54 protein-coding genes and 1 pseudogene (1 of these 55 running past the window's edge) are annotated in these 56690 nt (G+C 61.9%); 34 read left to right on the top strand and 21 right to left on the bottom strand.

All coding sequences use genetic code 11. The annotated features are described in order from the left end of the window. From GGQ66_RS11165 to GGQ66_RS11075, 19 genes are all read left to right on the top strand, one after another. On the top strand, window positions 1–1881 hold the 3' portion of the coding sequence (locus tag GGQ66_RS11165; RefSeq protein ID WP_183792475.1) for an FtsX-like permease family protein. Its footprint begins 528 nt before the window's first position; only the last 1881 of its 2409 coding nucleotides appear in the window; the start codon falls outside the window, past its left edge; it ends in the stop codon at window positions 1879–1881. Then, complete coding sequence (locus tag GGQ66_RS11160; protein ID WP_183792474.1) at window positions 1871–2926, top strand: lipocalin-like domain-containing protein; 1056 nt, start codon at window positions 1871–1873, stop codon at window positions 2924–2926. The genes GGQ66_RS11165 and GGQ66_RS11160 overlap by 11 nt, the downstream gene beginning before the upstream one ends. 92 nt (window positions 2927–3018) lie before the next feature. Continuing rightward, window positions 3019–3525 (top strand): DUF3833 family protein, encoded by a 507-nt coding sequence (locus GGQ66_RS11155; protein ID WP_183792472.1) that lies wholly within the window; start codon window positions 3019–3021, stop codon window positions 3523–3525. A gap of 17 nt (window positions 3526–3542) precedes the next feature. After that, on the top strand, window positions 3543–4085 hold the full coding sequence (locus GGQ66_RS11150; protein WP_183792470.1) for a sigma-70 family RNA polymerase sigma factor: 543 nt from the start codon (window positions 3543–3545) through the stop codon (window positions 4083–4085). Next, complete coding sequence (locus tag GGQ66_RS11145) at window positions 4082–4792, top strand: anti-sigma factor (RefSeq protein ID WP_183792468.1); 711 nt, start codon at window positions 4082–4084, stop codon at window positions 4790–4792. Before GGQ66_RS11150 ends, GGQ66_RS11145 begins: the two co-directional genes overlap by 4 nt. 155 nt (window positions 4793–4947) lie before the next feature. Further along, entirely contained in the window at window positions 4948–5505 is a 558-nt protein-coding gene (locus GGQ66_RS11140; RefSeq protein WP_183792466.1) for a fasciclin domain-containing protein, read from the top strand. A gap of 118 nt (window positions 5506–5623) precedes the next feature. Then, the gene (locus GGQ66_RS11135) at window positions 5624–6019 is read left to right on the top strand and encodes a hypothetical protein (protein WP_183792464.1); all 396 of its coding nucleotides are present in this window, start codon (window positions 5624–5626) and stop codon (window positions 6017–6019) included. Between the two features lie 2 nt (window positions 6020–6021). Next, a complete protein-coding gene (locus GGQ66_RS11130) occupies window positions 6022–7368 on the top strand; it encodes an MFS transporter (RefSeq protein WP_183792462.1) in 1347 nt (448 codons plus the stop codon). A gap of 35 nt (window positions 7369–7403) precedes the next feature. Beyond that, on the top strand, window positions 7404–8948 hold the full coding sequence (locus GGQ66_RS11125; RefSeq protein ID WP_183792460.1) for a cryptochrome/photolyase family protein: 1545 nt from the start codon (window positions 7404–7406) through the stop codon (window positions 8946–8948). A gap of 19 nt (window positions 8949–8967) precedes the next feature. Continuing rightward, window positions 8968–9657: an SDR family NAD(P)-dependent oxidoreductase gene (locus GGQ66_RS11120; RefSeq protein ID WP_183792752.1), complete on the top strand. Its 690-nt coding sequence runs from the start codon at window positions 8968–8970 to the stop codon at window positions 9655–9657. A 264-nt stretch (window positions 9658–9921) separates the two neighbouring features. Continuing rightward, on the top strand, window positions 9922–10437 hold the full coding sequence (locus GGQ66_RS11115) for a putative pterin-binding protein (protein WP_183792458.1): 516 nt from the start codon (window positions 9922–9924) through the stop codon (window positions 10435–10437). Further along, window positions 10434–12623: a hybrid sensor histidine kinase/response regulator gene (locus GGQ66_RS11110; protein WP_183792457.1), complete on the top strand. Its 2190-nt coding sequence runs from the start codon at window positions 10434–10436 to the stop codon at window positions 12621–12623. The genes GGQ66_RS11115 and GGQ66_RS11110 overlap by 4 nt, the downstream gene beginning before the upstream one ends. Before the next feature lie 10 nt (window positions 12624–12633). Further along, window positions 12634–13722 (top strand): HD domain-containing phosphohydrolase, encoded by a 1089-nt coding sequence (locus GGQ66_RS11105; protein ID WP_183792455.1) that lies wholly within the window; start codon window positions 12634–12636, stop codon window positions 13720–13722. Between the two features lie 384 nt (window positions 13723–14106). Beyond that, window positions 14107–14391 carry a hypothetical protein gene (locus tag GGQ66_RS11100; protein ID WP_183792772.1) on the top strand — a complete coding sequence of 95 codons (285 nt, stop codon included), beginning with the start codon at window positions 14107–14109 and terminating at the stop codon, window positions 14389–14391. 86 nt (window positions 14392–14477) lie between these two features. Further along, window positions 14478–14618, top strand: coding sequence for a hypothetical protein (locus tag GGQ66_RS11095; protein WP_183792453.1), 141 nt, complete (start codon window positions 14478–14480; stop codon window positions 14616–14618). A 67-nt stretch (window positions 14619–14685) separates the two neighbouring features. Further along, entirely contained in the window at window positions 14686–14913 is a 228-nt protein-coding gene (locus tag GGQ66_RS11090) for a hypothetical protein (RefSeq protein ID WP_183792451.1), read from the top strand. Between the two features lie 29 nt (window positions 14914–14942). Beyond that, window positions 14943–15188 (top strand): hypothetical protein, encoded by a 246-nt coding sequence (locus tag GGQ66_RS11085; protein WP_183792449.1) that lies wholly within the window; start codon window positions 14943–14945, stop codon window positions 15186–15188. Between the two features lie 12 nt (window positions 15189–15200). Further along, window positions 15201–16103: a transglutaminase family protein gene (locus GGQ66_RS11080; RefSeq protein WP_183792447.1), complete on the top strand. Its 903-nt coding sequence runs from the start codon at window positions 15201–15203 to the stop codon at window positions 16101–16103. Window positions 16104–16187: 84 nt separating this feature from the next. Beyond that, window positions 16188–17003, top strand: a complete 816-nt coding sequence (locus GGQ66_RS11075) for a transglutaminase-like domain-containing protein (RefSeq protein WP_183792445.1) — start codon at window positions 16188–16190, stop codon at window positions 17001–17003. A gap of 52 nt (window positions 17004–17055) precedes the next feature. Here the strand turns inward: GGQ66_RS11075 and GGQ66_RS11070 are convergent, their stop codons facing one another. The 3 genes from GGQ66_RS11070 to GGQ66_RS11060 are packed head-to-tail and all read right to left on the bottom strand — an operon-like array spanning window position 17056 to window position 20706. Further along, window positions 17056–18579 (bottom strand): UxaA family hydrolase, encoded by a 1524-nt coding sequence (locus GGQ66_RS11070; protein ID WP_183792443.1) that lies wholly within the window; start codon window positions 18577–18579, stop codon window positions 17056–17058. Between the two features lies 1 nt (window position 18580). After that, complete coding sequence (locus GGQ66_RS11065; protein WP_183792441.1) at window positions 18581–19591, bottom strand: zinc-binding alcohol dehydrogenase family protein; 1011 nt, start codon at window positions 19589–19591, stop codon at window positions 18581–18583. Continuing rightward, window positions 19588–20706, bottom strand: a complete 1119-nt coding sequence (locus tag GGQ66_RS11060; protein WP_183792439.1) for a mannitol dehydrogenase family protein — start codon at window positions 20704–20706, stop codon at window positions 19588–19590. Before GGQ66_RS11060 ends, GGQ66_RS11065 begins: the two co-directional genes overlap by 4 nt. Before the next feature lie 134 nt (window positions 20707–20840). Between GGQ66_RS11060 and GGQ66_RS11055 the strand changes: the two genes are divergently transcribed. The 3 genes from GGQ66_RS11055 (at window position 20841) to lldD (ending at window position 23751) form a co-directional block, all read left to right on the top strand. Continuing rightward, window positions 20841–21737 carry a GntR family transcriptional regulator gene (locus GGQ66_RS11055; protein WP_183792438.1) on the top strand — a complete coding sequence of 299 codons (897 nt, stop codon included), beginning with the start codon at window positions 20841–20843 and terminating at the stop codon, window positions 21735–21737. Window positions 21738–21844: 107 nt separating this feature from the next. Then, window positions 21845–22600: an FCD domain-containing protein gene (locus tag GGQ66_RS11050; RefSeq protein WP_183792436.1), complete on the top strand. Its 756-nt coding sequence runs from the start codon at window positions 21845–21847 to the stop codon at window positions 22598–22600. Next, entirely contained in the window at window positions 22597–23751 is a 1155-nt protein-coding gene (gene lldD, locus GGQ66_RS11045; protein WP_183792434.1) for an FMN-dependent L-lactate dehydrogenase LldD, read from the top strand. Before GGQ66_RS11050 ends, lldD begins: the two co-directional genes overlap by 4 nt. Before the next feature lie 11 nt (window positions 23752–23762). Here the strand turns inward: lldD and GGQ66_RS11040 are convergent, their stop codons facing one another. The 8 genes from GGQ66_RS11040 to GGQ66_RS11005 form a co-directional block, all read right to left on the bottom strand. Beyond that, window positions 23763–25157: a mannitol dehydrogenase family protein gene (locus GGQ66_RS11040; protein ID WP_183792431.1), complete on the bottom strand. Its 1395-nt coding sequence runs from the start codon at window positions 25155–25157 to the stop codon at window positions 23763–23765. Between the two features lie 5 nt (window positions 25158–25162). Beyond that, window positions 25163–26359, bottom strand: coding sequence for a mannonate dehydratase (gene uxuA / locus GGQ66_RS11035; RefSeq protein WP_183792429.1), 1197 nt, complete (start codon window positions 26357–26359; stop codon window positions 25163–25165). Between the two features lie 18 nt (window positions 26360–26377). Continuing rightward, complete coding sequence (locus GGQ66_RS11030) at window positions 26378–27427, bottom strand: L-idonate 5-dehydrogenase (RefSeq protein ID WP_183792427.1); 1050 nt, start codon at window positions 27425–27427, stop codon at window positions 26378–26380. An 89-nt stretch (window positions 27428–27516) separates the two neighbouring features. Continuing rightward, a complete protein-coding gene (locus GGQ66_RS11025) occupies window positions 27517–28923 on the bottom strand; it encodes a TRAP transporter large permease (protein WP_183792425.1) in 1407 nt (468 codons plus the stop codon). 4 nt (window positions 28924–28927) lie between these two features. After that, window positions 28928–29506 carry a TRAP transporter small permease gene (locus tag GGQ66_RS11020; RefSeq protein WP_370686335.1) on the bottom strand — a complete coding sequence of 193 codons (579 nt, stop codon included), beginning with the start codon at window positions 29504–29506 and terminating at the stop codon, window positions 28928–28930. 151 nt (window positions 29507–29657) lie between these two features. Further along, window positions 29658–30632, bottom strand: coding sequence for a sialic acid TRAP transporter substrate-binding protein SiaP (locus GGQ66_RS11015; protein ID WP_183792421.1), 975 nt, complete (start codon window positions 30630–30632; stop codon window positions 29658–29660). Window positions 30633–30697: 65 nt separating this feature from the next. Beyond that, window positions 30698–31411: a FadR/GntR family transcriptional regulator gene (locus GGQ66_RS11010; RefSeq protein ID WP_183792419.1), complete on the bottom strand. Its 714-nt coding sequence runs from the start codon at window positions 31409–31411 to the stop codon at window positions 30698–30700. A 222-nt stretch (window positions 31412–31633) separates the two neighbouring features. Beyond that, window positions 31634–32701 (bottom strand): Ldh family oxidoreductase, encoded by a 1068-nt coding sequence (locus tag GGQ66_RS11005; RefSeq protein ID WP_183792417.1) that lies wholly within the window; start codon window positions 32699–32701, stop codon window positions 31634–31636. A 173-nt stretch (window positions 32702–32874) separates the two neighbouring features. Here GGQ66_RS11005 and GGQ66_RS11000 point away from each other — a divergent pair, with 173 nt between their 5' ends. Beyond that, window positions 32875–33861: a GntR family transcriptional regulator gene (locus GGQ66_RS11000; RefSeq protein ID WP_183792415.1), complete on the top strand. Its 987-nt coding sequence runs from the start codon at window positions 32875–32877 to the stop codon at window positions 33859–33861. On the opposite strand, the gene GGQ66_RS10995 is transcribed toward GGQ66_RS11000, so the two are convergent. Continuing rightward, on the bottom strand, window positions 33862–34527 hold the full coding sequence (locus GGQ66_RS10995; protein WP_183792413.1) for a GntR family transcriptional regulator: 666 nt from the start codon (window positions 34525–34527) through the stop codon (window positions 33862–33864). 167 nt (window positions 34528–34694) lie between these two features. Here GGQ66_RS10995 and GGQ66_RS10990 point away from each other — a divergent pair, with 167 nt between their 5' ends. After that, window positions 34695–35813 carry a mandelate racemase/muconate lactonizing enzyme family protein gene (locus GGQ66_RS10990; protein WP_183792411.1) on the top strand — a complete coding sequence of 373 codons (1119 nt, stop codon included), beginning with the start codon at window positions 34695–34697 and terminating at the stop codon, window positions 35811–35813. A 101-nt stretch (window positions 35814–35914) separates the two neighbouring features. Continuing rightward, window positions 35915–36721: a 4-hydroxy-2-oxoheptanedioate aldolase gene (gene hpaI / locus GGQ66_RS10985; protein ID WP_183792409.1), complete on the top strand. Its 807-nt coding sequence runs from the start codon at window positions 35915–35917 to the stop codon at window positions 36719–36721. A gap of 59 nt (window positions 36722–36780) precedes the next feature. Here the strand turns inward: hpaI and GGQ66_RS10980 are convergent, their stop codons facing one another. From GGQ66_RS10980 to denD, 4 genes are read right to left on the bottom strand one after another with little or no spacing between them, the layout of a single operon-like run. After that, complete coding sequence (locus tag GGQ66_RS10980; RefSeq protein WP_183792407.1) at window positions 36781–38292, bottom strand: aldehyde dehydrogenase (NADP(+)); 1512 nt, start codon at window positions 38290–38292, stop codon at window positions 36781–36783. Between the two features lie 26 nt (window positions 38293–38318). Next, entirely contained in the window at window positions 38319–40103 is a 1785-nt protein-coding gene (locus GGQ66_RS10975) for an IlvD/Edd family dehydratase (RefSeq protein WP_183792406.1), read from the bottom strand. Next, window positions 40100–40990 (bottom strand): NAD(P)-dependent oxidoreductase, encoded by an 891-nt coding sequence (locus GGQ66_RS10970; protein WP_183792404.1) that lies wholly within the window; start codon window positions 40988–40990, stop codon window positions 40100–40102. Before GGQ66_RS10970 ends, GGQ66_RS10975 begins: the two co-directional genes overlap by 4 nt. Next, window positions 40987–41970, bottom strand: coding sequence for a D-erythronate dehydrogenase (gene denD, locus GGQ66_RS10965; RefSeq protein ID WP_183792402.1), 984 nt, complete (start codon window positions 41968–41970; stop codon window positions 40987–40989). Before denD ends, GGQ66_RS10970 begins: the two co-directional genes overlap by 4 nt. A 176-nt stretch (window positions 41971–42146) precedes the next feature. Between denD and GGQ66_RS10960 the strand changes: the two genes are divergently transcribed. The 6 genes from GGQ66_RS10960 to GGQ66_RS10935 all read left to right on the top strand — a co-directional run bounded on the left by GGQ66_RS10960 (window position 42147) and on the right by GGQ66_RS10935 (window position 48779). After that, window positions 42147–43598 carry an FAD-binding oxidoreductase gene (locus GGQ66_RS10960; RefSeq protein WP_183792400.1) on the top strand — a complete coding sequence of 484 codons (1452 nt, stop codon included), beginning with the start codon at window positions 42147–42149 and terminating at the stop codon, window positions 43596–43598. Window positions 43599–43660: 62 nt separating this feature from the next. Further along, window positions 43661–44374 (top strand): FadR/GntR family transcriptional regulator, encoded by a 714-nt coding sequence (locus GGQ66_RS10955; protein ID WP_183792398.1) that lies wholly within the window; start codon window positions 43661–43663, stop codon window positions 44372–44374. A gap of 356 nt (window positions 44375–44730) precedes the next feature. After that, window positions 44731–45900 (top strand): fumarylacetoacetate hydrolase family protein, encoded by a 1170-nt coding sequence (locus GGQ66_RS10950; RefSeq protein ID WP_237358883.1) that lies wholly within the window; start codon window positions 44731–44733, stop codon window positions 45898–45900. A 7-nt stretch (window positions 45901–45907) separates the two neighbouring features. Then, window positions 45908–46441: a TRAP transporter small permease gene (locus GGQ66_RS10945; RefSeq protein WP_370686337.1), complete on the top strand. Its 534-nt coding sequence runs from the start codon at window positions 45908–45910 to the stop codon at window positions 46439–46441. Continuing rightward, a complete protein-coding gene (locus tag GGQ66_RS10940) occupies window positions 46441–47718 on the top strand; it encodes a TRAP transporter large permease (RefSeq protein ID WP_183792395.1) in 1278 nt (425 codons plus the stop codon). The genes GGQ66_RS10945 and GGQ66_RS10940 overlap by 1 nt, the downstream gene beginning before the upstream one ends. A gap of 50 nt (window positions 47719–47768) precedes the next feature. Beyond that, on the top strand, window positions 47769–48779 hold the full coding sequence (locus GGQ66_RS10935) for a TRAP transporter substrate-binding protein (protein ID WP_183792393.1): 1011 nt from the start codon (window positions 47769–47771) through the stop codon (window positions 48777–48779). Between the two features lie 66 nt (window positions 48780–48845). Here GGQ66_RS10935 and GGQ66_RS10930 read toward each other — a convergent pair whose 3' ends face one another. After that, complete coding sequence (locus tag GGQ66_RS10930) at window positions 48846–50204, bottom strand: aminotransferase-like domain-containing protein (protein WP_237358882.1); 1359 nt, start codon at window positions 50202–50204, stop codon at window positions 48846–48848. 158 nt (window positions 50205–50362) lie between these two features. On the opposite strand from GGQ66_RS10930, the gene GGQ66_RS10925 reads away from it, so the two are divergent. After that, entirely contained in the window at window positions 50363–51226 is an 864-nt protein-coding gene (locus tag GGQ66_RS10925; protein WP_183792389.1) for a DMT family transporter, read from the top strand. A gap of 6 nt (window positions 51227–51232) precedes the next feature. On the opposite strand, the gene GGQ66_RS10920 is transcribed toward GGQ66_RS10925, so the two are convergent. After that, entirely contained in the window at window positions 51233–52135 is a 903-nt protein-coding gene (locus GGQ66_RS10920) for a LysR family transcriptional regulator (protein WP_183792387.1), read from the bottom strand. 170 nt (window positions 52136–52305) lie between these two features. Between GGQ66_RS10920 and GGQ66_RS10915 the strand changes: the two genes are divergently transcribed. Beyond that, window positions 52306–53496 carry an MFS transporter gene (locus GGQ66_RS10915; protein WP_183792385.1) on the top strand — a complete coding sequence of 397 codons (1191 nt, stop codon included), beginning with the start codon at window positions 52306–52308 and terminating at the stop codon, window positions 53494–53496. A gap of 29 nt (window positions 53497–53525) precedes the next feature. Further along, window positions 53526–54359, top strand: a complete 834-nt coding sequence (locus GGQ66_RS10910) for an aldo/keto reductase (RefSeq protein ID WP_183792749.1) — start codon at window positions 53526–53528, stop codon at window positions 54357–54359. A gap of 25 nt (window positions 54360–54384) precedes the next feature. Here GGQ66_RS10910 and GGQ66_RS10905 read toward each other — a convergent pair whose 3' ends face one another. The 3 genes and pseudogenes from GGQ66_RS10905 to GGQ66_RS10895 form a co-directional block, all read right to left on the bottom strand. Then, on the bottom strand, window positions 54385–55284 hold the full coding sequence (locus GGQ66_RS10905; protein ID WP_210287239.1) for a DMT family transporter: 900 nt from the start codon (window positions 55282–55284) through the stop codon (window positions 54385–54387). Window positions 55285–55303: 19 nt separating this feature from the next. Further along, a complete protein-coding gene (locus tag GGQ66_RS10900) occupies window positions 55304–56506 on the bottom strand; it encodes a mandelate racemase/muconate lactonizing enzyme family protein (RefSeq protein ID WP_183792383.1) in 1203 nt (400 codons plus the stop codon). A 92-nt stretch (window positions 56507–56598) separates the two neighbouring features. After that, window positions 56599–56690: pseudogene (locus GGQ66_RS10895) on the bottom strand (2-hydroxyhepta-2,4-diene-1,7-dioate isomerase); the annotation flags it as partial.

Below are 56690 nucleotides of genomic sequence, written 5' to 3'. Positions count from 1 at the left end.
GGAAAGCAGGGGCGCGTCAGCCGGTTGATCCTCCTGCCAGAGCAACCGATGGGCGTTCCGGCGCTGTCAGAGGTTGCTCCGAGCCTTGTCCTTCACAAGCCTCAGGCGGGTGGTGACATCAGTCGGTTGACCGACAGCTTTCACCTGAACCTCACCGCCTTCGGCTTTCTCGCTTTCATGGTCGGGCTTTTTATCGTTTATTCCACCGTTGGCTTGGCCTTCGAGCAGCGCCGGCCGACCTTTCGCACGCTGCGTTCGCTGGGGCTTTCGACCCGGCTCCTGATGGCGCTGACGCTCGCCGAAATCACGGGCTTTGCTCTGGTTGCCGGTGTCATCGGTCTGGGGCTTGGCTATTTCGTTGCCGCAGCGCTGATGCCGGGCGTGGCCGGAACGCTGAACGCGCTCTACGGCGCCGCCGTCGAAGGGTCGCTCGCCTTTCGCCCGCAATGGGTTCTGAGCGGCCTGGCCATCGCGCTTGGTGGCGCGCTGCTTTCTGCCGCGGAAAGCCTGTGGCAGTTGTCGCGCCTGCCGCTGCTGGCGCCGGCGCAGCCACGCGCCTGGGCTCAGGCGTCCCGCCGGGTTCTCCTCCTGCAATCCGTTGCGGCGGTTGCGCTTCTGGTCGGGGCGGCGGCACTGGCGCTGTCCGGCGCTGGATTGCTCGCCGGCTTTGCCGTGTTGGCGGGCCTGCTGCTGGGCGCGGCCCTGCTGTGGCCCGGCCTGCTTTTCGCCTTCGTGTCGCTGGCCGGGCGCTGGGCGATGCGGCCCATGGCGCAATGGTTCTGGGCGGATACGCGTCAGCAGGTGCCCGGCCTGTCGCTGGCTGTCATGGCGCTTCTCATTGCCTTTGCCGCCAATGTCGGCGTCAGCACCATGGTCGCCAGCTTTCGCGCCACCTTTACCGGCTGGCTGGACCAGCGGCTGGCCGCCGAACTTTATGTGACGGCCCGCAGCGAGGCGGAGGCCCGCGACGTGGCGCTTTGGCTGAAGCCCAAGGTCGATGCGCTCCTGCCCATCGTGAATGCCGATGCCGAGCTTGCCGGCCAACCGGGGCAGGTCTATGGCGTGGCCGACCACCCGACCTATCGCGACCACTGGCCGTTGTTGCAGGCCCGCCCGGACGTGTGGGACCGGGTGAAGGCGGGCGAGGGCATTCTGGTCAACGAGCAGCTTTTCCGGCGAAACCATATGGCGCTGGGCGACAGGCTTTCGCTGCCGGGCAGCACCGCGTTACCCATCGCGGGGGTCTATTCGGATTATGGTAACCCGACCGGGCAGGTCATGATCGGCCTCGACCTGTTCGACCGGCTGTTTCCCGCAGCACAGCACTTGCGCTTTGGTGTCAGAGCCTTGCCCGATGCCGTTCCAGCCCTGATTGAAGGCCTGGAATCGCAATTCGGACTGGGGTCGATGCAGGTGACGGATCAGGCCGCGATCAAGCGCCGTTCGCTCGCCATTTTCGAACAGACCTTTGCCGTGACCGCAGCGCTCAACATCTTGACGCTTGGCACGGCCGGTATCGCGCTTTTTGCCAGCATGACGACGCTTTCGGGCATGCGGTTGCCGCAGCTTGCGCCGGTCTGGGCCATGGGCGCGCGGCGCGGCACGCTCGCCCGGCTCGAACTCATTCGTACGCTGCTGCTGGTGGTCGCGACGCTTGTTCTCGCCATTCCCGTCGGCATTGCGCTTGCCTGGGTGCTGCTCGCCATCGTCAACGTCGAGGCCTTCGGCTGGCGGTTGCCGTTGCGGCTTTTCCCGCTCGACTGGTTGCGCCTTGCCGGCTTCGCAGTGGTGGCCTCACTGGTTTCCGTTGCATTTCCGCTGCTGCGGCTCGCACGGATTACGCCCTCCGATCTGCTGAAGGTGTTTGCCAATGAACGCTAGAGCGTTGCTGGTCCTCCTGTTTTGCGCCGTCGCAAGCGTCTCGCTGGCGCAGGGCTTTGCCGGACTTGGCGGTGATGCCAAGGGCTATTCGGTGCCGGAGCGGGGCACGGTGCTCACATTTCCCGCCGATCACGGCTCCCATCCGCAGTTCCGCATCGAATGGTGGTACGTCACCGCCAATCTCAAGGGCGAGGACGGGCGCGATTACGGCGTGCAGTGGACGCTGTTCCGGTCGGCCATGGCACCCCGCGAAGGAGAGGGATGGACCAGCCCGCAGATCTGGATGGGCAATGCCGCACTGACGACGCCCGATGCCCATTATTCAGCCGAGCGGCTGGCGCGCGGTGGCATCGGCGAGGCTGGTGTGGCGGCCGAACCCTTTACGGCTTTCATCGATGAGTGGCGCCTTGCCGCGCCGGATGCGGCCGGGCTGGACAGGCTCGACATGGCTGCCGGGGGCAAGGATTTCCGTTACGATTTGCAGCTTGAAGCGACCGGCCCGCTCGTCCTGCACGGGGATCGCGGCTATTCCGTCAAATCCGAAAGCGGGCAGGCGAGCTATTATTACTCGCAGCCCTCCTACCGGGTGTCCGGCACGCTGAAATTTCCCGGAAGAGACATGGCAGTAACCGGGCAGGCGTGGCTCGACCGGGAGTGGTCCAGCCAGCCGCTGGCTGCCGACCAGAAGGGGTGGGACTGGTTCTCGCTGCATTTCGAAACCGGCGAAAAGCTGATGGGCTTTCGCCTCAGGCATACCGGCGGGCGAAATTTCGTGTCCGGCACCTGGATTGCGGCGGATGGCACGGCGACGCCGCTGACGCCCAACGCATTGAAACTGACGCCACAGGCGACGGCACAGGTGGCGGGGCGGAAGGTTCCCGTTCTCTGGCGTGTGGAACTGCCGGCGCAGCAACTCGACGTGACGGTAAAGGCGGTCAATGATGCCGCATGGGTGGCGGGGCGCTTTCCCTATTGGGAGGGCCCGGTGCGGGTCACGGGTTCGAAGCCCGGCCAGGGCTATCTGGAAATGACGGGCTATGAATAGGAGACGGCAGAAAAGGTCACGGCCTTTGATCCGGAAGGCATCGGCGCGCGTTTAGAAGGGCAGTCGATCCATCATGAACCCGGAGGGATGATATGTTTCGCCTTGCCGCCAGTTTTCTGACCGCCGCCATCATCGGTCTCGTGCCTGCCCGCGCAGCGGATGCCGCGCCCTTCAGCCTTGAAAGCTATTTCAAGGGTTCCACCATCGCAACGGGCAGCTTTACCGCCATCAACGGCGTGAAGCGGGACTTCACCGTCGATCTCAACGGCAAGTGGGATGGCAGGACGCTCGTTCTTGTCGAGAACTTCCGCTATGCCGACGGTGAGCGGGACCGCAAGACGTGGCGTTTTCGCAAGATCGCCGAAAATCGCTATCGCGGCACCCGTGAGGATGTGGTCGGCGAAACCACGGTGACGGTGCGCGGCGATACAGCGACCTTCACCTACCTCGTGGATATTCCTGCCTCCGGCAAGGTGATGCGCGTGCGCTTTCATGACCGCATGGTGCTGAAACCGGACGGCACGCTCGTCAACAACGCGCTGGTGACGAAGTGGGCGCTGCCGGTGGCGTGGACCAAGGTTGTTTTTCGCCGCAAATGAGAATGTGAGCCACGATCATGTCGAACCCTGATTTCGATGCCCTGATCGGTCGGGTCGCGCTAGGCGACCGGGCTGCATTCGCCCATCTTTATCACGCATCGAGCCCGAAACTTTTTGCCGTCTGTCTTCGTATCTTGCGAGACAGGACGGATGCCGAGGAAGCGTTGCAGGAGATCTACATCAAGATCTGGCAGCGCGCGCGCAGCTTCGCCACCCGGTCCGGAACGGCGACAAGCTGGCTTGTGGCGATTGCCCGAAACCATGCCATCGACGTGATCCGGGCCAGACGACCGGCAGCGCAGGACATTGACGATCTTTCCGAGGCTCTCGATGATGGCGCCCCCAACCCGGAAGAAGTCGCTGCCGTCCGCGACGAGGGCCGCCGGATTGACGATTGCATGAAGCGGCTGCAGGCCCCGCAGGCGGATGCGGTGCGTCGTGCCTATGTCGAGGGCTTGAGTTATCTTGAGCTGGCAGATGAATTGAAAGTGCCGCTGAACACGGTGCGGACCTGGCTTAGGCGTAGCCTGCTCAAACTGAGAGAGTGCATGGAGCAATGACGACAGGCGACGAAGACCGGAGGACGACCAGCGCCGACGATGCTCTGGCGGGCGAATATGTGCTGGGCGTTCTGTCAACGAAAGAGCGTCGTGAAGTCGAGGCGCGCATGGTCGCGGAGCCGGCCTTCGCGCGCCTTGTCGAGCGCTGGCAGGCCGATACCGCCAGTTGGAACGGGATCTATGGCGAAGCCGCGCCGGACCCTGTCATCCTTTCGCGCATCGAAAGCCGTCTGTTTGGCGCCGAGGCCAGACCTCCTGCCGGCTTGTGGCACTCGCTCGCCTTCTGGCGAGGCCTCGCCTTCGGCTCCTGCTTTGCGGCATTTGCTGCCGTTATCGTTGCCTCTGGCTGGCCGCCATTCCGGGCTGCGCCCGTGCCGCTTGTTGCCGAACTCTCCGCACCCGGTGGTACCATTGCTCTTCTTGCTTCCTATAATGCCGCCGATGGCCGGATGAAGATCGTACCGGCGGCAGCGCCTGAGGCCGGTCAGAAATCGCTTGAACTCTGGGTCGTGCCCGGCAGCGGCAGCCCGAAATCGCTTGGCGTACTGGAGGCCGGTGCCGGAGGGGAGATCGTCATCCCGGCGGAGATGCGGGCCGGTCTGCACGACGGCGTTGTTCTGGCGGTCACGGTCGAGCCTTTCGGCGGTTCGCCCACCGGCTTGCCCACGGGGCCCGTCATCGTCAGCGGCGCTGTACGCAGTCTCTGAAAAATGAATTTAAGTTCAATATCTTGTGAGAAAAATCGGGTCTGAGTGAAACTTTCTGAAGCATGGCTTCGTCCTTTGTAGCGCCACCGGTTCAAAGGTGGCGGCCCGGCGGGAATGGCCCCCGGCGCCTTGTATGTCTCAATGGAGGATACCCGATGCGAAACGTCTCGATCCGCGCGCTCTCGTTTGCTGCCGTTCTTTCCCTCGGTGCCGTAGCCGCCCACGCCGCAAACCCCGAGGTCGGTGGCGCGCCGATGCTGGAAACGAAAAACATCGTCGAGAACGCCGTCAACTCGAAGGATCACACCACGCTGGTTGCCGCCGTGAAGGCCGCCGGTCTGGTTGAAACGCTGCAGGGCAAGGGTCCGTTTACGGTCTTCGCGCCGACCAACGCAGCCTTTGCCGAACTGCCGAAGGGCGCCGTCGACAACCTGCTGAAGCCGGAAAACAAGGACAAGCTCGCCAAGGTTCTGACCTGCCATGTGGTGGCTGCAAATGCGCTTTCGCCGGCTATCGAGAAGATGATCGCCGATGACAAGGGCGAGCATGACGTGAAGACCGTTGGCGGTTGTGTTCTCAAGGCCAAGCAGAGCATGGGCAAGATCACGCTGACCGATGAAAACGGCACCGTGGCCCATGTCACGATCGCCGATGTGAAGCAGTCGAACGGCGTCATCCACGTCATCGACAAGGTACTTCTGCCGAAGCAGTAATCCGCCGTCGCCGCCCCGAGAACGAAAGGCCGGTTCACAAGAGCCGGCCTTTTTCGTGATCCGCTCCCGCCTGCTCTGCGTAACAAGGCCATGTGTTCCCGACAAAGGAGACGGATCGATGCGCTTGAAATCTGTTCTGTTGCTTGCTGTCACAGCGGCCCTGACCGCGACGTTTGCCCACGCCGAACAACTTGGCGGCCCCGAAATCCGCAACCTGATTACCGGCAAGACGGTGCGGCTCAGCACGCCGCTCGGCATATCGCTGCCCCTGCGCTATGGCTCCAACGGCGTGGTCGCCGGTGATATTTCAGGCTTCTCAATGGCCAGCATGTTTGCACCGAAGGAGGAAGGCCGCTGGTGGATCGACAAGGACCGGCTCTGCCAGAAATGGCCGAGCTGGTACAAGGGCCGCACCTTCTGCTTCACCATCAGCCAACTGGATGCGAACCGCATTTCCTGGCTTCGCGATGACGGAGCGACTGGCACAGCCGTCATCGCCGGCCGGACGCCTTGAGGATGAAAGCTTCCGATGAACGCCCGCCGCGTCTTCTGGCCTATGCCCTGCCGGCCATCCCGCTGGCGGTCATGGCGCTGCCATTCTATGTGGTCGTGCCGACATTCTACGCGCAGAGCCTCGGTCTTTCCGCCGCGGGTCTCGGCCTCGTGTTGCTCCTCATCCGGATTCTCGATGCGCTGAGCGATCCGCTGGTTGGTTGGCTGTCGGATAGAAGCTTCCTGCGCACAGGGCGAAGGCGGAGTTTCTTCATTCTCTTCGTTCCACTGACAGCCTTTTGCGCCTTCAAGGTGTTCTGGCCGCCCGCGGATGCGGATCTTCTCTACCTCGGCATCTGGGGTGCGGCGCTTTCCTTCTGCTATACCGGCGTAACTCTCCCCTACACCGCTTGGGGCGCCGAGCTTTCCCCGGACTACGACGGGCGCTCGGTGGTTTCGGCCTTTCGCGAGGGAGCGACACTCGTCGGAACGCTGCTCGCCGTCGTTCTGCCCTTTGCTGTCGGCCTTGATCGGATAGGCGTCCATGGTCTGGCGGCCGTGGCGCTGCTTGTGGTCATCCTCTTGCCGCTTACCGCAATACTCGCGGTGTGGAAGGTGCCGGAACCCGCCAACCTCACCAGCCAGCGGTTGCGGCTCGTGGCAGGGCTGCGGTTGCTCGCCGGCAACCGGCCCTTTGTCCGGCTGATTGCCGCCTTCTTCCTGAACGGCTTCGCCAACGCCATTCCCGCCACGCTGTTCCTATATTTCGTGTCCGAACGGCTCGGTCTGCCAGAACTGCGCGGGCCGTTTCTTTTTCTCTATTTTGCCTGCGGCATGATCGGCGTGCCGGTGGCTGTCGTCGTGGCGCGGCGTGTGGGAAAACATCGCGCCTGGTGCGGTGCGATGATCGCCGCCTGCCTGATCTTCGGCCTCGCCGGCTTTCTGGGGCAGGGCGATGGTTTCGCCTTCGGAATCATCTGCGCGTTGACGGGTGTTTTGCTCGGCTTTGATCTTGCCCTGCCGCCGGCCATTCAGGCGGATGTCATCGACAACGACACCATGATCTCCGGTGAACAGCGCTCCGGGCTTTACTTCGCTGCCTGGGGGCTTGCCACGAAACTGTCGCTGGCCGCGAGCGCCGGCCTGGTGTTTCCCCTTCTGGAATGGTCCGGCTTTCTCATGACCGGCAGCGTCGAGCAGACACCCGGTGCCCTCTCGACACTGTCCGGCCTTTATGCGTGGCTGCCCGTTCTGCCCAAGCTTGCCGCCATCGTGCTCATGTGGAGTTTCCCGCTCGGGCGCGATCAACAACGTCATACGCGCGATGTACTCGAGCGTGGCGGCAGATCCGGCCGCGGCACGGGCGCGTAATTCATTTCCATGCTTCTTAAACTCCGGCGGTCCTGATGCCCTGTCGCAACCTCGTCTTCATTCTTGGCGACCAGCTCTCGCCTTCGATTTCCAGCCTTGACGGGTTTGATCCCGAGCAGGACATGGTGTTGATGTGCGAGGTGGCCGAGGAAACCACCTATGTGCGCCATCACAAGAAGAAGCTCGTTTTCATTTTGTCGGCCATGCGCCATTTTGCTGATGAACTGGTCGGTCGCGGTCTGGATGTGCGTTATGTCAGGCTCGATGATCGCGGTAATTCCGGTTCGTTCACCGGCGAATTGCTGCGCGCGATTGCAGACCTGAAGCCGCGAAAGATCATCATCACTGAAGCCGGAGAATGGCGCGTCATGGAGGCCGTTGCCCGGTGGCCGGATCAGATCGGCCTGCCGGTGGAGGTTCGAACCGACGGCCGCTTTCTATGCTCCCGCGAAGCCTTTCGCCAATGGGCGGCGGGACGGCGCGAACTGACAATGGAGTTCTTCTATCGCGACATACGCCGCCGCACGGGGCTCCTGATGCAGGGTGGCGCGCCGGTTGGTGGGCGCTGGAACTTTGATGCCGAAAACCGCAAACCCGCCGAACCCGACCTATTTCGCCCGAAGCATTTGGAATTCTCACCCGATGCCGTGACCCTTGCTGTCATGGCGCTGGTGGCCCGCCGCTTCAAGAACCATATGGGTTCGGTGGACGGGTTTGCGTTCGCGGTGACGCGCACGGATGCGGAACATGTGGCCGATGCGTTCATGACCGATTTCCTGCCAGGCTTCGGGAATACGCAGGATGCAATGCTGAAAGGTGATCCGTTTCTCAACCATTCTCTGCTCTCGTTTTACATCAATGTCGGCCTGCTCGATCCGATGGCACTGTGTTCGGCAGCGGAACGGGCCTATCTGGAAGGCCGCGCGCCGCTCAATGCCGTCGAAGGGTTCATTCGCCAGATCATCGGCTGGCGTGAATATGTCCGCGGTGTCTACTGGCTGTTCATGCCCGATTATGCGGGGCGGAATTTCTTCGCAGCCGAGCGCCGGCTGCCCGCCTTCTTCTGGACGGGGGAAACCGACATGGCCTGTCTCTCGACCGTGATCGGGGAGACCATCGCCAACGCCTATGCTCACCATATCCAGCGGTTGATGGTGGTCGGCAATTTCGCCATGTTGACGGGGCTTGATCCGAAGGCCGTGCATCAATGGTATCTGGAGGTTTATGCCGATGCCTTCGAATGGGTGGAGTTACCCAACGTGATCGGCATGAGCCAGTTCGCCGATGGCGGGCTGCTGGGCTCCAAGCCATATGCCGCCAGTGGCGCCTATGTCGGGCGCATGTCGGATTATTGCGAAGGCTGTCGTTACGATGTGCGGCGAAAGACGGGGGAAGGGGCCTGCCCGTTCAACGCGCTCTATTGGGATTTTCTGGACCGCAATGCCGACAAGCTTTCGGGCAATCGGCGGCTCGCCCAGACCTACGCCACCTGGCGTCGCATGACGGAAGATCAGCGGCAAGACTACCGTCAAAGCGCGCGGGCCTTTCTGGTGAAACTGGATGCGGGGAAACGGATATGAAGGGAGACACGGGATGGAGATGAATTCTCTGCCTTCAGGTTACAGGGCGCTCGTCATTGGTGCCAGCGGCGGCATAGGTTCTGCGGTTGCAAATGCGCTTCAGGCGGACCCGGGTTGTGGCGGTGTCGTGAGGTTCTCGCGTCGCGACGACGGGCTGGACCTGACAGACGAGGACAGCGTCGCGGCGGCATCAGCCCGCCTGAGCGGCGGATTCCACCTGATCTTCTGTGCGACGGGCGGGTTGACCATCGATGGCGCCGGCCCGGAAAAATCCCTGAAGCAGATCGCGCCCGAAGCGATGATGAAGCAGTTTGCGCTGAACGCGCTCGGCACGGCGCTGGTCCTCAAGCATTTCGTGCCACATCTCGTCCGTCGCGAAAGAGCGCTGATGGGGTTCCTCTCGGCGCGTGTCGGTTCGATTGGCGATAACCGGCTGGGCGGATGGATTTCTTACCGCGCCTCGAAGGCGGCGCTGAACCAGATCGTCCGCACCGCGTCCGTGGAAGTTGCCCGGACACATCCCCAAGCCGTCGTTGTGCCCCTGCATCCCGGCACGGTAGCCACGTCGCTGACGCAGAACTATGCAGCCGGGCACGCCCGCATGCCGCCGGACGATAGCGCCCGCGCGCTTCTCGGCGTTCTGAACAAGTTGAGGCCTGAGCAAACCGGGCGGTTCTTTGCCTATGACGGGCAACCCATCGAATGGTAGTCGTCAGACAGCGACGCCTGCCAGCACGCAAGATCAAGAAAATATGGATCGCTAAAATTCAAGTGAGCGCTTTTACCGGGCCAGAAGCTTTCTCTCCTAGAATTCGTAGTGTCAGACTGTTCAGCAGTTGACCGGCATGAGGCCGGGCGGATCAGCGCATTCCTTCAGGAATGAGGGGCGGCGTTGCGGGCGCAATCGACATCGGCTCCCCTTCATCATCCAGCCACTCAAGCGCCCCACAGAGGTGCGCGCACGGAAACACCTATGAAGACCGGTTACCATTCTCTCGTTGCCGCCGCGATGGCGGTTCTCGCCACCTTCGCGGGAAAGGCTGAAGCGCTTGAAGTTCCCAAGGGGCAGGTTGTGCTGACGGTGCGTGCGCCGCACCTGACCCATGCAAACGTCAACGGCACCGCCCAGTTTGATCTTGAAATGCTCGAAGCGCTTGCCGGCCGCACCGCGACGATGGAAACGCCCTGGACGGACGGCAAGGTTTCGTTCTCAGGTCCGTTCCTGCGGGGGGTTCTGGAAGCGGCCGGCGCCACGGGCACGGCGCTCAAGGTGCGGGCGCTGAACGACTACGCCGCCGAAGTGCCGATGGAAGATGCCGAGACGCTTGATACCATTCTTGCGACTCGCATGAACGGACAGGCCATGTCCGTGCGTAACAAGGGGCCGTTGTTCCTGATCTACCCATTCGACAAGGATCAGAACCTCTTCAACGAGAAATATTTCTCGCGCTCCGTCTGGCAGATCAAGGAAATCGAGGTCTCCGAGTGACATTGAGGGCCGCGCCGGGCAGCGACGTTATCCGCAGGGTCAGCAAGGCAACTGCCGTGCTGCAGGTCTTTGCCGTTGTGCTGCTGCTCGGGCTTGCGGCCATCTTCGTTGTCATCATTCAGCGCTATTCCACTCTCCAGGACGGCATTCGTGAAAACGCGCTCTGGTCGCTCTACCAGCTAGACCGGGAAACACGCAAACTGCATGAGGGTGTCCACGTCGCCATCGTCGAAGGCGACGAAACGAATGAGACGTGGCGGCTCGCTTCGCAGCGCTACGACATTCTCTATTCGCGCATGAATATCGTCCAGCAGGGGCATTTCGATCGCAAGCTGGGTGGTGAGCAGGATACGGGCCCGATGCTGGATGAAATCGACGCATCGATCCTCAAGCTGGAGCCGATCTTTGACGAGATCAACCGGACCGGCGCGATCAGCATCGATGCCCTGCGGCAGGTCGATGCCGAGCTTGATGTTCTCATGGGCAAGACCGAGGGCGTCCTCGTCTATGCCAATACGGCCGTCAGCGCCGACCGGGCGGAAGCGCGCGCCGCTCTTCTGTCCCTTCAGCTCAAATCCGCGGGGCTGGTCGGCCTGCTCGTCGTGTCCGTGGGATGCCTCATTTTTCTGCTCACGCGGCAATTGCGTTCCGTACGGGCGGCTGGCCTCAGTTTCGAGCGCATGGCGCGGGATCTGCGCGGCTCCTATCTGGCGGCGGAAGCCGGCAATCGCGCCAAGTCGCAGTTCATGGCCACGATGGGGCATGAGATCCGCACGCCGCTCAATGCCATTCTCGGTACGGCGGAACTGATGCAACTCCAGCCGCTTCCCGAAAAGATCGATGCCGGCATCGGTACCATCCGGCGGTCTGGCGAAGCGCTTCTTTCCATTCTCAACCAGGTTCTCGACTTTGCCCGTTCGGAAGATGGCAAGCTGACCGTCGAGGTGCAGCCGACATCTGTTGTCGATGTGGTTACTGCCGCCGTCGACATGCTACGTGATCGCGCCATTGAGAACGGCAATCGCATTGAGCTGGAAATACCGTCGCCACACCGCTTTCCGGTGGTGGAAACCGATCCGACACGTCTCAAGCAGGTGCTGCTCAACCTCATCAGCAATGCGATCAAGTTTACCGAAGGTGGCACTGTCACCGTCCGGCTTGAGGAACGGCTGAATCTCGGCGGCGCCCGGCTGCACTTCGAGGTCATCGATACCGGCATTGGCATCGATGAAGAAGGTATTCGCAAGCTTTACCAGCCCTTTTCGCAGGTGGATGCCTCAATCAACCGCCGCTTCGGCGGCACCGGCCTTGGCCTTGCCATCAGCAAGGAAATTGTCGAGCGGCTGGGCGGTACGGTCGGTGTTTCCAGCAAGAAGGGCGTTGGCAGCCGGTTCTGGTTCGAACTCCCGGTTATCGAAACCACATCTCTTCCGGCGCCTGCCGCGGTGGCGACGATTGGGCCGCTCCCGACGCTGCGCGTGCTTCTGGTCGAAGACAATCGCGTCAACCAGCAGGTTGCCGCTGGCTTTCTCAAGCATCTGGGGCAGAATGTCGATCTCGCAAACGATGGTTTCGAGGCCGTGGAGATGGCGGCGAAGAACGACTATGACGTGATTTTGATGGACATGCAGATGCCGAATATGGACGGTGTCGAAGCAAGCACCCGTATTCGGGCAATGAGTGGTCCGCGCAGCCAGACGCCGATCATTGCGATAACCGCCAATGCCTCGGAAGACGACCGTAAACGCTGCGCCACGGCCGGTATGAACGGCTTCCAGTCCAAACCGATCTCCGTCGAGAAGCTGCGTGGCGTCATTCAGTCCATCGCGCCGACCGGTCTTCCGGCACCGGTGGATGACGGCCTGCCTGCGATGAACGAGCCTTCTTTCGAGGCGCGACGCCAGGAGATTGCCGAAGTGCTGGGCGAAGACGGCTTTGCGGAACTGCTCGCGCATTTCTTCGATGATGCGGCCATGCTGGTTGCGGCACTGGAAAAGGCTGCCCAAAGTGGCGACGGGGCAACGCGCGACCGGCTTTTGCACACGCTGAAAGGGGCGGCTTCCAATGTCGGCTTCCAGATGTTGGCGGATGAGTGCCAGGACATGCGGCAAAGGCCGCTGACCGTGGAAACAGTAACGGAAATCCAATCGATGATCGATGACTGCCGGCGGCGGCTGGCGGCTTAGGAGCCTATGCATGCGTATTCTGCTGATCGAGGATAACCAGACGAACCTCATCTTTCTCCGCCGACTCGTGGAGCGGATTGGTGGCATGGCGGTGGCCTATGGCTCGCCCGTCGAGGCGTTGTCGGATATGCCAGGTCTCGATTACGATATTGCGGTGATCGATTATCGGATGCCGGTTCTGAACGGAATCGAACTGTTGAAGGAAATGGCGCGGTTCGAAAAGTATCGCAACAAGCCTGCCGTTTTCGTTTCAGCCGACGCGGATACGGTGACACGAATGGCTGCGCTGGAAGCAGGCGCCATCGATTTTCTGACAAAGCCAGTCAGCCCGCTGGAGTTTCAGGCGCGGTTGCGCAATCTCATGGCGTTGGTCGATGCGCAGAACAAGCTGGCGGACCAGGCCGGCTGGCTGCGCAGCGAGGTTGACAAGGCCGTAACCCAGCTTCGTGAGCGCGAGGTGGAAATCATCGAACGGCTGACAACGGCGGCAAGCTATAAATGCGCGGAAACGGCACGTCACACCATCCGTGTCGGCGCCTATTCCGAGGCGATCGCGCGCGCCTTCGGCCTGTCGCCCGAACAGTGCTATGATATCCGTCTGGCTTCGCCCATGCATGACATCGGCAAGGTCGCGATTGCCGATGCCATTCTCAACAAGAACGGCAAGCTTTCGGACGAGGAATTTACCGAGGTGAAGCGGCATACGCTCATTGGTTACGACATTCTGGCGGATTCCAAGTCCGAGTTGCTGCAACTGGCGGCCGAGATTGCGTTGACCCACCACGAACGCTGGGACGGACGGGGGTATCCGCATGGCACGGCGGGCGCGGCCATTCCGCTTTCGGGTCGGATCGTCGCCCTTGCCGACAATTTTGACGCACTGACCACAGTACGACCCTACAAGGAGGCCTGGAGCGTTGAGCGGGCTGTTGCGCATATCATCGCGCAATCCGGTACGCAGTTCGATCCCGATTGCGTGAAGGCCTTCGAGAGCGTGGTGCCCGAGTGCCTGGCCATCATGTGGGAAAACAAAGACGACCAGCAAGCCGGGCATCCTTGCGGCTTGCCCTCCCAGCCGGTGTGCGCGGTGGCCGGCTGATAGCGGCGAGTGGGGGAAATGTCGTCTGCCGGATGCGAAGGTCAATCCGGTGGCGCGTGGCTATATCGTGAGTGGTCAAGGCCATGGGTGCACCGGCATTGCCCAAACACCAACGGTACGTCAGATTCGCTCTTCGGGATCTGTCCAAGCGGCGGTTCCAGCCATTGCCGAGGCCTTCGCGCACGGCTTTGGGGCCTGATGTTGTAGCGGCAAGCCGACCGGAACGATCGGGATATGCGCCTGATCCGACGGTCCAGCCCCACACATGCGCAATAAAGATTGCCATATAACCCGTAAGGGCGCATGGTATCAAAGCTGGCAGCCGGTTAAAGGGCGCTGCCGGTTCAGGGTTTGCTACCTTGGCCCCAAAGAAAGGAGGACGTGATGTCTTCCGACATTTATCCTTCCAGCCTTTCGCGTAACCTCGTTCGTGCCGGTGCTTACGGTTATCGCGAGAATGCGGTCCTTGGCCTTTTTCTCACCGAAGTTGAAGGTGCAGGCGAAGAAGCAGGGCTGGGTTTTGCTTCTGCCACGACTTTCGTGACCTACCCCGATTTCGGCACCATGCCGACGGTGAGACCAACGGCCGTGAATTTCGGGCGGAACCATCTTTCGATGCAGGCTGTTTCGCTCGGGCAACGCACGGCCGTCGGGCCGCATCCGCTTTAAGTCCGGAAAGTCGCCGTACGGCGAGCCGATGAAGTGGCAAATGCCGCGTACCCTTTCCGCCCACATTCCATCTCAGGGAGAATATCATGGCCAAAGGCCAAGTCCGCAGTAATCGTGAAGTTCGAAAGCCCAAGAAAGACAAGTCGGTAACTCCGGCCGCCGCGCCCGTTATGGGTTCGCAGGTCAAGCTTTCGAGCAGTACCGTGCCGGTCGGCAAGAAGAAGTAGCCGCAGGCTCACGACCCGGCTTGCGTCATTGATTGGCGCAAGCCTCCTGTTTTTATGGAAAGATACAATGACCTTGACCCAAACGACGCGCCGCATGGCGCAGGACCTCTTTCGCGCCCCGGCGGCCGAAAAGGGTACGGATGCCACAAAGCTCCGGGAATTCCGCATGCGTTTGCAACTGAAAACACGCGAACTGAAACTGACCGAGCGACAGGATCGCCAGGAAAAGCGCGTATTGCGCCCCGGACTGTCACGCGCCGTCTTCGCGCCGGCCCACAATGGGCCTGCCGCCTGATGGCCTTGCTGCACAGAAAGGACCATAACGTGGCCGATTTCGACTACAAGACAGAAGCAGGGCTTTATGCCGGCAAACGCTATCAGGGCAGCAGCGGTCCGCGCTACAGGCGTTTCGAAACCGCCGCCGAGGCCGTGCGCTTTGCCATCGAGGACATGCCCGGTTCGCAGTTGCGCGGTTCGGTTCTCGAAGTGGACGAAGCCCGTTTCGACGATACGCAGATCCGGCGGCTTTACGATGCCCCGGAATTTCCGCTGGCGCGTCGTACCCCTTGAGCAGGGCATGACATGACGATTTTCTCGGTTCGGCACATCACGTCCTATCGCTACAGGAGGCCGGTGCTTTTCGGTCAGCACCGGTTGATGTTTCGCCCGCGCGACAGTTTCGACCAGACGCAGCTCGATTGTCGTCTGGACGTGCATCCCACGCCCAAGGCGGTGCGCTGGGTTCACGATGTCTTCGGCAATTGCATCGCGCTGATCGATTTTGCCGATCCTGAGGCGGAACTGAGTTTCGAAACGTCTATCCGTCTGGATCATACGGCGCATGTGCCGCTCGATCTCGAAACGGACATGGCGGCGCTGACCTTCCCCTTCGCCTATGAACCTGACGAGGCCATCGACCTCGAACGGACCATCGAGCGGCACTATCCGGACCCCGGCGATGAGGTGGGGAAATGGGCGCGGCAATTCGTGCCGGTCGGCCCGCAGGCGCGTACGGGCCATGTCCTCATGACACTGTGCTTCGCCATCCATGACGGTTTCAGCTATGTGCGGCGCAGCGAACACGGTACCCAGCCGCCTGTGGAAACCTTGCGATTGCGCAAAGGTTCGTGCCGCGATTTCGCACTTCTGATGATGGAGGCGACCCGTTCGCTGGGGCTCGCGGCTCGCTTTGTCACCGGTTACATCTACGTGCAGGATCGCGACGGTTCCGTCACGATCGGCGGCGGTTCGACCCATGCCTGGTGTCAGGTCTATATCCCCGGGGCGGGCTGGGTGGAATTCGATCCCACCAACGGCATCGTCGGCAACCGCGACCTCATTCGCGTCGGTGTGGCGCGCGACCCAAGGCAGGCCATTCCGCTGTCCGGCTCTTATGACGGTGGCGCGGATGATTTCGACAGCATGCTGGTACAGGTGAATGTGACCACGGGCACCAGCGAAACGGCAGTGGCAACGCCGGCCTGATCTTCGATGGAACGGCAGGCGGGTCCGCACGTTTGCCTTATCAAGGAATAAAACGACGAAACAATTTCAAAGGACCAGAACCACATGAAGATACGTGCCGGCTTTCATCTGGGATATGAGTGCGAACATGACACGCCGATGCTGCTTGTTCTCAATATCCATCCCACCCGCCGTGTGGATCTTCTGACGGAACAGGTTCTGAGCTTCGACCGCCCGATCAATGCCTGGAGTTACACTGACGTTTTTGGCAATGCCTGCACCCGCATCGTTGCGCCACCGGGGCTGACCACCATTTCCACCATGTTCGACATCTATGATACCGGTCTGCCTGATCCTGTGCCGGAAGGGGCCTACCAGCACGGTATCAGCGAGTTGCCGGATGATGTTCTGGTCTATCTGCTTGGCAGCCGCTATTGCGACACCGACCGGCTGGCGGATTTCGCGTGGAAGACCTTTTCAGGCACACCGCTCGGATGGCCGCGGGTGAAGGCCATTCTGGACTTCACGCATAACCGCATCGCCTTCGATTACATGAAGGCCGATCCGGCACGTACGGCCTTTGGCGGTTTTACCGACCAGACCGGTGTCTGTCGCGACTACGCTCATCTCGCCATCACGCTTTGCCGATGTATGAATATTCCGGCGCGCTACTGCACCGGCTATCTCGGCGATATCGGCGTTCCGCCAGACGCCCAGCCGATGGATTTCAGCGCTTGGTTCGAGGTCTTTCTCAGCGGCCGCTGGTACACGGTCGACGCCCGCCACAATACCCCACGCATCGGACGCATCCTCATGGCCACCGGTCGCGATGCGACCGACGTTGCGTTGAGCACCGCCTTCGGTCCCGCCATTCTCAAGCGTTTCGATGTCGTCACCGACGAAATTCAGCATGGCCTTTAAGGTCGTGGTGTGAAAGCAGAAGGCGGCTTTTGGGCCGCCTTCCATCATCGTCTTACATAACCGCGCCGATCTGCCAGGGCACGAATTCGTTGCGGCCGTAGCCGAGTTCCTCCGATTTCGACTTTTTGCCGGAGGCGACGGCCAGAACGGTGTCGAAGATTTCCTTGCCCTTTTCATCCAGCGTCACGCCATCAACGATATCGCCGCAGTTGATATCCATGTCTTCCTGCATGCGGGCATAAAGCTCGTTATTGGTGGCGAGCTTAATGGAGGGGACAGGCTTGCAGCCATAGGCCGAGCCGCGACCTGTGGTGAAACAGAGCATGTTGGCACCGCCCGCCACCTGACCGGTTGCCGCGACCGGATCGTAACCCGGCGTGTCCATGTAGACGAAGCCCTTGCGATCGATGCGCTCGGCATAGCGATAGACGCCGCGCAGGGTGGAGTTTCCTCCCTTGGCGACCGCCCCCAGAGATTTTTCCAGAATGGTGGTCAGGCCGCCCGCCTTGTTGCCGGGCGAGGGATTGTTGTTCATTTCACCGCCGTTTTTCGCCGTGTAATCCTCCCACCAGTCAATCAGGTCGACGATCTTCTGACCGACTTCGACGCTTTCGGCGCGGCGTGTCAGAAGATGTTCGGCCCCATAGATTTCCGGAGTTTCCGAGAGGATGGCGGTGCCGCCCTGACGCACCAGCATGTCGGCGGCCACGCCGAGCGCGGGGTTGGCGGTCAGGCCCGAATAGCCGTCCGAGCCGCCGCATTGCAGCGCCAGCGTCAGTTCCGAGGCCGGGATCGGCTCGCGCCTGGAGCGGGCGGCAAAGGGCAGCATCTCCTTGATGCGGGCCACCCCGGCTTCAACCGCCTTTCGCGTGCCGCCGATCTCCTGAATGGTCAACGACTGGAAATGATCGCCCTCGGCAATGCCGTAGGTTTCCTTCATGCGCGGGATCTGGAAGACCTCGCAACCAAGCCCAATGAGCAGGACAGCGGAAAAGTTCGGATGGCTGGCATAACCCCATTGCGTGCGTGAGAGCACGTCGAAGGCTTCCCCCTTGCCAGCCATGCCGCAGCCTTGCCCGTGCGGCAGCGGCACGACGCCGTCGATATCAGGATAATCATCGAGAATGCCGGAGCGGTTGATGGCGTCTGCGACGTAATCAACCGCCGTGGCGGAACAGTTCACCGACGAGAGAATGCCGATGTAGTTGCGTGTGCCGGCGCGGCCATCGGCCCGGCGGAAGCCTTCGAAGAAGGCAGGAACCTCGCCGGGACGCAGGCCTTCGAACGGCCTGGCTTCGGAGGCGAAAGCGTAATCGCGCTCGAAACCCTCGCCCATCGTCACGTTCTTTTCGTGCACCCATTCGCCCGGCAGAATATCGGTGCTGGCAAAGCCGATGATCTGGCCGAACTTGCGGATCGGTTCGCCCTTGGCAATCGGGCGCGCTGCAATCTTGTGGCCGCGCGGCACGCGCACGGTGGTCGTCACGGTTTCAGCCGGACTGCCGGCGGGCAGGTCGGCAACGGTGACGACGACATTGTCGTCGGCATTGAGCCGCAGGATCTTCACCGTGTTCATGTCAGACCTCCAGAATGGCCTTGATCACGCCGGCTTCCGGCTGCGACCATTCGTTGAACAGGGAAACACCGTCCTCAAGCCGGCCGGTATGGGTATTCAGCGCCCGCGTCGGCACCTTGCCTGCCTCCATCTGGCGCACCACCTCCGCGAAATCGTCAGGCTGGGCATTGCGGCTGGCGAAAAGCGTGGCCTCGCGCTTGTGGAATTCCGGATCGGAGAAGGTGATCTCCGTTCTGACCACAGAAAGCAGCACGTAGCGCGCGCCATGGGCGAGAAAGTTGAAGCCCCGCTGCATGGGGATGGCATTGCCGGTGGCGTCGATCACCACGTCGAAACCGTCGCCGCCGGTCATGCGCATGACCTCGGTCTCGGCAGAGGCATTGGCAAACAGCGAGGCATCGGCGCCAAGCCCGTCCACGGCGAAGGCAAGGCGGTCCTCACGCGTATCCATGACGGTGACATGGGCGCCGCGCGCCTTGGCAAAGATGATCGCCGACATGCCGATGGGGCCGGAGCCGGTGACAAGCACGCGGTCGCTGGCGGTGATCCCGCCACGCTTTACGCCATGCGCACCGATGGCGAGGAACTCGATCATTGCGGCATCGGCAAGCGCGATGCCGCCGGTCGGCACCACATTCTGTTCGGGCACGCTCACATATTCCGCCATGCCACCATCGCAGTGAACACCGAGCACCTTGATGTTCTGGCAGGCATTGGTCAGTCCCTTGCGGCAAGCGTGACACTGGCCGCAGGAAAGGTAGGGCACGATATAGACCGGATCGCCCTTCTTCAGCGCGCTTCCCGAAGGCGTTTCCTCCACCGTGCCGGAAAGCTCATGGCCCATGACGCGCGGATATTCGAGGAAGGGATGCTTGCCGGCGAAGATGTGGAAGTCCGTGCCGCAGATGCCGACATGGCGAATGCGCACCAGCACCTCATTCTCGCCACGCACGGGAACGGGGCGCTCGATGACGGAGAGGCGACCGGGCTCGTCGCAGATCAGGGCTTTCATGATGGGGTCCTCGGGGTTTTGGCAGCGATGGCTTCAAGGGTGGGGGCAGGCGTGCCCGCCCAGTCGAGAAAGGCGGTAATACGTCGTTCGATCTTCAGCGCGTGGTTGCCGGCTATGTCGGCGATGCGGTGGTCGAGATAGGGGTTGAGAAAGCGGCCGAGGGTCGTTTCCACATAAGCTTTGGCTTCCTCGCCCATGCCTTTTGCGGCAAAGCCAGGAACGACTTCGTCACGATAAAGCGCATCCAGCCGGGTGCGGACGGCGCTATCGGCCAGAATGGCCCTGACCGTCTCGTCCTTCGGGCGGTCCTCCACCTGCCAGATCTCGGCCAGAACGGTGTGGCCGAGATTGAGGATATGAAGCTTCAGGCGCTCGAAGGGCTCAATCTCGTCGGCAAGGATGATGGCGGGATGTGTGCAGGGCAGGCGAAGCCCCGGCGCGTTCTGGATTGCCCACAGCGCATAGGGTTCGGCGACCGCACCCGCCGGCTCCAGCGGTTCGGAAACGATACGGTCGACCAGCGTGTTGGCGAAGATCACCTGATCGTCCAGCCAGCGCAGGAAGAGCGCATCCGCGCCGGCTTTCAGCGAGAAGTCATTTACGATGCCCTTCAGTGCCGGGCCATTGCCGTTGATGAGTTCACAGGGCAACACGGTGAGCGGCCCGCCGCCATTGCGGAACCGGGCGTGGAGAAGCTGTGCCAGCTTGCCGGGAAAAGACGCGAAGGGTTCTGCCGCATCGAGCCCCCGTTCGGCCTCGGTAAAATCGACGGCATAGCCGGAGTCGCCGGTATTCGAGAGGATATAGCCGGCGTCATTGACGAAGAGATCGACAATTTCCGCCCAGTCCGTTGCCGTGGAAAGTCCACGCGAAACGCTTTTCACCGCGATGTGGCGTTCCACCGGCACGCCGTCTTCTAAGCCGCGGATGATGACGGGGTAACCCTCGGGATTGGAAAAGGCGGCCAGCCGCCCGGCACGTTGGGCGGAGCCGGACGTTTGCACGATCACCACCGGTGGCACATCCTGTCCGGCAGTCCTTGCCTCGTGGAGAAAGAGATCGGCATGAGCCTGAAGAAACCGGCTCGTGCCGAACTGGAGAACGATGCCGCTCATGGTGTCTTGCCTTCAAGGGTCATTTTGTCTGTTCTTTTTGGATAAAAGACATTCGACTTGCCCGCAATTTGTTTTTTATGTAAAAAAATCAGACGAAAAAAACAGGCGTGAAAGCCGACGGAGAGAAGTCGGACATGAAGACCAATGGGGTCTACAAGCGGGCGTACAATCAGTGTCTCGATCTTCTCGCAGGCCGTGCGCCGGGCGAGGTTCTGGCTTCCGAGCCGACCCTTGCCGCACAGCTTGGCGTGAGCCGCACGACGGTACGCGCCGTTATTGCCGGTCTGGTGGAGCGCGGCATCGTGGGGCAGGAGGGACGGGAAAGACGTCTTCTGCGGCTGCCGTCACGCGCCGATTATCTCGATTCCGCCGATCTCGAGCCTGTCGCCGACATGTTGGAGCGCAAGTTCATGGCGTGGATGGTCGGTCCCGATTGCCATCCTGGCGGCGTCATCAATGGGCTCGATCTTGCCCGCCAGTTCGGTGTTTCGACGTCGGCCATCCGCGAGTGCCTGAACAAATTCAGCCATTTCGGTCTTCTGGAACGGCAGAGCAACGGGCGCTGGCGGGCGTTGGGGCTGACGGTCGACTTCGTCGAGGAACTGTTCGACATGCGCGAAGTCATGGAATTTCGCGCCGTCGATCGCTTCGTCGCGCTGCCGAAGGGGCACGCCGCCTGGGAGGCGCTGGCGGGTATCGAAGCGCAACACCACGCGCTTCTCGCCGATTTCGATCGCCGTTATCGTGACTTTTCGGAACTCGATCACCGCTTCCACAAGCTCATCAACAGCGTCGCGCCCAACCGCTTTTTCAGCAACATTCAGGGCGTGATGTCGGCGATCTTCCACTACCATTACCAGTGGAACAAGAAATACGAGAAGGAGCGCAATCACGTCGCCCTTCATGAGCATCTCGCCTATATCGCCGGCCTGCGCAGCGGCGATATCGAGAAGGCCCGCACGGTCAGCCATGTGCATCTCGAAACCGCGCGCTCCACGATGCTTGCCTCTATCGAGATCGCTCCGGCATAGTGGTCCTACCAATATGCGCATTATTTCTGCAAAGCTTGCAACGTTTCAAGTCATTATGCCATTGTCGATGCTGATCGTTGAAATTGGTAGGGCCAAATGGAGGCGTAATGGTCACGCTTGTCCATCAGATCGAGGCGTTGATGTCGGCGCGGAGGCTTCAGCCGGGCGACCGGCTACCGGCTGAACGGGCGTTGGCGGCCGAACTGGGCGTGTCGCGGTCGCGGCTGCGCGAGGCCATGCGCGAACTCATCAGTCGTGGCATCGTCACGACACGGCAGGGCGGCGGCACCTATGTGGCCGAACCCGGCGCCGGCTTTATCTTCGAGCGGGCATTACGGCCGCTGGGCGGGCTCGTACGTCTGGAAAACGGCTTCTGGCGCGATGTGATGGAACTCCGCAAAACGCTTGATACCGACGCCGCCTTTTTTGCCGCCCAGCGGGCCACGGAGGCGGACAAGGCCCGGCTGGTCGCCGCGCTTGAGGCCGTCTCGGGTGAGGGCAGCAGCGACCCGGCGGTGCAGGCACAGGCCGACGCCGCGTTCCACATGGCAATTGCCGAGGCCTCGCACAATGCCGTGCTGCGGCAGGTCATGGCGGGGCTTTTCGAACTGATGCGCATCAGCATTGCCGAGAGCCTGAAGCAACTCTTCCGTCTGCCGCAGACGGTGGAAAAGCTGGATCGGCAACACCGGGCCATTGTTGCGGCTATCCTTGCCGGCGAGGCGGACAAGGCCCGCATGGCCGTCACCGATCATCTGGCCTTCGTGGAAGACGGTCTGAGACATATCGAGGAGGAGGTGGCTCGCAGCCGTCGCGCCACCCTTGCTCACAACACGCTTTTGCTGGAGGAGGCAAAGCCATGATCATTTCATCTGCATCGGATTACCGCGAGGCCGCTCGTCGCCGGCTGCCGCCCTTCCTGTTTCACTATATCGACGGCGGCGCCTATGCCGAGCATACGCTTCGCCGCAATGTCGATGATCTCGCGGGACTGGCCTTGCGCCAGCTCGTGCTGAAAAGCGTCGGCGAGGTGGATATCACCTCGAAGTTCTTTGATGAACATGTCGCCATGCCTGTGGCGCTGGCGCCCGTCGGCCTCACCGGCATGTTTGCCCGGCGCGGCGAAGTGCAGGCGGCGCGTGCGGCGACCAGGAAGGGCATTCCGATGACGCTGTCCACCGTCTCGGTTTGCCCTATCGAGGAGGTGCAGTCGCAGGTCGCCAAGCCCATCTGGTTCCAGCTTTACGTGCTTAGGGATCGGGGCTTCATGAAGAATGCGCTGGAACGCGCCTGGGATGCGGGCATCCGCAAGCTGGTCTTTACCGTGGATATGCCGGTGCCGGGTGCGCGCTATCGCGACGCCCATTCCGGCATGTCGGGTCCCAACGCACCGGCGCGGCGTATTTTGCAGGCGGTGACGCATCCTCGTTGGGCTGTCGATGTCGGGCTGTTGGGCAAACCGCACGATCTCGGCAATATCTCGAAATACCGTGGTGAGCCGACCAATCTCGCCGATTATATCGGCTGGCTCGGCGCCAATTTCGACCCGTCCATCGGCTGGTCCGATCTGGAATGGATCCGTGAGTTCTGGAAGGGGCCGATGATCATCAAGGGCATTCTTGATCCCGAGGACGCGAAGGACGCGGTGCGCTTCGGTGCCGATGGCATCGTGGTGTCGAACCACGGTGGCCGCCAGCTTGACGGCGTCCTGTCGTCGGCGCGTGCGCTGCCGGCCATTGCCGATGCGGTCAAGGGCGATCTGGCGATCTTTGCGGACTCAGGCATCCGCTCCGGTCTCGATGTCGTACGGATGATCGCGCAGGGTGCGGATGGCGTTCTCATCGGCCGGGCCTTCGTCTATGCGCTGGCCACGGCGGGGCAGGCCGGTGTTGAGAACCTGCTCGACATTTTCGCCAAGGAAATGAAGGTGGCAATGACGCTGACCGGCGCGAAGTCGATCAGCGAAATCTCGGCAGAAAGCCTCGTGCGCGAGGTTGCACGGGTGATGGGCTGAGCGGGCTCTGACTACCTGAGTTCCCTGTTCACCAGATCACGCCAGCCTCTCGCCGCGATCAGTTCCGGCGGGAAAAGGCCGGGAATGGCGAAGAAGGACGCGGAGGGATCAGCGGGGTCGATGTTCGCTGCCGCGGCGAGAATTTCGTCGCGGCGCGGATCATCGCAATCGCCGCGCTTGCGCACCGCCTTGATCCAGATACCGACCACATGGGCGAAGGCGGCCGCGTCGCCCCGTTGGGCCAGCACCTCGATAGCGGGCACGAAGAGGCGCTGAGGGATTTTCTGCGTCGTATCGAGGGCGATCTGGGTGCAGCGGTGGGCGATCGTCGGGTTGGCGAAGCGCTCCATCAACTGGTCCATATAGGCGGCAAGGTCGATGCCGGGCACGGGGTCGAGTGTCTTCACCGTGGCATCGAGATGCCGGCGGGCTTCCGCCGCCAGTTCCGGCACAGCCATCACATCGCGGGTACATTCCAGATCGTGGATGATGCCGAGATGGGCGAGAAGCGTATGGGTGCCGTTCAAAAGCCGGAGCTTCATCTTCTCATAGGGTTCGGCATGTTCGGCAAAGATTGCTCCTCCCGCTTCCCATTTCGGGCGCCCGGAAACAAAATTGTCCTCGATCACCCACTGAATGAAGGGTTCGGTATCGAGCGCCAGCGCATCCGTCACGCCGAGCAACCGCTCGGCGCGTTCGCGCGTGGCTGTGGTTGCGGCGGGCACGATGCGGTCGACCATGGAACAGGGAAAGGCGCTGTTCTCGGCAATCCAGCGGGCGAGCGCCGGATCGCGCCGTTCGGCCATGTCGAGCACGAGGCGGCGCACCACATGGCCGTTGGCGGGAAGGTTGTCACAGCACAAGACGGTAAAGGGTTTCACGCCTGCGGCACGGCGCAGCGCCAGCCCCTCCACCAGAAAGCCGATAGGACCGGTGGGTTGGTGCGGGTTGGCGAGATCGGCGGCCGCGGAGGGGTGATCGGTATCCAGCCCGCCGGTGACGGGATGCAGGCCATAGGCCTTTTCCGACACGGTGAGGGTGACGATGCGGATTTCCGGGCTGGCCAGATAATCCAGCACCTTCTGCCGGTTTTGCGCGGCGCAGATCCAGTCCACGGTCGCGCCGATCACCTCGGAACGGTCATCCGCCTTGCCGCGCGTGGTCACGGAATAGAGCCCGTCCTGAGCGGCGAGCGCCGCAACCGGTTCCGGCGAACGCAGGTTGACGGCGACGATGCCCCACGGGCCGAATTCGGCCTCCAGCGCGCGCTGTGTGAACACGGCCTGGTGCGCCCGGTGGAAAGCGCCGAGACCGATATGGAGGATGCCGGGTTTCAGGGTCGAACGGTCATAGGTCGGGCGGGCAACATGCGGCGGCAGGGTGGTTTTCGCGGAAAGCTGTTGCATGGGTTTCATACCAGTCCGTAGCGGGAATGAAGAAGCGTGCGCTCGATACCACGCAATTCGGCAAGGCCCTTGAGCCGTCCGATGGCGGGATAGCCGGGTTGGGCGCCTCGCGTCAGGTCATCAAGAATTTCCTGCCCGTGGTCGGGGCGCATCGGAATTTCATGGTCGTCGCGGCCTTCCTCGCGGCGGCGGCTCTCTTCGGCCAGCAACGCAGCAATTACCGCGACCATATCCGTGCCGCCTTCCAGATGCTCGTCCTCGAAGAAGGAGCAGGGCACGGTATCGGTTTCCCGCGTCACGTTGCGCAGGTGGACGAAGTGGATGCGGTCTGCAAAGCGGGTGGCGATGAAGGGCAGGTCGTTATCGGCCCGTGCGCCGAGCGAGCCGGTGCAAAGCGTCACGCCATTGGCGCGGCTGTTCACCTGCGAGAGCATATGGGCGTAATCCGCTTCGGTGGAGAGGATGCGCGGCAGGCCGAGCAGCGCCCACGGCGGATCGTCGCCGTGGGCGCAGATGTTGATGCCGACCTGTTCGGCGACGGGTGTCACTTCCGACAGGAAATCGACGAGGTTCTGCTGAAGCCGCGCGCGGTTCGTGCCCTCATAGCTGCGCAGCTTTTCGAGCAACTGCGCCAGCGTATAGCCATCCGCCGAGCCGGGCAGGCCGGCGCCGATGTTCTTGCCGAGGGCGACAATCTTTGCTTCGGGCATTTCGGAGAAGCGCTTCGCTGCCTCTTCTACCAGCCAGTCCGGATAATCGTCTTTCGCCGCTGGACGCTTGAGGATGTGGATGTCGAAGGCCGCGAAATCCGGCAGGTCGAAGCGCATGGCTTTCGCGCCGTGACGGGTCTCCCAGCGCAGGTCTGTGCGCGTCCAGTCAAGAACCGGCATGAAATTGTAGCAGACGGTGCGGATGCCCGACGCCGAGAGCCGGCGCAGGGTTTCCTGCCAGTTGGCGATGTGAGCCTTCCAGTCTCCGGTCTGTGTCTTGATGGATTCCGAAACCGGCACGCTTTCCACCACGTCCCAGACAAGGCCACCGGCGCGGATTTCCGCGTGGCGTTTCTCGATCTCGGCGACGGGCCAGACCTCGCCGGTCGCAATGTGGTGCAGCGCGCTGACGATGCCTTGCGCGCCCGCTTGGGCGGCATCGCGCACCGTGACCTTGTCCACCGGGCCAAACCAACGCCATGTATGTCTCATCGTGTTGTCCTTTGCATGTCAGCGCGTGCTGTCGAAGGTGATCTGCACCTTGCAGGCAACGGCGCGGTCGCCAGCCTGTTCAAAGGCCTCGACCGCCTGTTCGAGCGGGAATGTGTGGGAAATGATCGGACGCACGTCGATGGCGCGCGCCGAGATGAGGCGCACGGCGTCCGCAAATTCCGTGTGGAAGCGCTGCGAGCCGCGCCAGGTGATTTCCTTGCCAACCAGCGCGTTGAGCGGAATGGTAACATCGCCGGTCACCCCCACCTGCACGATCAACCCGCGCGGCTTGACGGCGGCAAAAGCCGAGCGCAGCGCCGGTCCGGCCGCCGAGCAGTCGAACACCACGTCGAAGAGGCCCTTGTTTTTCTGCCAGGGCGCAAGCCCCTCCGGGTTGGTTGCGACATTGACGGTTTTTGAAGCGCCCATCGCTGGCGCGCGTGAAAGAGCGGCGTCGGTCAGGTCTGTCACCACGATTTCGGCCGCACCCGCATGGCGTGCGGCGGCAACGGTCAACAGGCCGATGGGACCGGCACCGGTGACGAGTACCGTCTTTCCGGAAAGATCCCCCGCCTGGGCCACGGCGTGAAGGCACACCGCCAAAGGTTCGGCGCAGGCGGCTTCGCCGGGCGTCGTGTCCGGTCCGAAGGCATGGCACTGGATGGCGGGCACCACGAGCCGGTCGCGGAACATGCCGTTTTCGTGCGGCAGGCGCATGGCCGAGCCCATGAAGCGCATTTCAAGGCAATGGATGGGCTGGCCGAGCCTGCAATAATGACAATGGCCGCAGGGTTGGGACGGATTGACCGCGACAAGCTGGCCGATCGCAAGACCACTGACGCCGGCGCCGAGCGCCGCCACGAAGCCGGAGGCCTCGTGGCCGGAAATGATCGGTTCACGCACCCGCACGGGACCAAAACCGCCATCCTGATAGTAATGGAGATCGGAGCCGCAGATGCCACCGGCGGCCATGGACAGCATAACCTCGCCGGGGCCGGGTTCGGCATAATCGAGCGTTTCGACCCGAAGGTCGCGCATGCCGTGAAGGCGGGCGACGCGCGTCTGCATGTTTGAATGCCTTTCGAAGATGTTGATTGCTTTGTTTCCGCTCACCTTCGGGCAGGGCCCGAAGGTGAGCGGGAGAGAATGTGCATGCCTTAGCGGATCAGTCCCATCTCCGTCGGCAGCCAAAGCGTGATGGCCGGGATGAAGGTGATGAGCAGAAGCGCGATGAACAGGGGCACGAGCCAGGGAATGATCGCCATCGTCGTGCGTTCGACCGAAAGCTTGGCGACGCGCGACAGAACGAACAGCACCATGCCGAGCGGCGGGTGCAGCAGGCCGATCATGAGGTTGAGTGTCATGATGAGGCCGAAATGCACCGGATCGATGCCGAAAGTCTTCAGGAGCGGCATCAGGATTGGCACGAGAATGGTGATCGCGGCGATCGTATCGAGGAAGCAACCGACAAACAGCATCAGCAGGTTGACGAGAATGAGGAACACCCACTTGTTGCTGGTGATCGACAGGATCGCATCGGAGAGAAGCTGCGCTGTCTGGCTGACGGTGAGAAGCCAGGCGAAGACGGAGGCGGCGGCGACGATGAACAGCACGGAGGCCGTGGTTTCCACCGTATCCAGCGTTGCCTTGGCAAGCGTCCTGAAGGTCATCGAGCGGTAGCGCACGAGGCCGAGGAACAGCGACCAGAGTACGGCGGCGACGGCGGCTTCCGTCGGCGTGAACCAGCCCATGGTCATGCCGCCGATCAGGATGACCGGGGTCATCAGCGCCATCACGGCCGAGAAATCGAAATACCAGTCGCAGGCGAGCAGCACGAGGAGCGCGATGAAGATCGACCAGTTGAGCGACAGGCCGGTCAGCGTGAGCAGCCATATACCGGTCGGCACCATCAACACAACGAAGACTTCCAGCGATGCGCCCAGCAGGTTCTTGATGCTGAACGGCGTGTCGGAACCCCAGCGCTTGATGTAGGCGAAAACTGCCACGGTCAGCATCATCAGCACGGTCATGACGACACCGGGAACGATGCCGGCCATGAACAGCGCGCCGATCGAGACATTGGCCATCATGCCGTAGATGACGAAGGGCAGCGATGGCGGGAAGATCGGGCCGAGGGTGGCGGAGGCGGCGGTGACGCCGACGGCGGCCTCAACCGGGTAGCCGTGGTCCTTCATGGCCTTGATCTCGATGGTGCCGATGCCGGCGGCATCGGCCAGAGCGGTGCCGGACATGCCGGAAAACACCACGGAGCCGATGATGTTCACCTGAGCAAGCCCGCCCTTCATCCAGCCGACGAGCGCCACCGCGAAAGCGTAAATGCGGCCGGTGACGCCTGCGATGTTCATGAGGTTGCCGGCGAGAATGAAGAAGGGCACGGCCAGCAGCGGGAAGCTTTCCACGCCGGCGATGAGCCGCTGGGCGGCGATGATGTCGGGCGCGACATTGTAAAAGATGATGTAGAGCAGCGAGGCGGAGGCCATGGAGATGGCGACGGGCAGACCGAGCACCATCAGGCCGAGAAAGGAACCGATGAGAAGGAGCATGGAATTAATCCTCGGCGTTCTGGAAGGCTTCCGGGCGTTCGAGCACGGAATATCCACGGCGCATGTTGGCGATGAAGACCTGGATCGAGCGGGCGAGCATCAGCACGAAGGCGGCGAATACGCTGTAGAAGACAATGTTGCGCGGCAGTTCCACCGTGACCATCTCTTCCTCACCGACGATTTCGAGATAGCGCCACATCAGCCATGAGCCGTAGGCGAAGAAGGCGATGCGGGCGATATCGACCAGGGTCGCCATGATGCGGGTGAGGCGGGCCGGCAGGTAGTGGTAGAGCACGTCCACCTGGATGTGGCGCGACATGCGCACGCACATCACCGAACCGAGGAAGACGACGCCGATCAGGCAGTTTACCGCGATTTCCTCCGTCCAGGCATAGCTGTCGTTAAGCACGTAACGGGTGAAGAATTGCAGGAACACGCAACCGGCCATCAGCCAGAACAGCGCCATGGTGATCCAATCCTCCGGCGCGTAAACCTTCAGATCGACGTCGACGGGCGCTTCATCGAACGTGTGGGCAAGTTCCTCAGGCGTCACCTGGGTATGGATTTCCTGCGTCGCAGACATTGAGAACATCCAGTTTGTAAAGGGGCGGTGTTCCCCTCTGGCCGCCGCCGGCTCTTCTCTTGCAAGGGAGAAGGTCGCTGGTCAGAGGGGTTCTTCGGGAAAGCCCGATTGAAAGACAGGCGCGGCCTTCAGATGGCCGCGCCGTGGCGGATCACTTGACGGCGCGGATGGCTTCCCAATCGGCCTTCACGTAGCCGAAGTCCTCCAGCTTGACCTTTTCCTGGACGTTCTTCTCGAAATCGGTCTTGTCGACCTCGGTGACATTGATGCCCTTTGTCTTGAATTCGGCGACGAGTTCCTTCTCGCGCGCCTCGATCTTCTTGGAGGCCCGTTCGGAAGCTTCCTGAGCGACCTCGCTGAAGGTCTTCTTGTCGGCATCGGACAGGCTGTCCCACAGCTTCTTCGAGAACAGCGTGTTCAGGTGGTCGACGATGTGGCCGGTGAGCACGATGTTCTTCTGCACTTCGTAGAACTTCTTGGCCTCGATGGTGGTCAGCGGGTTTTCCTGCGCATCCACCGTGCCGTTCTGAAGCGCCAGATAGACTTCGGCGAAGGCGATCGGCGTGGTGTTGGCGCCGCAGGCGCGCGGCATGGCGAGATAGGCCGGCACATCCGGCACGCGCATCTTAACGCCGTTCAGATCGGCGCATTTTTCGATGGGCTTGTTGGATGTGGTGTGACGCGTGCCGTAATAGGTGACGGCGGCAATGTGGTTGCCGGTCTTGTCCTCATAGCCCTTGGCGAGGCGCTTGAAGATGTCGCTCTTCGTATAGGCGATCAGATGGCTCGCATCGCGGAAGATGTAGGGATAGTAGGTGACGCCGATCGGCTTGTAGTCCCGGGCGGCGTAGCTCGAGCCGGAGATGATGATGTCGACGGTGCCGAGCTTGAGGCCCTGGTTCAGGTCGGCTTCCTTGCCGAGCTGCGAGGCCGGGAAGACGTCGATCTTGTAGCGGCCGTCGGTGCGCTTTGCGATCTCCTGCGCCGCCCAGACGGATTCCGTGTGGAAGGGCTCCGAGGTTTCGTAGACATGCGCCCACTTCAGTGCGGTTTCCGCATGGGCTGCGAGGCTGGACATGGCGATGGCCGCGGCTGCACCCAGCAAGGTCTTCAATCTGATCGTCATTTTTTCCTCCCGAAACTGATGTCAGATAAGCGTTTCAAATCCCGCGTCGCGCTCTCGCGGCGGGGTCAGTCCTCTCTGGACGGCTCCTCCCCGAAGCTTTCAGAGAATCTCTTTTGCGCCAGCGTCAGGTGCTGGCGCATCGCCTCGCGAGCGGCGGATGGATTGCCGGCGGCGATGGCATCGCGAATGGCCTTGTGTTCCTCAAGCGCCAGCCGCCAGGTGTGCGGGCCTTCGAAGTAGCTCGCGAGCTTTTCGAAATAAGGTGTCATCCGCCTGTCGTAGATCAGGCCGGTGAAGCGGTTGAGCGCCGAGTTCCCGATGATGTCGGCAATTGCGGTGTGAAATGCCCTGTCGCAGGTCAGAGCCAATTGTGGCTTTTCAAGTCCGGCTTCCATGCGCGCGAGGATGTCATCGATCCGCGCGATGCTTGCAGGCGTTGCCCGCCGGGCCGCTTCCTCGGCAATGCCGCTTTCGATGAGGAGGCGAGCCTCAAGAATTTCGAACGGGCCATCGCTGTCATCGACCGGAACTGCATCCGTCATCGGTTGCGGTTTGCGGTTGATGTAGACGCCCGATCCCATGCGGATCTGCAGATAGCCTTCCACCTCGAGAACGATCAGCGCTTCCCGAACGGTCGGACGGGATACGCCGAACCGTTCCGACAGCTCACGTTCCGCAGGCAGCTTCGCACCCGCTTTCAGTTCGCCCGTTTCGATGAGTATACGAATCTGTTCCGCGACCTGCCGGTAAAGGCGGCGCGGCTCCAAAGCCACGAACATTGGGTCCCTCCCGCGCAACCACTCCCCTGGTGCGCAAGTGGTCATGTTGTCTGACCACTTTCCTCAGTAAAACCGCTTTCGCTCCAAAGTCAACCGTCGAAATGAATGAATTATTGAATTAAGCCACTGAATTAATTGATTTTATTAGGCAAAGAAATCCATGCCGCGGCTTTGCGCCACGGTGCGGCTTCTCTCCTCCCTGTTCGGTGTCCGCCGGTTGTTTTAAGGGCTGGGCATGGGTACGGCGTAGCGCCGCGCCAGTCTTTCGAAGGCAACGAGCGTGACCGGATCAACGGTCACGCCCAGCTTGTCGCGGAGTGCTGCCACCGCCCATTCGCGGTCGCCGGGTGCCATCACCCGGCAGCTTTCCCTTGGTTGTGAGGCACGCAGTGTCTCCAGATAGCGCGCCATGCCCCGGTCAAAGGTATCGCGATCGATGAATGCATCGGGTTTGATGGCCAGCACGAAGGCCCCCATGCCCCTTGGTGCGGAGAAATCGGGGCCTTGCATCGGCGCGATGTCGAAGGACAGCTTCATTCCGGTCAAGATGGCGCTGAGAATTTCCGCGACACCGGCCAGGGCGGCTCCCTTGAAGCCGAATTCGCCGCCAAGTGGCGCCAGCATTTGGGCGTTACTCGCATCTTGCGTATCGAAGCCCCGTGCATCCGAGGCGACGGCGGCAGGCAGATGCTTGCCGAGGCTTCGATAGAGCAGAACGCGGTTGAAGGGCACGGCGCTGGTTGCCATGTCGAGCAGCCATGGGTTTTCGCCGGATGAGGGCGCTGCTACCGCAATGGGGTTGGTGCCGTGGAACTTTTCCGCGCCGTCATGCAGTCGCACGAAACTGTCCGAGTTGCAGAAGGTGAAGCCGATCAGGCCCTGCCGTGCCGCTTCGATGGAGAAGGCACCGGCAGGACCGAAATGCGAAGTGTTGCGGATGGCAACCGCGCCGATGCCGAACGCGCTGGCCAGCGCAATCGCGCGCTGCATGCCGGTATAGGCAGCGAGTGCGCCCTGCGCATTGTCGGCATCCAGCGTTTCCACCGCGCCGAAGTTGGTGACTGTTCGAAGCTGTGGCGCCTTGTTCAGCCGCCCGCCCTCCAGCGCCTGAATGTAGTGGGGCAGAAGGCGAATGCCGTGGCTGTCCACGCCGTGGCGGGTGCCGTGCATCATCGCCCGCGTCGCGGCATCGGCTGTGGCCTCATTCGCCCCGCACGCGCTGATTACCCGGCGGCAAAACTCATCAAGCGCAGCAAGCGGGACGCTCATCTGCGATTTGGTCTGCGACATCGTGCAAGCGCCTCCCAACGCCATCACGTAAAATGTATTGTGCATACACTAGACGTTTGTGTTATGATGCGCAACCCCCGGATCTGTGGATCGTCCATGGTCGCGGTTGCGGGATGAGGCTTCGTGTCCCATTCTCCGTGCGAAACACCGGTTCAAGGAAGGTTTGCCGCCGAATGTGCAGCCAGGTCACAGCCATTGCGCCGAAGCTTTACCGGCGGGCCTGCGAGGCGCTGGTAGCCGATATTGCAGCCGGCCTGCTCAGCGCCGGCACGCGGTTGACTGAAACGGCGGTGGCGGAGCGCTTCGGCATCAGCCGCGCCCCCGCACGTCAGGCGCTGACGGAACTGGAGCGTCTGGGCCATGTGCGCAAGGCGGAATCGCGCGGTTACGACGTGGTGGCCTTGGCCGATGCGCCGATGATGGTGCCGGTCGCTCCGGCCGAACCGGACGATCCTAAAATTCACTTCCTGCCGAGTTGGGAACTCATTTATCCCGACATCGAAATCGAGATCGTCTCGCGCACATCGCTGGCCAGTTGGCGAATCAATGAAGCGGTGCTTGCCAGGCATTACGGTGTAAGCCGCACCGTGGCGCGGGACGTGGTGGCGCGGTTACAGCAGCGCGGCATCGTACAGAAGGATGACAAGGGGCGCTGGTACGCGCCGGCGCTGACACCAAAGCATATTGAAGAGCTTTACGAGCTGCGCTGGGTGCTGGAGCCGCTGGCGCTGGAAAAGGCGGCCACCAATCTGCCGGAGGGGCTGCTTGCCCGAATGCGCGCCCATATCGAAGCCGCCCTTGCGGCGGTCGACGCCGATGGCGAGGCGCTCGACGCGCTTGAGCAGGAACTGCATGTGGAACTGCTCGGCCATTGCGGCAATGACGCGCTGATGCGCGCCATCAGCCTGCCGCAGGCGTTGCTGGTCGCCCACCATTTCCTCTATCGCTGGACCAGCGAACTGTTCGATACCGAACCGTTCCTGCCGGAACATCTGGAGATCGTGGCGCGGCTTCAGGCGGGCGATGTGCCGGGCGCGCAGGCTGCGCTTGTTCATCACCTGAAGATTTCCCGCCAGCGCGCCATGCTGCGCATTCAGGCGGTGGCGCAGGTTATCGAGCCCGATGAACTGCCCTATCTGGAGCGGCTCGAGCCGGTCTGATCAAGCCGGTGCCATCAGGCGCACCTGCCGCAGCGTGTTTTCCCGGCTGCGTTTCAGGTGAGCCAGAAGAGCCGCGACCGCCTGCCCTTGGTCGTCGGCTTCGATCGCGCAGAGAATGGCGCGATGTTCGCTCACCGACCGGTCATATTCGCCGGGAACCGAGACGAAAAGCGTATGCGTCTGGCCCAGAATGCGGGCATGGGTCTCGATGATGAGCGCGATGCCCGAGGCTTCCACCAGTGCGCTGTGAAAGGCGCGGTCATAGCTTAGTGCCCGGGCGAGATCATCCAGCGATGTGCCGTCGGCATAGGCCCGGTGCCCCTCCAGGCTTTCCGCCAGCCGGGCTTTCAGGGCGGCATCCACATGGCCGGCCTCGAATGCCGCTTCGAGCGCGCCTTTCTCGATCAGGATGCGGGCGGCGTAAAGCGCTTCCACATCCGCTTCGGTAAAGCTCCGCACAGCCATGCTGCGCCGGGCGGTCGCCACCACCAGCCCGTCCGCCTCCAACCGCAGACAGGCTTCCTTCACCGGCGTCGGGCTGATGCCGAGATCGGCGGCGAGTTCATTGGGTAAAAGCCGCGTGCCCCCGGCCAGTTTCCCGCCGATGATGCGGGCGCGAAGCTCCTGATAGGCCTGCTCGGCAAGAGTCGTCTTGATCATGCTCATGAGGAAAAGATCACTCAACCATCGGATCATGGCAAGCGACAAAAAAATAAAAAATTTTTTATTTTATTTGAGGTGCGTTTAGCGTTACGAAAAGGGAAGACGTCGGCTTGTCGGACAACTTGTTCCGTTTGCTGCCGACGTGACCAGCCGGGAGGAGGAGCCCCACCATGAAGATCACATCCGTTGAACCGTTCATTCTGCACTTGCCGCTGACGTCGGATTCCATTTCGGATTCCACCCACTCGATCACCCACTGGGGTGTCGTCGGCACCAAGATCACCACCGCCGAGGGGCTGGAGGGGTACGGCTTCACGGGCACCCATGCGCATCTGCCATCCGACCGGCTCATTACCGCCTGCATTCGCGATTGCTATGCCCCGCTTCTGATCGGTGAGGACGCCAACGACCATCAGCGGCTCTGGACCAGGCTTGCCCGTTACCCCTCGCTGCAATGGGTAGGTCGCGCCGGCATCACGCATCTGGCGCTTGCGGCGGTGGATGTGGCGCTGTGGGATTTGAAAGCCAAGAAGGCGGGGCAACCACTCTGGAGCCTTCTGGGCGGCGCGCGGACCGAAGGGCTCGAAGCCTATAATACCGACATTGGCTGGTTGTCCTTTTCGAAGGACGCGCTTCTCGCGGGGGCAGCGCGGGCAGTTGAAGAAGACGGGTTCACCCGCATAAAGATCAAGGTCGGCCATGACGATCCGAATGTCGACATTGACCGTCTTGCCGCCGTTCGCCAGCGGCTCGGCGGTGCTGTGCGCATCGCCATCGACGCAAACGGAAAATGGGACCTGCCGACGTGCCAGCGCTTCTGCGAAAAGGCCCGCGACCTCAATATCTACTGGTTCGAGGAGCCGATGTGGTATGACGACATTGCCAGCCACGCAGCCCTTGCCCGCAACACTGCGATCCCCGTCGCGCTAGGCGAGCAGCTTTACACCGTCGATGCGTTCCGGGCCTTCATCGCCGCCGGCGCGGTGCATTATGTGCAGCCGGACGTGACGCGTCTGGCCGGCATTACCGAATATATTCAGGTGGCCGATCTGGCGCTGGCGCACCGTCTGCCTGTGGTGCCCCATGCCGGTGAAATGAGCCAGGTGCATGTGCATCTGAGCTACTGGCACCCGGCCTCGACCATTCTGGAATATATTCCGTGGATCAAAGACCACTTCCACGAGCCCTCCAACGTTATGGACGGCGTGTTCCTCAGGCCGCAACAGCCGGGCGCCAGCACGACGCCGCTGCCTGAAAGTTTCGCCCGCTACGGCAAGAGTTTGGGATAATCTCAGAAACGGACGGATTCGCCCGAAACCGGCTTTTCGCCTGATGGTCGTTCAGCCTAGAATGGCCATCAGGTTGTCTGACACTCGAGAAGGAGAGACACATGCCCGCCCCGAAGAACACGTTCAAGCAGGCGCTGAAGGAGGGGCGGGTGCAGATCGGCCTCTGGCAGGGGCTGACCACCGGTTATGCAGTGGAGATCTGCGCCGGTACGGGTTACGACTGGCTGTTGATCGACGGGGAACACGCGCCGAGCGACATTCCCATGCTTTCCGAGCAGTATCAGGCGGCCATGCACTCGAAGAGCCACCCCATTGTTCGCCCGCCCATCGGCGAAACCTGGATCATCAAGAAGCTGCTTGATGTCGGCTTCCAGACCTTGCTCATTCCGATGGTCGAAAGCCGGGAGCAGGCCGAAGCGCTGGTAAAGGCCACGCGCTATCCGCCGCATGGCGTGCGCGGCGTGGGGGCCGCCATGGCGCGCGCTTCCGATTACAGCCGTATTCCCGATTACCTCGAAACCGCCAATGAGGAAATCTGCCTTCTGGTGCAGGTGGAAAGTCGCGCCGGGCTGGCCGCACTTGATGAAATCGCGGCGCTCGACGGTATCGACGGTATCTTCATCGGTCCCGCCGATCTCGCGGCTGATATGGGCTATCTCGGCCGTTCGGGCTCCGAGCCGGTGCAGGCGGCGATTGCCGATGCCTTCACCCGCATCCGCGCGCATGGCAAGGCGCCCGGCATCCTGACCGGCGATGCCGCGCTTGCCAAGCGCTACGAACAGCAGGGCGCCCAGTTCATCGCCATCGGCATCGATGTCATGCTGCTCGCCTCCGCCTGCGAGAAGCAGCTTGCTGCGTTCCATGCCGCCAAGCCGGTGGAAGGCCCGGTGGGCGACAAGGTCTATTGATCCGTCGCTACTCCAGCGCCCAACAAAAAAGGCCGCCCGGTGGGCGGCCTTTTCGATTGTCAGGCGAGGTCTTCGGGAAGAACGCCCTCGGGAATGTTCTGGTAGGATACGGGCCGCAGGAAGCGGCGAATGGCCATGGTGCCGACCGAGGTTGCGCCAAAATTGGTTGAGGCGGGGTAGGGGCCGCCATGCACCATTGCGTCACAGACCTCGACACCGGTCGGGAAGCCGTTGGCGAGAACGCGGCCTGCCTTGCGCTCAAGAACCGGCAGAAGCTTGCGGCCAAGACCGACATCGGCATCATCGAGATGCAGCGTTGCCGTCAACTGGCCTTCGAAGCTTTTCGCGACGGCGACCATCTCTTCGGTGCTCTCGACCGTGACGATAAGGCCGAGCGGGCCGAACACCTCTTCCGAAAGTGCGTGGTTGGCCAGCCAGTCCTTCGCGGTGACACGGAAAAGATAGGGCGTGGCGTTGCGCAGGTTGCAGGTGGAGGTCAGAATTTCCCTGACGCCGGCCCCGGCTGCAACACGGTCGCGCCCGTCGCGATAGGCCTTGGCAATTCCATCCGTCAGCATGACCTGCGGACCGACCTCGGAAAGCGCGGCGCGGGCGGTCTCTGCAAAGGCATCGGCCTGGTTCGAAAGAATGACGGCGATGCCCGGATTGGTGCAGAACTGGCCCGCTCCCATGGTGAGTGAGCCGGCCCAGCCCTTGGCGATGGCCTCGCCGCGGGCCTTTACCGCTTCCGGAAGGAGGAACATCGGGTTCACGGAACCGAGTTCGCCAAAGAAGGGGATCGGTTCGGGACGCGAGACGCAGAGATCGAACAGTGCGCGTCCGCCGGCCAGCGAACCGGTGAAACCAACGGCCTTGATCAGCGGATGGGTGACGAGTGCCGTGCCGACATCGCGCCGCCCGCCCTGGATGAGCGAGAAGACGCCGGGGTGCAGCTTGTGCTTGCCGATCGCCGCATGCACCGCTTCTGCAATGATTTCACCGGTACCGGGATGGGCGGAATGGCCCTTGACGACAACCGGGCAGCCGGCCGCGAGTGCGGAAGCCGTATCGCCGCCGGCGGTTGAGAAGGCCAGCGGGAAATTCGATGCGCCGAAGACGGCGACTGGGCCTATGGGGCGCTGCATCAGGCGAATGTCCGGGCGCGGCAGCGGTTTGCGGTTCGGCAGGGCCTCGTCGTGGCGGCGGTCGAGATATTCGCCCTTGCGGATGTGGCTGGCGAAAAGGCGAAGCTGGCCGGTGGTGCGGCCACGTTCGCCTTCGAGGCGGGCAGCGGGCAGGCCCGTCTCGGAGGTGCCGATGGCGGTGATCGCCTCGGCGCGCGCCTCGATTTCATCGGCAATGGTGTCGAGGAAGGCGGCGCGCTCTTCGCGGGTGGAGTAGCCGAAGGACCAGAAGGCCTCCTCGGCGGCTTCCGCTGCCTTGTTTACGAGATCGACGGTGCCCACGGAAAAGGCGTGCGCCTCGCCATGGGCGGGCTCACTCTGAAAGGTATTGTCCGTCCCGATCCATTCACCGGCGACCAGATGCTTGCCATGGGGGGTGAAAGCCATGATGTGTTTCCTCTTGCCCTTGTTGTTCAGTGATTATGGCGCGGTGGCGTTTTTGAAAGCTGACGGAACTTGTCCGCGTCGCGGATCGTCGCCCCGTCGGCAAGCTGTGTCACCGTCTGGCGGTAGATCATCTGCCAGGGGGTGGCGTCTGCCGGTGTCGCCGGAATGCCTTCGCTCTTGCGCCGCGCGATTTCGGTTTCGTCCACCAGCATGTCGCAAAGACCATGGTTGAAATCGATGCGGATCGTGTCGCCGGTTCTCACCCATGCAAGACCGCCGCCCGCCGCACTCTCCGGCGAGGCGTTGAGGATGGACGGGCTGTCGGCGGTGCCGGACTGGCGACCGTCGCCGATGGTCGGCAGGCTCAGAATGCCACGCTTGATGAGGTGATCCGGCGGCTGCATGTTCACGACCTCGGCCGAACCCGGCCAGCCGAGTGGGCCCGCTCCGCGAATGATGAGGATACAGCGTTCGTCAATTTCCAGTGCGGGATCGTTGATGCGCTTGTGGTAGTCCTCCGAGCCGTCGAAGACGATGGCGCGGCCTTCGAAAATGCCTTCCCGACCGGGCTCCGAGAGATAGCGCTTGCGGAATTCCGGCGAGACGACGCTCATCTTCATGATGGCGAAATCGAAGAGATTGCCTTTCAGCACGAGGAAACCCGCGCGTTCCTTCAGCGGTTCGGCATAGGGCTTGATGACCTCGCGGTCATTCGATTCCCGGCCTTCGAGATTGTCCGCCATCGCCTTTCCGGTCACGGTCGGACAGGAGCCTTCGATCTTGCCGGCCTTGAGCAGTTCCCACATGATGGCAGGCACGCCGCCGGCACGGTGGAAGCGTTCGCCGAGATAGGCGCCCGCCGGCTGCACATTGGCGAGCAGCGGAATGTCGTAGCCTTCGTCTTGCCAGTCTTCGGGTTTTAACTCGACGCCCGCATGCTTGGCCATCGCCATCAGGTGTGGCTGGGCGTTGGTCGAGCCGCCGATGGCGGAGTTGACCTTGATGGCGTTGAGGAAGGCTTCGCGCGTCAGGATGTTCGACGGGCGGATATCCTCCAGCACCAGTTCCACGGCGCGGCGGCCGGTGCGATAGGCCATCTGGCCGCGTTCGCGATAGGCGGCGGGAATGGCGGCGCAACCGGTCAGCGACATGCCGAGTGCTTCGGCCATGGCGTTCATGGTGGAAGCCGTGCCCATCGTGTTGCAATGGCCGGCGGAAGGGGCGGAACTCAACGCCGCATCGAGGAACTGCTCCTTGGTAATTTCACCCGCCGCATATTTGCGCCGCGAACGCCAGATCACGGTGCCGGACCCGACCAGTTCGCCCTCATGCCAGCCGTCGAGCATCGGCCCGCCGGAAAAGACGATGGCCGGAATATCGACGGTGGAGGCCGCCATCAGCGCGGAGGGGGTGGTCTTGTCGCAGCCGGTGGTCAGAACCACGCCATCGAGCGGGTAGCCGTAGAGGATTTCGACCAGACCCATATAGGCCAGATTGCGGTCGAGTGCGGCGGTCGGGCGCTTGCAGTTCTCGAACAGCGGATGGGAGGGAAACTCGATGGGAATGCCGCCGGCATCGCGAATACCGTCGCGGATGCGCTTCGCGAGGTCCAGATGATGGCGGTTGCACGGATTGATGTCGCTGCCGGACTGGGCAATGCCGATGATCGGCTTGCCGGAGCGCAGTTCCTCAGGTGTCGTGCCGTAATTCATGAAACGCTCGAGATAGAGCGCGGTCATGTCGAGGTGGTCGGGATTGTCGAACCAGTCCTGCGAGCGCAGGCGGCGGCTGGAAGTCTTGTCGTCGCTCATCGGTTCTCCTCCCGTTGGCGGTGATTGATCTTTTCAAGATGAATGAGGAGGCCGGAATGATCGGTCTCGCCATGACCATCCGCCACGAAAGCGTGGAATTCACCGCGCACCTCTTCCGTCAGCGGCAGGCGCAGCGAAAGGCTTTCGGCCATCGAAGCCACCGCATCGAGATCTTTCAGTTGCAGGCGCGAGGGGCCTCCGGGCTGGAATGTGCGGTCCACCATACGCTTGCCATGCAGTTCGAGGATACGGCTTTCGGCAAATCCGCCGCGAATGGCGTCACGAAATTTACCGCGATCCGCTCCCCCGGCTTCCACCAGCATCATGGCCTCCGCCACCGCGCCGATGGTGATCGCCACGATCTGCTGGTTGGCGAGCTTGCACACCTGCCCCGCGCCGGAGGGGCCGACATGGGTGACGCGCCCAAGCGCGACGAACACATCCGCCAGGCTTTCAATGGTCGGGCCATCGCCGCCGGCCATCAGCGCCAGCGTTCCGGCTTCGGCGCCCACCGTTCCACCGGAAACCGGCGAGTCGATATGGGTGATGCCGCGTGCGGCCAGCTTTTGCGCATGTTCCCTTGCAGTCGGCGGCGCGATGGAGGACGTGTCGATGACGATTGCGCCGGGCTTTAGCGCTGCCGCGACGCCCGCCTCGAACAGAACCGTGCCCACGGCCTTGCCATCGGAAAGCATGGTGAAAACGATTTCGGCGTCCTTCACCGCATCAACGGCGGTTGCTGCAACCTTCGCACCATCGGCACGGAGTGCTTCGGCCTTGGCGGGGTCACGGTTCCACACCGTCAAGTCGAAGCCGGCACCCAGCAGGCGGCGCACCATGGGGGCACCCATCAGGCCGGTGCCAAGAAAGGCAATTTTCCGCGTCACAGGCTCCCTCCCAGTTCATCCTCGATATGGGCGCGGATGATCTCGTCGAAGGAGGCTTCGGCGGTGAAGCCAAGTTCGCGGGCACGTTTCGCCTCGAAGCCCGGCGCCCATCCGGCGCACATCTTCATGATCATCTCGTTCGGCTCGCGGCGAATGAGGGTGACGGCCTTGTCGCCGGCAACGCGGCGCAGTGCCTCGATCTGTTCGCCGACCGTAGCGGAAAGGCCGGGCATCGAGAGATTGCGGCGCGGGCCGACCGTCGAAAGGTCCATCGTTGCGCCATGGATGAGGAAGCCGACGGCGGAGCGCGGCGAAGTGTGCCAGTGACGCACGTCGTCGGAAACGGGCAATACGGCTTCCTGCCCGACCAGCGGTTCACGCAGGATGTTGGAGAAGAAGCCGGAGGCGGCGGCATTCGGTTTGCCGGGGCGAATGCAGATGGTCGGCAGGCGGATGCCGATACCGTCGAAGAAGCCGCGGCGTGTGTAGTCCGACAGAAGCAGTTCGCAGATTGCTTTCTGCGTGCCGTAGCTGGTCAGCGGCGTGAGGTGGAATTCGTCGGGAATGGGGAAGGGCAGTGGCGCACCGACGACAGCGATGGATGACGTGAAGACGATACGCGGGAAATAGCCATCGGTATTATGGGCGGCGCGCACGGCGTCGAACAGGAAGCGTGTGCCATCGAGATTGATGCGGTAGCCCTTGTCGAAATCGAGTTCGGCTTCACCGGAGACGATGGCGGCCAGATGGAAGATCACATCAGGGCGCGTGGCGATGAGTTTTTCCGCCGTGCCGGGGGCCGAAAGATCGCCGGTTTCAAGCGTTACCTCACCGGTGAAGCCCACGGGTGCCTGCGGCGCGACGACATCGACCAGCGTCAACTTCTTGACGGGCTTCGCCCCAAGCGCACCGTCCCGCACGAGACGTTCGGTAAGCTTGCGGCCAACCATGCCGGCGGCGCCGATAATCAGGATATGCATGCCTTTTCCTCCTCCGATCCGCGCAAGACCTCAAATCCGTGCATCCCGTGCACGTCGCGCGAAAAAGTATTTGTAAGGTTGTCTGATAACCTTATATCATGCGTTTGAAAACCGAATAATGCAGTGATCCCTCACTTCCTGCGCCATGTGCGCTGGTGGCGAGGGCGGGAGGATTGATGAGCATCGAAACGAAGGAAGTGCCAGGCCAGCCGGCTTTGGCGCTCGAGGCGGCGCTTGGCGCGGATCTTGTTCTGGGCGGTGCCGACGTCGCGCGCTATTGCAGCGACTGGCACGGCGATGTGGCGACCGGGGCGGTGGCTGTGCTGCGTCCTCGTTCGACTGAGGATGTTTCGGCCTGTGTAAGGGCCTGTGCCGCACTCGGCCTGTCCGTGGTGCCCCAGGGCGGCAATACCGGGCTTGTACTGGGGGCCATTCCCGATCGTCCCGCCAGTCAGGTGATCCTGAGCCTTGAGCGCATGACGCGCATCCGCAGCATCGATGCCGACGATTTCTCCGCGGTGGTCGAGGCGGGCGCCATCCTCTCCGAGTTCAAGGACAGGGTTGAAGAGGCTGGCATGTTCTTTCCGCTGGCGCTTGGCGCACAGGGATCGTGTCGCATCGGCGGCAATGTCTCCACCAATGCCGGCGGTATCAACGTGCTGCGCTACGGCATGACACGCGAACTGGTGCTGGGCCTTGAGGTGGTGCTGCCGGATGGCTCTGTGTTCGAAGGTCTCTCGACGCTTCGCAAGGATAATCGCGGCATCGATCTGAAGCAGCTCTTCATTGGCGCGGAAGGCACGCTGGGCATCATCACCGCCGTTGCCGTCAAGCTCATGCCGCAGCCGGAGCAGGTGGCAACGGCGCTCATCGGTCTCAATGCGCTGGATGATGCCATCACGCTGTACCGCCGTGCCCGGCGTGATTGCTGCGATCTCATGTCCGCTTTCGAGTTCATGCCGCCGCTTGCTTTTACGCTGGCGCGCGAAGCCATTCCTGATCTCGCCATGCCGATGGACGGAGGCTATCCCGCCTATGTGCTGATGGAGATTTCCGGTTCGGGTCTCATCGATATCGAAGATCTGATGCAGCGTTTCCTTGGGGCGGTGCTGGAGGACGAACTCGTGGTGGACGGTGTCATCGCCAATTCCCGCGATCAGGCGCGCAAACTCTGGCTTTTCCGCGAGGGTATGAATGAAGGGCAGGCAAAACGCGGCCCGCATCTGCGCACCGATGTATCCGTGCCCCTGTCGCGGCTGGCCGATTTCGTGCGCGATGCCGAGGCCGCCGTTACAGAGGCCCTGCCGGACTGTACCTGTGTGTCCTACGGCCATGTCGGTGATGGCAATGTGCATCTTAACGTTCTTCCGCCGGGCGATCTGCCGCGCGCCGAGATCGACGCGCGAATCTACAAGGCAAAGACGGTCATCAATACGGTTCTCGATACCTATCGCGGCTCAGTCAGCGCCGAACACGGTATCGGTCGCCTCAAGAAGCCTGATTTCGAGGCGCGTCTGCCTGCGGTTCAGCGCAAGCTTCTCAATGCCATCAAGACGGCGGTTGATCCGACTTTGGTCATGAATGCCGGTTGCCAATTGAATTACACCGGCGATTCGGGGCAAAGCTGATAGGCGTTGCCGCGCGGCTTGTCTTTGCCATGGCGACGGGTGGTGAAACGGAAGGAAGTGGCATGTCGGTGGATTTCGGTCAGATCAGGCGTAACGAGCACCTGCCGGCCCGTATTGCCGCCCAGATCGGCAGCGATATTCAGGAAGGGCGTCTGAAGCCCGGCGACAAGCTGCCGACGGAACACTTTCTGGCGAAGTCGCTCGGCGTCAGCCGGTCGGTGGTGCGCGAGGCCATTGCCCAGCTTCGCAATGAAGGGTTGGTCGAAACCCGTCAGGGCGTCGGCGCCTTTGTGACAGAGCGGCAGAGCCGCACGATCCGCATCGATGAGGGCGAGCTTTTCAAGCGCGACAGTTTCCGCGATCTGTTCCAGCTTCGCATACCGCTGGAAATCGAGGCCGCGGGACTGGCCGCTGTCCATTACAAGGAAGCCGATCTGGAACGCATTGACGAGGCGCTTGCGCGGATGACGGGTTCGGAAAAATGGACCGATGAAGGCATTGACGCCGATCTGGCTTTTCACCGTGCGATCGCCGAAGCCACGGGCAATGACTATTTCGCCCTGTTCATCGGCTTCATTGCCGAGCGGATCAGTCTGGCCATCGCCGCTGCCCGCGCACGGGTCGAGCTGGAAGAGATCGTCAACGTCACCATTGATGAGCATGTCGTGGTTCGCAATGCGATTGCCAGTCGCAATCCGAAGGCGGCCCGCGAGGCCATGCGTGCACACCTTCTCGGCGCCGCAAGCCGTGTTGATCTGACACTCGAGACCTACTGATCACGTTATCGGAATAAGAGGATTGTGGTTGGCGATGCCCGGACGGGGGCCTCGTCCTGCGTCGTGCGCGATCTCTTGCGTCACTTATCCAGTGTTATTTGCAAACATGGTGCTTCCCCGCTGGACAGGGGGAAAGCTTGCGATTAAAACACTTGCATAGTTGTCAGACATCCTGACAATAAGGCAGGTTGACTGGAGGGTCGCTTGCGGGAGGAGAGTGAAGGCATCGCCATGGCGATGCGCGTTTCGGAGGCGTGCGTCCAGCCGCGTTCCGTCCGCCGAAATCCATTCCGCATGTGATGAAACAAACGGAGGCCATGCATTGCTGGAAGCAAGGCGTGGCGGGAGGAGGAAGCTTGGGGACCAGGCATTCACTGACAAGCAATTTCATTTTGCCGGAAGACGCCACTAGCGCGATTCTGGTCGGACGCGTCTGGTCCAAGGCTGCTAACGGCCCGAGCCCGGTTCTGGTACGCGCTGGCCGCGTGCTGGATCTGACGGGACTGGCGGCCACCATGGCGGGTCTTCTGGAGATTGACGGCATTGCCGATACGCTGGCCACGGCCACCAATCTTCCGGACATTGGTGCACTCGACACCTTCCTGAATGGTGAAGCCGGTTCGCTTCTGGCGCCGGTCGATCTGCAGGCTGTCAAGGCAGCGGGCGTGACCTTCGCCGACAGCATGCTGGAACGCGTGATTGAGGAGCAGGCGAAGGGCGACGCGTCGCGGGCTCGTGCCATTCGCGAAAAGCTGGCGCCGGTTCTGGGTGACAGCCTGCGCGGCGTGGCGGCCGGTTCGGAAAAGGCAGCAGCCGTCAAGGCGCTGCTTCAGGACATGAACCTCTGGTCGCAATATCTCGAAGTGGGCATCGGTCCGGATGCCGAGATCTTCACCAAGTCACAGCCCATGTCGTCCGTCGGTTGTGGCGATACCGTCGGCATTCACCCGATTTCCGAATGGAACAATCCGGAGCCGGAAGTGGTGCTGGCAGTGCGTTCGGATGGCACCATCCTCGGCGCGACACTCGGCAACGACGTGAACCTGCGCGATGTGGAAGGTCGCTCCGCGCTGTTGCTCGGCAAGGCCAAAGACAACAATGCGTCGTGCGCCATCGGTCCGTTCATTCGCCTGTTCCACGATGCCTTCACGCTTGAAGTGCTGTCGAAGGTCCGCGTCTCGCTCATCGTCAGCGGCACGGACGGTTTTGAAATGACCGGCGAAAGCCCGATGGAGGCAATCAGCCGTTCGCCGGAAAACCTCGTTTCCCAGCTTCGCAACCGCAATCACCAGTATCCGGACGGCGCGGTGCTCTTCCTCGGCACCATGTTCGCGCCGGTGAAGGATCGTCGCGGTGCGGGCCAGGGCTTCACCCACGAGATCGGTGATCGCGTGGAGATCGCGACGCCGCTTCTCGGTCGTCTCGTCAACTGGGTGGATCGCTCCAATGCCTGCCCGGAATGGACATTCGGCACCCGCGCGCTGATGCAGAACCTCGCCGCTCGCGGCCTTCTGGACAAGGTGTGACGCCATGATCAAGACGCTGATCGATCTCTTTTACCGGTTCCTGAACATCCTTCTGGTGCTGATGCTGGCAGGCATGGCGCTGATGGTTTTCGTCAATGTCGTGATGCGTTATGCGGCGAATTCCGGCATCGATCTTTCCGAGGAAATGTCGCGTTACTTCTTCGTCTGGATCACTTTTGTCGGTGCGATCGTGGCACACCGCGAACATCTGCATCTCGGGGTTGAAACCCTTGTAACTCATTTCGGCCGCAAGGGTCGGCTGGTGCTGATGGGCATCTCGAATGCCATCGTCCTGCTTTGCTCCGGCATATTCTTCTGGGGCACCTGGGTCCAGCTTCCGATCAACGCGTCGATGGTCGCGCCTGTCTCCGGCCTTTCGATGGGCTGGGTCTACGGGATCGGCATGTTCACCGGCGGCGGCATTTTCCTGATTACGCTCGAACGTCTCGTGCGACTGGCACTTGGCCGGATCACCGATGAGGAAATCGCGGCTTTTGCCGGCGAGAACCTGACCCTCGAGCAGATGGCGGAGCGTACCTGATGACCCTTCTCGTTTTCGTCGGCTCCCTGTTGGGAGCCATGGCCGTCGGCGTTCCCGTCGCCTTTTCGCTGATGTTCTGTGGCGTCGTGCTCATGTGGTTCATGGGCATGTTCAACTCGCAGATCATCGCGCAGAACATGATTGCGGGTGCCGATACCTTCACCCTGCTGGCCATCCCCTTCTTCATTCTGGCCGGTGAACTGATGAACTCCGGCGGTCTTTCGCGCCGCATCATCGATTTCGCGATTGCCTGTGTCGGCCATATTCGCGGCGGCCTCGGCATCGTCGCAATTGTTGCCGCGCTCATCATGTCCTCCATTTCCGGCTCGGCGGCGGCGGATACGGCTGCCCTTGCCGCCATCCTTATTCCGATGATGGCGAAGGCCGGCTATAACGTACCGCGCTCGGGCGGTCTGATTGCTGCCGGCGGTATCATTGCTCCGGTCATTCCGCCGTCCATGGCGTTCATCGTCTTCGGTGTCGCCGCCAATGTGTCGATCACCAAGCTGTTCATGGCAGGGATCTTCCCCGGCTTCCTGATGGGCGTTTCGCTGATCATCACCTGGCTGATCGTGGCCCGCAAGGATAACGTGCAGCCGCTGCCGAAGGCTTCGGCGAAGGAGCGCGTCACCGCCACAGGTCGTGCAGCCTGGGCGCTCGGCATGCCGGTTATCATCCTCGGCGGCATCAAGGCCGGTGTCGTTACGCCGACGGAAGCGGCGGTCGTGGCGGCAGCCTATGCGCTGTTTGTTGGCCTGTTCATTTATCGGGAACTGAAGGTTTCCGATCTGATGCATGTATTCCTGTCGGCGGCCAAGACCACTGCGGTTATCATGTTCCTTGTCTGCGCGGCGCTGGTGTCGTCCTGGCTCATTACGGCGGCAAATATTCCGGCCGAGATTACGGGCTATATCGAACCGCTGATCGACAATCCGAAGATCCTGATGTTCGCGATCATGATCCTCGTTCTCGTCGTCGGAACGGCCCTCGATCTCACGCCCACCATCCTGATCCTGACGCCGGTACTGATGCCGATCATCAAGCAGGCGGGTATCGATCCGGTCTATTTCGGCGTGCTGTTCATCATGAACAACTCCATCGGCCTCATCACTCCGCCCGTTGGCGTCGTGCTGAATGTCGTCTCCGGCGTGGCCCGTATTCCGCTGGGACGTGTCACGGCTGGCGTCTGGCCCTTCCTGCTTGCGGAAACGATCGTGCTCTTCCTGCTCGTCCTGTTTCCCGACCTCGTTCTCGTACCGGCAAGCTGGCTTCATTGAGCCAGTCTGTCTCTGACCGCAACTTTCTCGTAACTCTGGGAGGAATGAACATGAGAAAGATCCTGAAAGCCGCAACCGCGCTCATCACCGTTGCCGCCACGCTTGGCGCAGCCCCGGCCTTTGCTGAATTCAATGCCCGCAACATCCGCGTTTCCAACGGTATCAATGCCGACCATCCCGTCGGGAACGGCATTCAGGCCATGCAGAAGTGCCTGGACGAAAAGTCCGGCGGCAAGCTGAAGCTGACGGCCTTCTGGGGCGGCGCACTCGGCGGCGACCTTCAGGCAACGCAGGCACTTCGTTCCGGTGTGCAGGAAGCGGTCGTCACCTCGTCCTCGCCGCTGGTCGGCATCGTGCCGGCGCTCGGCGTCTTCGATCTGCCCTTCCTGTTTGCCAGTGCCGATGAGGCCTACAAGGTGATGGACGGCGAATTCGGCGACATGCTGAACAAGAAGCTGGACGATGCCGGTCTCGTGAACCTGGCCTATTGGGAGAACGGCTTCCGCAATCTGTCGAACTCCAAGCGCCCCGTAACCAAGTGGGAAGACCTGGAGGGCATGAAGGTTCGCGTGATGCAGAACAACGTGTTCCTGGACACTTTCAAGAACTTCGGCGCCAACGCCACGCCGATGGCATTCGGTGAAGTGTTCTCCGCGCTGGAAACCAAGGCGATCGACGCGCAGGAAAACCCCTACGTGACCATCGACACCTCCAAGTTCTACGAAGTGCAGGCCTATGTTTCGGAAACGAAGCACGCCTACACGCCGTTCCTCTTCCTCTTCTCCAAGGCGATCTTCAACACCTACACCGCCGACGAGCAGAAGGCGCTGAGGGATTGCGCAGCAGTGGGGCGCGATGTCGAGCGTTCGGTGATCGCGGATCTCAACAAGACGTCGCTGGAGAAGATTCAGGCGGCGGGCGTGAAGTTCAACACGCTCTCGCCGGAAGAACACAAGCGCATCCTCGAAAAGTCGCAGGTCGTCTATGAAAAGCACAAGGCCGATATCGGTCCCGATGTGGTGGACAGCGTGCAGAAGATTCTGGCCGACCTGCGGAAGTAATCGCCGGACGGAATGCTAAAATGAGGCCCATGGCGGTATGCCGTCATGGGCCTTCTGCTGCCCTGTTCAGGCGTGGCTGGTCCCTGCCTTCAGTGCGGCATGGATGCGTGGGTCGGCCATGTGGGCGACGTTGAAGCGCATGAAGGCGGATGCCGTTTGCGAAGGGCTGAAGACATTGCCGGGGGCAAGCACTACATTGCGGGCGACAGCCGTCTGCGCGAGTTCGGCGGAATCGGTTCCTTCGGGAAGCCGGCACCAGAGGTAGAAGCCTCCGCGTGGCTGAAGCCAGGGTTCGATCCCAAGATCATGTAAACGCGTCGTCGTGTCTCGTCGTGCCCGTACGAGCCGCAGCCGCAACTCTTCCATATGCTTGCGATAGCCGCCGCCTGCGAGCATGTGGGCAATGAGTTCGGCGGACACGGGGCTCGGCCCCCCGAAATTCGTGGCGATCTGCAGATCGACCAATCCCTCGATCCAGTCCGTCCGGGCGGCGATGTAGCCGCATCGCACGGACGCTGACAGCGTTTTCGAGAAACTGCCGATGCGGATGACACGGGAAAGCCCATCGAGCGCGGCAAGCCGTATCGAAGGTTCCGGCTCGAAATCGGCGAAAATATCGTCCTCCACAATGATGAGGTCGTGTCGGGTGGCCGCATTCAGCAGCCGGTGCGCCACGGGCGGTGAAAGCGTTGCTCCGGTCGGGTTGTGAAGGGCGGAGTTGGTGATGTAAAGGCGGGGCCGCTCGGCGGCGAGAACCGTCTCGAAACGTGCGGTGTCTGGCCCGACCGGCGTATAGGGTACGCCAACGACCTTGACGCGGTGGGCTTTGAGAAGGGCCTGAAAATTGAAATAGCACGGGTCGTCGATCAAGACGGTATCGCCGGGATTGAGCAGTAAACGGCAGATGAGATCGAGCGCCTGTGTGCCTGAGCCGGTCAGCATCACCTGTTCCGGCGCGGCATCGATTCCTTCTTCGACAAGGCGTGCGTGCAGGAGGCGGCGAAGGGCAGGCGAGCCCCGCGTGCTGCCGTAATAGGAAAGAACGGTTTCGTTGCCGCGCGCCAGCGCTCGCATCGCCCGCCGCATCGCCTCATTCGGCATCCAGTCCGCCGGAAGCCAGCCGCAACCGGGCTTCGGCACGGTATCATCGGCATCCAGCGATTGCCGGGATACCCAGAATGGATCGACCGCCCGTGCCTTTGGTGTTTCGGCATCAGCAAGCTTCAGCGGCGGCTGGCCGGTCGCTGCCACATAGAAGCCGGAGCCGCGCCGTGCCCGGATCAACCCCTCTGCCGCCAGCCGGTCATAGGCCTCGACCACGGTCGAAGGTGAGACGCCCATGGTTGCCGCGAAGCGGCGGATCGAGGGGAGCCGGTCGCCCGGTGCGAGAAGCCGGGCTGCGATCCGGCTTTCGATTGCGGCCATGATTTCGGCTGTGCGTGTTCCGGTCGGGTTCGATGGCATCCTGATGGCTCGCAGTCTGTATGGCTCAACATATCAGTACAGTTCCTGCGTATTGTATGGATGTGTCGCTGGTCCCGCCAGTGCCTCCCGCCTAAACCGGAAGCGAAAGCGAGGATTTCATGAAAACATCTCTGGAAGGCTGGGGCAGCGGGCTGGCCGGTGTCGTCATCTTCAGCGGATCGCTACCGGCGACGCGCATCGCGGTGGCGGATTTTCCGCCGCTCTTCCTGACCTCGGCGCGGGCGGTGATTGCCGCTTTCCTCGCTGTTGTCCTGCTTCTGATTCTTCGCCAACCGAAGCCGAGGCGGGGTGATCTTGTCTCGCTGGCGCTGATTGCACTCGGTGTCGTCGTCGGTTTTCCACTTCTGACAGCGCTGGCGCTGCAATATGTGACCTCTGCCCATTCAATTGTTTTCGTCGGCCTTCTGCCGCTCGCTACCGCCATTTTCGGCGTCTTGCGCGGTGGTGAACGACCAAAACCATTGTTCTGGCTGTTCTCCGGCCTGGGCAGCGCCACCGTGGTCGGCTTCGCCGTCCTGCGCGGCGGCGAAGTGTCGCTGGCGGGTGATCTATTGATGCTCGCGGCCATTCTTGTCTGCGGTCTGGGCTATGCCGAAGGGGCGACGCTTTCCCGGCGGCTCGGCGGTTGGCAGGTCATTTCCTGGGCGCTCATCCTGTCGCTGCCTTTCATGGCAGTGGTGATGTTGGCCAGCCTGCCAGCAAGCTTCGCGGGCATCGCGCCCGGTGCCTGGGCGGGACTTGCCTATGTCTCGGTGTTCAGCATGCTGATCGGCTTCATCTTCTGGTATCGCGGGCTTGCGCTTGGCGGCATCGCGGGCGTCGGGCAATTGCAGCTTCTGCAACCCTTTTTCGGCTTGCTGCTGGCGGCCAGCCTGCTCCATGAGGCGGTCAATCCGGCCATGGTCTTCGCCACGCTGGCGGTCGTTGCCTGTGTGGCGGGTGCGCGGCGTTTTGCCCGCTGAAAGAAACTACGATTTTCCGATCCTGTCCGCGATGAAGTCGATGAAGGCCCTGACCCGTAGCGCCAGTTGCTCATGGCCGACATAGACGGCGTGAATGAGTTCAATGTCGCCCGGATTGTAATCTTCGAGAATGGCCACGAGCCGGCCGGCGGCAATGTCATCCGCGACATGGAAGGAGCCGAGCCGGGCGAGGCCCAGTCCGCTCAAGGCCAGATGGCGCAGGATGACGCCGTTATTGCCGTGCGCATTGCCGGCAATGGCAACCGTGAAGGTGGCACCGGTCTGCGGATCGCGAAAGGGCCATTCGTCCAGCGTGCGGCGGAAGTTGAAGCGCAGGCAATTGTGGGTGGCGAGATCCTGCGGCACGCGCGGCAGGCCGTGGCGTTCGATATATTCGGGCGCGGCGATGATGACACGACGGGTTTCAAGCAGCTTGCGCGCCTTCAGAGATGAATCGCGCAGCGCGCCAATGCGGATGGCGATATCCGTGCGGTCGTCCACGAGATCGACAACGGCGTCGGTCAGCGAAATATCCAGTTCCACCTGCGGATAAAGCGCCAGAAATTCGGGTGCGAGCGGCAGGATACAGCACTCACCGAAGGCAACCGAAGCGCTGACCCTGAGACGCCCGCGCGGTACCGCACCCGCGCCGCTGCCAACCAGCCGGTCGGCCTCGTCCATTTCGGCCAAAATGCGTCGCACGCGCTCCAGATAAAGCACACCTTCCGCCGTCAGTTGCAGTCGCCGTGTCGAGCGGGTGAAGAGCGGCGTGCCAAGCCGGTCTTCCAGCCGGGCAATAAGTTTGGACACCGCCGAAGGTGTGAGATGGAGCCTGCGTCCGGCTGCGGAAAAGCCGCCGGCTTCCGCCACCGCGCTGAAGACGGCCATTTCGCTGCTTCGATAGTCCATCCGGCTTTGTCTCCGTCTTCGTTATATGTGAATGCAAGTCACAACTTCTTGGAATAATATGGGCCTTCATTCTCAAGTGGCAATGCCCCATCTTGAGTTCCACCGAAACCCCATATCCCCAACGTCAACGTGCAGGCGATGTCTCCCACGCGCCGGCCGGAGGATCAACCATGCCCATTGCCCTTTATGCCCTGACGATCGCGGCCTATGCGATCGGCACCACTGAATTCGTCATCGTCGGCCTGTTGCCGACGGTCGCCAACGACCTGACCATTACCCTGCCGCTCGCCGGGCTCATCGTTTCCGTCTACGCACTCGGGGTTACCTTCGGTGCCCCGGTGCTGACGGCACTGACCGGCGGCGTTGCCCGCAAGCCGCTGCTGCTCGGTCTCATGTTGCTGTTCATCGCCGGCAATACGCTGGCCTCCGTTAGTCCCGATTATGAGGTTCTACTCGTCGCCCGCGTGCTGTCGGCCTTCGCGCATGGCGTCTTCTTCTCGGTTGGCGCCACCATCGCCGCCGATCTCGTGCCGGAAAACCGACGGGCCTCGGCCATCGCGCTGATGTTCATGGGCTTGACGGTCGCCATCGTCACCGGCGTACCGCTCGGCACGTTCATCGGTCAGACCTTCGGCTGGCGCGCCACCTTTGCTGCGGTTGCCGTGCTCGGTCTCGTCGCCTTTGTCGCCATTGCGGCTCTTCTGCCGGGCAATATCCGCAAGGCGCCGCCGGCCTCGCTCATCGACCAGCTCAGCGTGTTGGGCTCCGGCCGTCTGCTGATCGTCTTTGCCATGACGACGCTGGGTTACGGCGGCACCTTTGTTGCCTTCACCTATCTCGCCACCATTCTGCAAACGATTACCGGTTTCGCCGCCGGCCATGTCAGCCTCATCCTCGTGCTGTATGGGGTGGCGATTGCGGTCGGTAATCTCGTCGGCGGGCGGATTGCCAACCACAACCCGGTGCGGGCGCTCGCCTTCATTTTCCTGGCGCTGGCAGTGGTACTTGGCCTCTTCACCTTCACCGCGGCGGCAAAGCTGCCCGCTCTGGTAACGCTGGCTGCGCTCGGCTTCCTGTCCTTCGCCACCGTGCCGGGTCTTCAGCTTTATGTCGTTCAGCTTGCCCAGCGTTTCCGGCCGGGCGCGGTGGATACGGCATCGGCACTCAATATTGCCGCTTTCAATCTCGGCATTGCGCTCGGTGCATGGCTCGGCGGCCTCATCGTCGCCTCGCCGCTCGGCCTTGGGGCCACGCCGTGGGTCGGCGCACTGCTTTCCGTCGGCGCGCTGCTCCTGACGCTCTGGAGCGGTCTGCTCGACAGGCCCGCCAAGGCCGACGCCGCCTTTGGGCGGGTGGCCTGAAACACACAAGAAAAGGATATTAAATGACCATGCACACCGTCACCGCAAACGGCGCCTCCATTCCCGCCATCGGCTTCGGCACCTTCCGCATGCCCGGCAACGACGTTATCAACATCGTGCCGCACGCGCTCAAACTCGGCTTTCGCCATATCGACACCGCTCAGATCTACGGTAACGAAGCCGAGCTCGGTGAAGCGATTGCGGCTTCCGGCGTTGCTCGCGGCGATCTGTTTCTGACGACCAAGGTCTGGGTCGAGAACTACCCGCGCGAGGCGTTTCTCACCTCCGTCGACGAAAGTCTCCGCAAGCTGAAGACGGATTATGTCGATCTGCTGCTTCTGCACTGGCCCAATGACGCCGTGCCGCTTGCAGAGCAGATCGAGGCATTGAATGCCGTTCATGCCATGGGCAAGGTGCGCCATATCGGCGTGTCGAACTTCACCATCGCGCTGATGCAGGAAGCTGTGCGGCTAAGTGCGGCTCCGCTCGTTACCAACCAGATCGAATATCACCCCTATCTCGACCAGACGGCGGTGGTCGCCGCAGCGCGCCGTGCCGGCCTTTCCGTCACCGCCTATTATGGCATGGCGGATGGCAAGGTGTTCGATGATCCGGTGCTGAAGGAGATTGCCGCCGGTCATGGAAAATCGGTGGCGCAGGTGGTGCTGCGCTGGCTGGTGCAGCAGGAGGGTGTCATTACCCTTTCGAAGACGGTGAGTGCTGCGCGTGCTGCGGAAAATTTCGCGATTTTCGACTTTGCCCTATCCCCTTCCGAAATGGCGGTGATCCACGCGCTGGCGCAGCCGGAGGGGCGCATCGTTTCGCCACCGGGCCTTGCCCCGGTGTGGGACAAGGCGGCCTGAGGGATGTTCGGAAAGCGGGGAGGGTCTATCCCCGCTTCTTCAACTGCTGTTCGCGGAAGAAGATGAACAGGCCCGATCCGACAATCAGTGCCGCGCCGAGCACCATGCCCGTGTGCGGCACATCGCCGAAGAACAGCCAGCCGAAAACGACCGCCCACAGCAAAAGCGTGTATTGCAGCGGCGCGACGGTGGCGGCGTCGGAAATCTTCAGCGCGCGGTTGACCATGACATGCGCGGTCATCGCCACGATACCGAGCAGGAAGAGCAGACCGAGATCAGTGGTGGAGGTGATGGGGCTCCAGTCGAAGGGGGCGACCAGAACGCCGGCAATCAGGGCGCCTGAAATCTGGAAGAAGACAAGCGACCGATCCGGTGTGCCGCGCAGACTGCGGCCCGAAATCATCATGAAGGCGAAGGCGAGTGTGCCGAGAATGGAAATAATCGCCGGCGGCGAGAAGATCGCTTCGGAAGGATTGAGCGCGATGATGACGCCGACAAAGCCGATGGCGATCGCGGTCCAGCGGCGCCACCCGACTTTCTCGCCCAGCAGGAAGGGCGAGGCGGCGGCAACATAGATCGGTGCGGCAAGCCAGTAGGTCATGACATCCGCAAGCGGCAAATACATCACGGCGAAATAGAAGGCGAATACCTCCATCGTCGAGAAGAATACGCGCGCCGCCTGCATCAGCGGCCTCTCTACCCTGAAAACGGATTTCAGACCTGCACTCCAGAGAAAGGGCGCAAGAATGACGAGGGCGGCGAGCGAGCGGATGAGGATGACCTGCCCGATGCCGTAGCTGGCAACGAGCCATTTGCCCATGGCGTCGTTCAGTGAAAACATCAGCATTCCCGCCAGCATCAGCGCCGGGCCGGCGATGGCAGGCAAGGCGCCGCCAGCGGCGGGCGGTTGGGTGGTTGCGGACATGGTTCCTCCCGTCCTTTTCTCAGAGCATTTCAAGGGTTGAACGGCGGCGGCTTACTGTAAACGCCTTGTCCAGTTCCGGGTTCAGTTCCATGCCAAGGCCCGGACCGGGTGGCACGGTAATCATGCCGTTCTTCACTTCGGGCAGGGCGGTTACGAGATCCCGATACCATGTCCGGTAGAAGGCGCGAACGCTTTCCTGCACCAGCGCGTTGGGCGCGTTGAGCGAGAGGTGGGTTGATGCGCACAGAACGACCGGCCCTGTACAGTCATGCGGCGCGACCGGCAGGTGCCATGCTTCCGCCATGGAGGCGATCTTGCGCGCTTCGGAGAGGCCGCCGCACCAGGAAATGTCGAGCATCACGACGCCTGCTGCGCCGGTTTCCAGATAATCGCGGAAGCCCCAGCGCGAAGCGAGTGTTTCCGAAGCCGAAATCGGCGCGGGCGACACTTCGGCGTAGCGCTTGAGGCTTGCAAGACTGTCCATCTTGATCGGGTCTTCGTGCCAGAAGGTGCCGTAGGGTGTCAGCGCTCTGGCGATCTGCATGGCGGGCAGCAATTGCCACATCGAATGGAATTCGACCATGATGTCGATCTTGTCGCCAACGGCTTTCCGGATCCTGTCGAAGGGTTCAAGGGCGGCCTTGAGGTCACCGGGTGAAATATATTGCCCGCGCGTCTTCTCGGCAGCGGCATCGAATGGCCAGATCTTCATGGCCGTGATGCCCTCTTCCAGCAGCGAATGTGCCAGTTCATCGGCGCGATGCAGGAAGCCGTTCAGGTCGTCATAGTCACGGCCCTCGGCCAGACCGTAATTGGCTGTCGTCTGGCCTGTTGCCTTCTTGATATATTCAGTGCCCGCACAGGTGTTATAGGTGCGGATTTCCCGGCGCGTGAACCCGCCGAGAAGCTGGGCGATGGGTTGGCTCGTTACCTTGCCGAAAATGTCCCAGAGCGCGATGTCGAAGGCGGAATTGCCCCGGACTTCCGCACCCGAGGAGCGAAAGCCGACATAGCCGACGAGGTCGGCTGCCAGCCTGTCGATTTCCAGCGGATCGCGGCCGATCACGCGCGGGGCGATATATTCATGCACATAGGCCTCGACCGTCTCTGCGCCGAAGAAGGTCTCGCCCAACCCGGTAATGCCCTCGTCCGTATGGACAAGCAGCCAGATAAGATTGCTGCGCTCGGCAACGCGAACGGTTTCAAGTGCGGTGATTTTCATGGCTTCCTCCCAGCCGGTCTCGCCATGCGGGTCTCCTCAAACCCTTGTCGCATGGCGTCGGAGGCAACCTTGCGGCTGCCTCCGCGTCACAATCAAATATCGGCGACGAATGTCTGTTTTTGCGTGCCGAGGCCCTCGATTCCGAGTTCGACGGTATCGCCGGCCTTGAGGTAGCGCGGCGGCT

This window comes from Allorhizobium borbori (genome assembly GCF_014196535.1).
Lineage (GTDB): Bacteria > Pseudomonadota > Alphaproteobacteria > Rhizobiales > Rhizobiaceae > Ectorhizobium > Ectorhizobium borbori.
The sequence above is the reverse complement of the archived record's forward strand: the minus strand, read 5'-3'. Positions and strand labels throughout refer to the sequence as shown.

Bases quoted from the DNA above. Each gene is read 5' to 3' on its own strand.
- GGQ66_RS11160 (WP_183792474.1), top strand. From the start codon at position 1,871: ATGAACGCTAGAGCGTTGCTGGTCCTCCTGTTTTGCGCCGTCGCAAGC.
- GGQ66_RS11155 (WP_183792472.1), top strand. From the start codon at position 3,019: ATGTTTCGCCTTGCCGCCAGTTTTCTGACCGCCGCCATCATCGGTCTC.
- GGQ66_RS11150 (WP_183792470.1), top strand. From the start codon at position 3,543: ATGTCGAACCCTGATTTCGATGCCCTGATCGGTCGGGTCGCGCTAGGC.
- GGQ66_RS11145 (WP_183792468.1), top strand. From the start codon at position 4,082: ATGACGACAGGCGACGAAGACCGGAGGACGACCAGCGCCGACGATGCT.
- GGQ66_RS11140 (WP_183792466.1), top strand. From the start codon at position 4,948: ATGCGAAACGTCTCGATCCGCGCGCTCTCGTTTGCTGCCGTTCTTTCC.
- GGQ66_RS11135 (WP_183792464.1), top strand. From the start codon at position 5,624: ATGCGCTTGAAATCTGTTCTGTTGCTTGCTGTCACAGCGGCCCTGACC.
- GGQ66_RS11130 (WP_183792462.1), top strand. From the start codon at position 6,022: ATGAAAGCTTCCGATGAACGCCCGCCGCGTCTTCTGGCCTATGCCCTG.
- GGQ66_RS11125 (WP_183792460.1), top strand. From the start codon at position 7,404: ATGCCCTGTCGCAACCTCGTCTTCATTCTTGGCGACCAGCTCTCGCCT.
- GGQ66_RS11120 (WP_183792752.1), top strand. From the start codon at position 8,968: ATGAATTCTCTGCCTTCAGGTTACAGGGCGCTCGTCATTGGTGCCAGC.
- GGQ66_RS11115 (WP_183792458.1), top strand. From the start codon at position 9,922: ATGAAGACCGGTTACCATTCTCTCGTTGCCGCCGCGATGGCGGTTCTC.
- GGQ66_RS11105 (WP_183792455.1), top strand. From the start codon at position 12,634: ATGCGTATTCTGCTGATCGAGGATAACCAGACGAACCTCATCTTTCTC.
- GGQ66_RS11100 (WP_183792772.1), top strand. From the start codon at position 14,107: ATGTCTTCCGACATTTATCCTTCCAGCCTTTCGCGTAACCTCGTTCGT.
- GGQ66_RS11095 (WP_183792453.1), top strand. From the start codon at position 14,478: ATGGCCAAAGGCCAAGTCCGCAGTAATCGTGAAGTTCGAAAGCCCAAG.
- GGQ66_RS11090 (WP_183792451.1), top strand. From the start codon at position 14,686: ATGACCTTGACCCAAACGACGCGCCGCATGGCGCAGGACCTCTTTCGC.
- GGQ66_RS11080 (WP_183792447.1), top strand. From the start codon at position 15,201: ATGACGATTTTCTCGGTTCGGCACATCACGTCCTATCGCTACAGGAGG.
- GGQ66_RS11075 (WP_183792445.1), top strand. From the start codon at position 16,188: ATGAAGATACGTGCCGGCTTTCATCTGGGATATGAGTGCGAACATGAC.
- GGQ66_RS11070 (WP_183792443.1), bottom strand. From the start codon at position 18,579: ATGAACACGGTGAAGATCCTGCGGCTCAATGCCGACGACAATGTCGTC.
- GGQ66_RS11065 (WP_183792441.1), bottom strand. From the start codon at position 19,591: ATGAAAGCCCTGATCTGCGACGAGCCCGGTCGCCTCTCCGTCATCGAG.
- GGQ66_RS11060 (WP_183792439.1), bottom strand. From the start codon at position 20,706: ATGAGCGGCATCGTTCTCCAGTTCGGCACGAGCCGGTTTCTTCAGGCT.
- GGQ66_RS11055 (WP_183792438.1), top strand. From the start codon at position 20,841: ATGAAGACCAATGGGGTCTACAAGCGGGCGTACAATCAGTGTCTCGAT.
- GGQ66_RS11050 (WP_183792436.1), top strand. From the start codon at position 21,845: ATGGTCACGCTTGTCCATCAGATCGAGGCGTTGATGTCGGCGCGGAGG.
- lldD (WP_183792434.1), top strand. From the start codon at position 22,597: ATGATCATTTCATCTGCATCGGATTACCGCGAGGCCGCTCGTCGCCGG.
- GGQ66_RS11040 (WP_183792431.1), bottom strand. From the start codon at position 25,157: ATGCAACAGCTTTCCGCGAAAACCACCCTGCCGCCGCATGTTGCCCGC.
- uxuA (WP_183792429.1), bottom strand. From the start codon at position 26,359: ATGAGACATACATGGCGTTGGTTTGGCCCGGTGGACAAGGTCACGGTG.
- GGQ66_RS11030 (WP_183792427.1), bottom strand. From the start codon at position 27,427: ATGCAGACGCGCGTCGCCCGCCTTCACGGCATGCGCGACCTTCGGGTC.
- GGQ66_RS11025 (WP_183792425.1), bottom strand. From the start codon at position 28,923: ATGCTCCTTCTCATCGGTTCCTTTCTCGGCCTGATGGTGCTCGGTCTG.
- GGQ66_RS11020 (WP_370686335.1), bottom strand. From the start codon at position 29,506: ATGTCTGCGACGCAGGAAATCCATACCCAGGTGACGCCTGAGGAACTT.
- GGQ66_RS11015 (WP_183792421.1), bottom strand. From the start codon at position 30,632: ATGACGATCAGATTGAAGACCTTGCTGGGTGCAGCCGCGGCCATCGCC.
- GGQ66_RS11010 (WP_183792419.1), bottom strand. From the start codon at position 31,411: ATGTTCGTGGCTTTGGAGCCGCGCCGCCTTTACCGGCAGGTCGCGGAA.
- GGQ66_RS11005 (WP_183792417.1), bottom strand. From the start codon at position 32,701: ATGTCGCAGACCAAATCGCAGATGAGCGTCCCGCTTGCTGCGCTTGAT.
- GGQ66_RS11000 (WP_183792415.1), top strand. From the start codon at position 32,875: ATGTGCAGCCAGGTCACAGCCATTGCGCCGAAGCTTTACCGGCGGGCC.
- GGQ66_RS10995 (WP_183792413.1), bottom strand. From the start codon at position 34,527: ATGAGCATGATCAAGACGACTCTTGCCGAGCAGGCCTATCAGGAGCTT.
- GGQ66_RS10990 (WP_183792411.1), top strand. From the start codon at position 34,695: ATGAAGATCACATCCGTTGAACCGTTCATTCTGCACTTGCCGCTGACG.
- hpaI (WP_183792409.1), top strand. From the start codon at position 35,915: ATGCCCGCCCCGAAGAACACGTTCAAGCAGGCGCTGAAGGAGGGGCGG.
- GGQ66_RS10980 (WP_183792407.1), bottom strand. From the start codon at position 38,292: ATGGCTTTCACCCCCCATGGCAAGCATCTGGTCGCCGGTGAATGGATC.
- GGQ66_RS10975 (WP_183792406.1), bottom strand. From the start codon at position 40,103: ATGAGCGACGACAAGACTTCCAGCCGCCGCCTGCGCTCGCAGGACTGG.
- denD (WP_183792402.1), bottom strand. From the start codon at position 41,970: ATGCATATCCTGATTATCGGCGCCGCCGGCATGGTTGGCCGCAAGCTT.
- GGQ66_RS10960 (WP_183792400.1), top strand. From the start codon at position 42,147: ATGAGCATCGAAACGAAGGAAGTGCCAGGCCAGCCGGCTTTGGCGCTC.
- GGQ66_RS10955 (WP_183792398.1), top strand. From the start codon at position 43,661: ATGTCGGTGGATTTCGGTCAGATCAGGCGTAACGAGCACCTGCCGGCC.
- GGQ66_RS10940 (WP_183792395.1), top strand. From the start codon at position 46,441: ATGACCCTTCTCGTTTTCGTCGGCTCCCTGTTGGGAGCCATGGCCGTC.
- GGQ66_RS10935 (WP_183792393.1), top strand. From the start codon at position 47,769: ATGAGAAAGATCCTGAAAGCCGCAACCGCGCTCATCACCGTTGCCGCC.
- GGQ66_RS10930 (WP_237358882.1), bottom strand. From the start codon at position 50,204: ATGGCCGCAATCGAAAGCCGGATCGCAGCCCGGCTTCTCGCACCGGGC.
- GGQ66_RS10925 (WP_183792389.1), top strand. From the start codon at position 50,363: ATGAAAACATCTCTGGAAGGCTGGGGCAGCGGGCTGGCCGGTGTCGTC.
- GGQ66_RS10920 (WP_183792387.1), bottom strand. From the start codon at position 52,135: ATGGACTATCGAAGCAGCGAAATGGCCGTCTTCAGCGCGGTGGCGGAA.
- GGQ66_RS10915 (WP_183792385.1), top strand. From the start codon at position 52,306: ATGCCCATTGCCCTTTATGCCCTGACGATCGCGGCCTATGCGATCGGC.
- GGQ66_RS10910 (WP_183792749.1), top strand. From the start codon at position 53,526: ATGCACACCGTCACCGCAAACGGCGCCTCCATTCCCGCCATCGGCTTC.
- GGQ66_RS10905 (WP_210287239.1), bottom strand. From the start codon at position 55,284: ATGTCCGCAACCACCCAACCGCCCGCCGCTGGCGGCGCCTTGCCTGCC.
- GGQ66_RS10900 (WP_183792383.1), bottom strand. From the start codon at position 56,506: ATGAAAATCACCGCACTTGAAACCGTTCGCGTTGCCGAGCGCAGCAAT.